The organism is Pseudomonas kitaguniensis, assembly GCF_049199985.1.
Taxonomy (GTDB): Bacteria; Pseudomonadota; Gammaproteobacteria; order Pseudomonadales; family Pseudomonadaceae; genus Aquipseudomonas; species Aquipseudomonas kitaguniensis.
On record NZ_JBLZPT010000001.1, the window covers coordinates 165254 to 221339 of the forward strand.

Genomic DNA, 56086 nt, shown 5'->3' on the forward strand with positions numbered 1-56086 from the left:
CGACTGAACCACTGCATTCGCGAGCAAGCCCGCTCCCACATGGGTTATGTGCATGCCCTTGCACCTGGGTAGGCTCAGAGGAATAGCCACTTGCCATTTGCGTTGATGATAAGCATTATCATTCACTGCAAATCGAGCTGGTATCACTGTGAGCCAATCCCGCTTTAACCAAGTCTTTCTCACCCAACGGGTGATTCTGCTACGCACCTTGCAGCGGATGGTGAACAACCACAGCACCGCCGAGGACCTCCTGCAGGAGACCTACCTGCGCGTCACCCGAGCGCTCAGCGAGCGGCCGATCGAGCACCTCGAACCCTTCGTCTACCAAACCGCGCGCAACCTGGCGCTGGATCACCTGCGCTCACGCAGGATTCAAGCCCGCACGCTGCAGGAAGATGTGCCGCTGGACATCCTGCAAAGCGTCGCCGCCCCCGTCAGCACCCCGGAAGATGCCACCCAGGCCGAGCAATTGCTTGAGCACCTGAGTGTCAGCCTCGGCCAGTTGAGCGCCCGCCAGCAGCAGATTTTTATCCTCAGCCGCCTGCACGGTTACAGCTACCAAGAGATCGCCGATCAACTGCAAGTGTCCCTGAGCACCGTGCAAAAGGAACTGAAATTGATCATGGCCATCTGTGTAGGTGTGGCCGAACGCCTGGATCGGCCTTAAGCTTCACCTGACAGCTATATCGATCCAGCCTGTAGGAAAGATCAATAAAACGTGGCGAAGACCCGAGGAACACCGTGACCGACCCGAATAAACTGCGCCCCCATGAGCTGGCTCATGAGGTGTTGCAAGACACGGCTATGGACCAGGCCCTCGACTGGCTGATCGTCTTGCAGTGCCCGCAACCCGGGCAGCAGGCCGAGTTCGACGCGTGGCTGGCCAGCGACCCGGCGCACGCCCACGCGTTTAACAAAGCCCAGGCGGCTTGGGGTGGCGCGCCTGTGCACAGCGCCGCCGTGGCCCTGGCCGCGCCGCGCAAGCCCTCAGCCTGGCGCCGCATCAAGCCGCATTGGAAACCGCTGGCCACCGCCGCCGTGCTGCTGCTCGGCCTGTTCAGCTTCAGCAATTTGCCCGTGCGTTTGCAGGCCGACCACCTCACCGTGGTCGGCGAACGCCAGCGTGTGCAGTTGGACGATGGCGCAAAGGTGTTGTTGAACACCGACTCGGCGTTCTCCAGCAGCATCAAGGATCACCAACGCGTCGCGAAGCTGTACCAGGGCGAGGCTTTTTTTGAAATCACCGCCAACCGTGGCCTGCCGCTGGAGATCGACGCCGGCCCGGTGCGTGCCAGCGTGCGCGACACCGATTTTGCCGTGCGTTACCTCAACGGCGAGGCGCAAGTGCAGGTTCAGCGCGGCGATGTCGACCTGAGCAACACCTTCAACGATGCCCGCGTGCGCCTGAGCGCCGGTGAGAGCATCCGCATCGGCCCCAAAGGCTTCGGGCCACCGGCCAAGCTGGACGCCAGCAAAGACCTCGCTTGGGTTCAGGGTCGGCTGGTGTTTGAAAACTGCCCAATGAGCGAAGTGCTCGCCGAGTTGCGCCGCTACTACCCCGGCTGGATCGTCAACACCAACGACACGCTCGCAAGCACCGCCGTCACCGGCAATTATCGCCTCGACCAGCCGCTGGACGTGGTGCGTTCGCTGGCGCACATCACCTCGGCCAAACTGTCGGAATACCCGGCACTGGTCATCTTGAACTAAATGAGAATTATTTTTACTCGATAGCTGTCGGTGGTACGTCTCGTCTTAGCCAATGCAACTGATTCCTATTTGATTCGGTTCGCACCTATAAGATTCGTATCCCCGGAGCGCTCTCGATGTCGTCTTGTTTCAACCCCCGGTCTTCTTCACCCGTGCTGTCCTTGCTGACCGCCGCCCTCCTGTTGGCCAGCGCGCCAGCCATGGCTGCCACCGCCGCCGAACCCGTCGCGCGCAGCCACGGCAATTACACCTTCAGCATCGAGCAGCAGCCGCTGGTCTCGGCACTCAATGCCTTTACCGCCGTGACCGGCTGGCAAGTCGGTTTGCCGGCGCAATTGGGCCAAGGTGTGTCGTCGCCTGGCGTACGTGGTGCGTTGTCGCCGGAAAAAGCCCTGGACCGGCTGTTGGTGGGGACCAACCTGAGCTACCGCAAACTGGGTAATAACAACATCGTGCTGGAAAAACGCGCGGCAGGCAGCACCCTCAATCTGCAACAAGTCACGATCAGCGCCACACGTAACGCGCAAGACGTCAACAGCGTGCCGAGCACCGTCAGCGTGCATGACCGCGAGGCGCTCGACCGCCAGACCGTCAACACCACTCGCGAACTGGTGCGCTATGAGCCCGGCGTGTCCGTGGGCGGCGCCGGCACCCGCTCCGGCAACGCGGGCTACAACATTCGCGGCATAGACGGTGATCGCATTCTGACGCAGGTGGATGGCGTAGAAGTGCCCGACAATTTCTTCAACGGCCCTTATGCCAAGACCCGCCGCAACTACGTTGACCCGGAAATCGTCAAGCGCGTCGAAATCCTGCGCGGTCCGGCTTCGGCGCTGTATGGCAGCAGCGCCATCGGCGGTGCAGTGAGCTATTTCACCCTCGACCCGGACGACATCATCAAGCCCGGCGAGGACGTCGGCGCCCGCCTGAAAACCGGCTACAGCTCGGCCGATGAAAGTTGGCTGACCTCTGGCACCGTCGCCGGCCGTGTGCAGGATGTTGACGGTTTGCTGCACCTGAGCCAGCGCAACGGCCATGAAATGCAGGCCTACGACGGCAATAACGCCACGGGCCTGGCCCGCACCGGCGCCAACCCGGAAGATGCGCGCACCACCAACGTACTGGCCAAGTTGGGCTGGAATTACGGTGAAGATAATCGCTTGGGCTTGACCTATGAAAAGTACAAGGATGATCGCGACGTCAACTTGAAGAACGCGGTCGGCGGCCCGTTCGTCGGTGGCCAGGGCTTCAACCTTTATCGTGACCGTCGCGGTAACGACACCATCACCCGTGAGCGTTTCGGCCTGGAAAACACCTTGGCGCTTGAATCGCCGATCGCCGACCGCATCAAAACCAGCCTCAATTACCAGATCGCCAAAACCGACCAGACCACTGCCGAAATCTACCAGCCAGGCCGTCGTGTACTGCGCACCCGCGACACGCTTTACGAAGAAAAACAGTGGGTCTTCGACGCTCAGTTGGACAAGGCATTCAGCCTCGGCGAAACCGACCACCAAGTGACCTACGGCACCACCCTCAAGCAACAAAAAGTCACCGGGTCACGCGAAGGATCGGCCACCTGCCTCGCCGTCGGTGCCGGTTGCACCGCCATCGGCGCGCCCAGCCCATCAGCCAGCGACAGTGTGAAGAAGGTCAGCGATTTCCCGGACCCGACCATCAACACGTATTCGTTATTCGCGCAGGACCAAATCAGCTGGGGCAAATGGACCTTCCTGCCTGCCGTGCGCTACGACTACACCCAGCTCAAACCCAAGCTGACGCAGGAATTTCTCAGCGGCGTCGACCCGACCGGCCTGTTACCGGTCAGCGACAAGGAAAAAACCTGGCACCGCGTGACCCCAAAGTTCGGCCTGACCTATGCGCTGACCGATCAATACACGCTGTTTGGCCAATACGCCGAGGGTTTCCGCACGCCATCGGCCAAGGCGCTGTACGGGCGCTTTGAAAACCTCAACCAGGGCTACACCGTCGAGCCCAACCCCGACCTCAAGCCGGAAACCAGCAAAGGCATCGAAACCGGGATTCGCGGCAAGTTCGATGCGGGTTCCTTTGACATCGCGGTGTTTTACAACAAGTACCGCAACTTTATCGATGAAGACAACGCCGTGGTCGGCGGCACCGTCGAGCAGTTCCAGGCAGTCAATATCAAGCGTGCCACCATCAAGGGTGCAGAGGCCAAGGGCCGCTTGAACCTGGATGCATTCGGTGCGCCGCAAGGCCTGTACAGCCAAGGCGCGGTCTCGTACGCCTACGGCCGCAACGACGCCAACGGCAAGCCGCTGAACAGCGTCAACCCGCTCAAGGGTGTGTTCGGCCTGGGCTACGATCAGGACAATTACGGCGGCCTGCTGAGCTGGACCCTGGTGAAAAAGCAGAACCGCGTCGACAGCACGTCCTTCCACGCGCCCGACGGCAGCACCGACGGCCCGTTCAAAACCCCAGGCTTCGGCATCCTCGACCTTACGGCGTTTTACAAAGTCACCCACGACATCACTGTCAACGGCGGCCTGTATAACCTCACCGACAAAAAGTACTGGAACTGGGATGACGTGCGCAGCTACGACAGCGTCGGCGAGGCGGCAGTGACCGGCCCGGCCAACCTGGACCGTTTGACCCAGCCCGGCCGTAACTTTGCGATCAACGTGATCTGGGACATCTGATAAAACCCACACTCCCCTCGCCGACCTTTCAGCGGCGGGGTGAGGTTTTTTTACTGTGCCACGTCTCCTTGTTCGTCTAGTTGATAACCCCTCTGCACCCCGTCAGAGCATCAAGGCGCTCCCCTTCTAAAGGACTTTTCATGACCGCTTCCAATACCGCAGAACGCCCAAGCCTGCGCTCGCAGCGCCTGAACCAGATCACTCACGTGCCGCACACCAAGCTGGATGCGCTGGTCAAGGCCCACGCCCCGTTTGAAACACAAGCCAACTTCGCGCGTTTTGTGGTCGCGCAATACCTGCTCCAATCGGAGCTGGTGGCGCTGTACAACGACCCGGAGTTGATCAAAATCGTGCCTGACCTGGCCGAGCGCTGCCGCGCCGACGCCGCCAAGCTGGACCTCGCCGACCTGCACACCGCCGTGCCAGCTCCGGTCGCCGGCGCCGTAAACAACCCCGGCAAGGCCGAAGCCTTGGGCTGGCTGTTCGTGTCCGAAGGCTCCAAGCTGGGCGCCGCCTTCCTGATCAAACGCGCCGTGGGCCTGGGCCTCAGCGAAACCTTCGGCGCGCGCCACCTGGGCGAGCCAGCCGGTGGTCGCGCCGAAGGTTGGAAGCGCTTCACGCGTACCCTCGACGGTCTGCACTTCAACGCCGAGGAAGAAGCCGCAGTAGAAAAAGGTGCAATCGACGCGTTCGTGCGCTTCACCGTGCTGCTGGAACAGGCGTACGCTAAGCGCCCAGAACTGGCCTGATTCCCGGATTGAAACGCGGCCACCTGTGGGAGCAAACCCTCCCACATTGGGCTACTCTTTCAAATTGATTTTTTGATCCCTTCACATTGCCTAAGCCCATGACCCGCAACACCCAATCCAGCTCAAAAATCGCACGGGTCCTCTTTGGCCTGCTGGCCTATGTCAGCCTGGGCATTGGGTTGGTCGCGATTGTGATACCGGGTTTGCCCACCACCGAATTCATCCTGCTCGCCGCCTGGGCGGCGACCAAGAGCTCGCCGCGCCTCAGCGCCTGGCTGGAAAACCACCGGTTGTTCGGGCCGATCCTGTGCAACTGGCGCAATGGCAAAATCATCGCGCGCCGCGCCAAAATCAGCGCCACCGTAAGCATGCTGCTGTGTGCCGGGTTGATGCTGGTGATGCTCAATCACGGCTGGCCGATCTACTTGGCGATTGCCGGCATGAGCCTCGGCAACCTGTGGATATGGTCGCGCCCGGAACGGCTTGCAGCCCATCCATAGCGTTGCATGCAGGCATTTAGCTACCGCTCATCGCCTTCTCCTCACGAAACATATTGTTACGCCGATGTTTCAGACATAGCGCCGAATGGACTTGGCTCGCCCTGCTTGCCCTTTAGAAAAGTCCAATCGCGAGTGACTCTATGTTCGACACCCTCTCTATCCGCCTGAAAATCGTGCTGCTGTCCGGCCTTTGCCTGTTGGGGGTGATCGCACTGATTGTCGGCATCAACCTGCACGAGGCCGATAAAAATAACCGCCTCGTCAGCGATTCAAGCTCGCGAATGCTCACCACCAGTGTGCAAAACCTGTTGCAAGCCAAAGCCGGCGAACAAGCGGTACAGCTGCAAAAAAACTTTGGCGAAAACCTCGTCGCACTCACCGCCCTGGCCGACCAGATCAAGGGGCTGCGCATTACGGCCGCCAAACGTGGGTTGGACGCTGGCGCGCTGCGTGAAGAACTTAACCAAAGCCTGAAGACCGCCTTTGAACGCAACAACAAGGTACTCGGCATTTGGCTGTCATTTGAGCCCAATGCCCTGGATGGCAAGGACAGCGAGTTCGTTGACGACAAAGCCCGCGTTTCGAATCAGAGCGGCCGCTTCGCCAGCTACTGGAGTCGTGCGGGCGGCGATGGCCTGAACACCGTGATGGTCGAAGAAGACCTGACCAAAACCGCGCCCACTCCCAGCGGTACGCCCTACAACATTTGGTACACCTGCCCACGCGACACCCGCGCTACGTGCCTGCTGGAACCGTATGAAGACACGGTAGCCGGCAAACCGGTATTGATGACCACGATTTCCGTGCCATTGCAGGTGGACGGTAAGGTTATCGGCGTGGTGGGTGTCGACATCGCCCTCAACGCGCTGCAAGCCACCACTGACAACGCACAAAATGACCTGTTCGACGGGGCCGCGCATTTAGAGATTCTCTCCAGCAGCGGCGTGATCGCGGCCTACAGTGGCGAACCGGCCAGAGTCGGCAAAAACCTCAGCGACATCATTGGCGCTGAAGGCAAAGAGATCGTGCAACTGTTAGCCAACGATACGCGCAAGGTCCGCGAGCAGGACGACACCATTCGCGCGGTGTACCCGGTCAAGCCGATTGCCGATGCCAAGTCGTGGGGCGTGGTGATCAAGCTGTCAAAAGCCGTGATGCTGGCGGACACCGTAAAGCTGCAAGCGGTACTCAACCAGGCCCAAGACGCCGCCACGCTCAAGGCATTGCTGGTCGGCGCCGCTGCTGCCCTGTTGGGCTTGCTGTTGATCTGGCTGACCGCTACCGGCGTGACCCGCCCTATCAACAACGTGGCCGCAATGCTGAAGAATATCGCCAGCGGCGAAGGCGACCTCACCCAGCGCCTGACTTACGCCAAAAAAGACGAATTGGGCGAGCTGGCGAACTGGTTCAACCGCTTCCTCGACAAGCTGCAACCGACCATCGCGCAGATCAAGCAAAGCATCACCGAAGCGCGCGCCACGGCAGATCAATCCTCAGCCATCGCACGCCAGACCAGCGAAGGCATGCAGGTGCAGTTCCGCGAAATCGACCAGGTGGCCACCGCCTCGAATGAAATGAGCGCCACCGCGCATGACGTCGCCAGCAGCGCGTCGAACGCCGCCAGCGCGGCACGCGGCGCGGACCAGTCGGCACGTGAAGGCATGTCGATCATTGAACAGAGCACCCGCGACATCACCACGCTGGCTGAAGAAGTCAGCAAAGCGGTCACCGAAGTCGAGGCGCTGGCGGTTAACAGCGAGCAAATTGGCTCGGTGCTGGAAGTGATCCGCAGCATTGCCGAACAGACCAACCTGTTGGCGCTCAACGCCGCCATCGAAGCTGCGCGCGCAGGCGAAAGCGGGCGTGGTTTTGCGGTCGTCGCCGACGAGGTGCGCAACCTCGCCAAACGCACACAGGACTCCGTGGAAGAGATTCGCCTGGTGATCGAACGCATCCAAAGCGGCACGCGTGGCGTGGTTGCGACCATGCATTCCAGCCAACAGCAGGCCCAAAGCAATGCCGGGCAAATTCATCAAGCGGTGCAGGCGTTGGGCAAGATCAGTGATGCGGTGACGGTGATCAGCGACATGAACCTGCAAATCGCCAGCGCCGCCGAAGAACAAAGCGCCGTGGCCGAAGAGGTCAACCGCAACGTCTCGGCGATCCGCACCGTGACCGAAACCCTCACCGGGCAGGCTACCGAGTCAGCGGCTGTCAGTAGCCAACTCAACGCGTTGGCCAGCCAGCAGATGAAGTTGATGGATCAATTCAAGGTGTAAACCGGACTGCTGTGGCGAGGGGGGTTTGCTCCCCCGCCACAATCCTTTTAGAGCCCGGTCCAGGCTTTAACAAACGGCGCCAGCTGTTCTTTCGGCGCAGTACGCGGCGGGTTCTGCGGCGTGCCTAAATAGAGGAAGCCAATCACTTGCTCCTCCGCAGTCAACCCCAAGCCGTTGGCGACGTGGGCCGAGTAGGACAGTTCGCCAGTTCGCCACACCGCACCAATCCCCTGCGCATAAGCGGCCAGCAGAATGCCGTGGGCTGCACAGGCGGCCGCCAGTAACTGCTCGGATTTGGGCACTTTGAAGTGCTCCTGCAAACGCGCAATCACCACCACCACCAGCGGGGCACGCAGCGGGCCGTTTTGGGCCTTGTCGATGGCGGCTTGCGGGGCTTGGGCGTCGTGCAGGCGCGCAGCTTCGGCCAGCAGCGTGCCCATTTGCTCACGCGCGGCGCCTTCCACGGTCAGGAACCGCCACGGGCGCAACTGCCCGTGGTCGGGCGCACGCATGGCGGCGGCGAACAGCACATCGCGCTGCTCTTGGGTCGGCGCCGGCTCCAGCAAACGCGGCACGGAAACACGGTTGAGCAAAGCGTCGAGAGCCTGCATTGGCCACCTCCAGAAAAAAATGTGAGGTCATTCTAGCGGGAATGAATCGGATTCCACCAAACGATAATTGCTCTTATTCAATCTGGCCCGCCCTGTTAGACTTTGCGGCCTGATTTTTCGCCTCCGCTCGGGAAACTCGATGTTCCGTTCGCTTTTTCGCCTGTCCGCAGCGTTGATGGCCTTGTGCCTGACCGCCTGCGACGACGCCCCGCGCTTCACCAAGGCAGAGCCCGGTGAAGCGCGAGCCGGCGGCGCGACGACCGTGAACAAGCGCGACCAGAATGCGTTCTCCCTGCCCTCGGCCAACCTTGCGCCCACGCGCCGCCTGGATTTCAGCGTCGGCAACAGTTTTTTTCGCAGCCCGTGGGTGATCGCGCCCTCCACCACCACGGCGCGCGACGGCCTCGGCCCGCTGTTCAACACCAACGCCTGCCAGAACTGCCATATCAAGGACGGCCGCGGCCATCCGCCGCTGCCCGATGCGCCCAACGCAGTGTCGATGCTGGTGCGCCTGTCGATCCCCGCGCCAGCATCGGATCTGCCGCCCTACGCCAAGCTTATCGAGCAGATCGGCGTAGTGCCCGAGCCGGTTTACGGCGGACAGTTGCAAGACATGGGCGTGCCTGGCGTAGCGCCCGAAGGCAAAGTGCGGGTCGACTACACACCCGTCACTGTGACCTTCAAGGACGGTACTGTGGTTGAGCTGCGCAAGCCGGACCTGCAAATCACCCAACTCGGCTACGGCCCGATGCACCCGGATACACTTTTTTCTGCGCGCATCGCCCCGCCGATGATCGGCCTCGGCCTGCTCGAAGCGATTGCCGATGCCGATGTGCTGCGTAATACCGACCCCGAAACCGCCGATAAAGACGCCATCATCGGCCGCGCCAACTGGGTCTGGGATGACGCGCAGCACAAAAGCGTACTCGGGCGTTTTGGCTGGAAAGCCGGGCAACCCAACCTCAATCAACAAAATGTTCACGCGTTCTCTGGTGATATGGGCCTCACCACGTCGCTGAGACCGTTTGATGACTGCACCGACGCCCAGCTGGCCTGCAAACAGGCGCCCAATGGCAATGGCCCCGAGGGCGAACCGGAAGTCAGCGATAACATCCTGCGCCTGGTGCTGTTCTACACGCGCAACCTGGCGGTGCCGGCACGCCGTGGCGTCGACACACCGCAGGTGCTGGCCGGGAAAAACCTGTTCTACCAAGCCGGTTGTCAGGGCTGCCACAAGCCGACCTTCACCACGGCGGCAAATGCCGCCGAACCCGAACTGGCCAACCAGGTGATTCGCCCCTACAGCGACCTGTTGTTGCACGACATGGGCGCCGGCCTGGCGGACAACCGCAGCGAATTCAAGGCCACTGGCCGCGACTGGCGCACCCCGCCGTTGTGGGGCATTGGCCTGACGCAAACCGTCAGTGGTCACACCCAGTTTTTGCATGACGGCCGCGCCCGCAACCTGCTGGAAGCCGTGCTGTGGCATGGCGGTGAAGCGCAACCGGCGCAGCAACACGTGTTGTCTTTTAATGCCGAGCAGCGCGCTGCGTTGTTGGCGTTCCTGAATTCTTTATAAGCTGTGCCCCACTTACAGAAGGGAGCTCGACATGTTCCGTCCCAAGTTGTTGTTCACCAGCCTGGCGGCCATCGCCCTCGGCGCCTGCTCGCCGCAGGACCCGCAAGCGGTGACCTCGGCGGCCATCGCCAAGCAGGTGATCCTACCGACCTACAGCCGCTGGGTTGACGCCGACCGTCAACTGGCGGTCAGCGCCCTCGCCTACTGCCAGGGCACTCAGAGCCTGGACACCGCCCGCGCCGACTTCCTCCACGCGCAAAAGGCCTGGGCCGAGTTGCAACCCTTGCTGATTGGCCCGCTGGCCGAGGGCAACCGCTCGTGGCAAGTGCAGTTCTGGCCGGACAAGAAAAACCTCGTGGGCCGCCAAGTCGAGCAACTGGTCAGCGCCCAGCCGCAAATCGATGCCGCCGCCCTGGCCAAGTCCAGCGTGGTGGTGCAGGGCCTGTCGGCCTACGAATACATTCTGTACGACGCCAAGACCGACATCGCCGAGCCAACCCAAAAGGCCCGTTACTGCCCACTGTTGATGGCCATCGGCGAGCGTCAGAAGGCCCTGGCTGAAGAGATTCTGGCGAGTTGGAACAGCACCGACGGCATGCTCTCGCAGATGACCACGTTTCCCAACCAGCGCTACGCCGATTCCCACGAAGCCATCGCCGATCTGTTGCGCGTACAAGTGACGGCACTCGACACCCTGAAGAAAAAGCTCGGCACGCCGATGGGCCGCCAGACCAAGGGCATTCCGCAACCGTTCCAGGCCGATGCATGGCGTAGCCAATCGTCCCTGCAAAGCCTGCAAGCCAGCCTCGCGGCGGCCCAGACCGTATGGGCCGGGGTCGACAACAAAGGCCTGCGCGGCCTGTTGCCATCGGACCAGAAGCCACTGGCCGACAAGATCGACGCCGCGTATGCCGCCTCCCTGAAACTGTTCGCCAGCACCCAACGCACCCTCAACGAATTGTTGGCCGACGATGCCGGGCGCCAGCAACTCAACGACCTCTATGACAGCCTTAACGTCGTCCACCGCCTACACGAAGGTGAGTTGGCCAAGGCGCTGGGCATCCAACTGGGCTTTAACGCCAACGACGGTGACTGATAATGCTCAGGCGACAGGCTTTGGCCGTTGGCAGCGTGCTGCTCAGTGCACTCACATTGGGTGGCTGGACGCTTTTCAAGCAAAAGGACAACGGCCCGCTGCTGCTGTCGGCGCGCGATGACGCCGACGGCAAGCACTACGCTGTCGGCTTCCGCCTGGACGGCAAACGTGTGTTTGCCACTGAAGTTGGCCAGCGCTGTCACGACATCATCAACCACCCGACGCTGCCGATTGCGCTGTTCGTCGCCCGGCGCCCAGGCACCGAGAGTTACCTGATCAACCTGCGGGATGGCGCGCTGCTGCAAACCATCACCTCTAAGCCTAATCGGCATTTTTACGGGCATGCGGTCATTCACAAAAGCGGCGACTGGCTATACGCCACCGAGAACGACACGTCTGACCCTGGCCGTGGCTTGCTCGGCGTATACCGGTTCGAGGGCGAACGGCTGGTGCACAGCGGCGAAATATCTACCCACGGCATTGGGCCACATCAAGTGTCGTGGATGCCCGATGGCGAAACCCTGGTGGTGGCCAACGGCGGCATTCGCACCGAGGCTGAAAGCCGTGTGGAGATGAACCTCAACGCCATGGAACCGAGCCTGGTGCTGATGCAACGTGACGGCACGCTGATCAGCAAGGAGACGTTGGGCCAGCAGATGAACAGCGTGCGCCATATGGGAATTGCCAGCGATGGCACCATTCTTACCGGGCAGCAGTTCATGGGGCCGTCGCAGGAGCGTTCCGAGTTGCTTGCGATCAAGCGGCCGGGGCAGCCGTTTGTGGCGTTTGCGGTGGCGGACGCGCAGTTGCAGGCGATGGGGCACTACACCGCCAGCGTCGCGGTGCACAGTGAATTGCGGCTGGTGGCGTTGACTGCGCCACGCGGCAATCGTTTTTTTATCTGGGACATGGACAGTGGTGAGTTGCGGCTGGATGGGCCTTTGCCCGACTGTGCCGGCGTCGGCGCGGTCGAGGATGGGTTTGTGGTGACTTCAGGGCAAGGCCGTTGCCGCTTTTACGATTGTCGCCAGACAGCGCTGGTGGCGAAGCCATTGGAGTTGCCATCGGGGTTTTGGGATAACCATCTGCATCTGGTCTGACGGCATCCTTTACCCCAGCCAAAAAAAAGGCCTCGCATCGCAAGGCCTTTTCAGGGGGTTTGAATCTTCAACGCTTTAATCAACTCTGCGGCCGCATGCCTTGAGACATCCCGAACATGAACAACAACAAGTCATGATCAGGCTGGGCCACCACACTGGCCTTGGCGATGCGCGGCAGCAGGCATTGCCCACCACCCTGCGCCGCACTGAGCACTTGTGTGCGAGGTTGTTCCCACGCCGCCAGGGCGAGGGCTGCAACGCCCAACGCCCCGACCAGAAACAAACCTCGTGCTGTTTCTAGCTTCATCTGGTTAAACCCTTGATAGCGCTGCCAAACGCCGTCTCATAAAAGTAGCTCAGTTTTTTCCAGTCGGTATCATTCCACGACGAATGGCGGCGCAGTTGCAGCATGTCGTGGGAGGCCGCGCGATAAGCGGTCAAACGCTGACGGCACTTCTCGAAATCCAATAACGCGACTTCCACGTTGGCCGAATCGCGCTCGCCGGTTACGCGTACAAAAATATGCTTGATGTAGAGGCAGCCATGCTGCCAGCGGCCCTTGTGCATACGTGCAAGGGTGCCCGCCAACTCTTTCAGTACACGCTCGTGTACCTGCTCGCCATACTGCTCACGGCCACCTGCGGCGTACCAGTTTTCGATTTCGTCGAAACCGTCGAGAGACGCGGTTACCAACAGCGCTTTCCATTGGTGCTCAGGGTCGCGACGCGCCTCGCAAAACACCAATTCCGGCACACGTACATCCAGTGAACGCAGGCCTTTCAAGGCATCGCGTTCACGCAACACGGTCGGGCGACCAAACGGGTGCAGCCAACTGCGGTAGATATGGCCGGTCTGGCGCTTGCAATAGAGCAAACGACCATTTGGGCTCTTCACGCGTTGCACACCGCTTTCACCACCACGTCGACGATTGGGTTCTTCGACCCACTCGCCCTGCTGGCGCCAAAAAAAATCAAATCGTTCTTCGGGAGCTACATGACTGCCAACTGCGCACTCAATTGCCATCCTGTTACCTCTTGCGCAAGACATAAACTCGCCACATGGCGTAGAGCGGTATGAAGTCCAGGGATTCCTGAACACGGAAACCGGCCTGCTCAAACTCTGCCTCGACAGTAGCAGCCGGTAACACGAACCGGTTTTGGTAACCTTCCTGCTCACCTTTATTACGACGTTTCACTTCGGCACGCTTGCGTTTCCAGGCCTTGAAATTGCCATCTACCCACAGCGAAAGAATCACGCTGTCACGCGTAACTCGCTGAAATTCCCGCAATATCGTCAGTCTATGCGCAGGGTCACCAATATGGTGCATCAAGCGCATACAAAAAATGCTGTCGACCGAATTATCGGGCAAATCGATATCGAAGGCAGATGTTTGCAAAGGCCGTACCCGTTTCACCACATCGGCAGGCTGAGCGGTGGTTGCGACCTTTAACATCGATGCCGAATTATCGGCGCCGATAATCACACGGTTGGGCTTTTCAGCCAACAGCGGCCAAAAACGCCCGGCCCCGCAGGGCAGGTCCAACACCAGGCCAGGTTCGCCAGCCATGGCCAGCGCACCGCGTGCCAGTTGCTCGTCGCGCTTGTGGGACAACCGGCGAGCCAGATTGTCCTGATGTTTGAGCAAATAATTCTTCGCGTGCTGATCGTCGTACTTTTCAGAAAAATCGAGCTTGATCGGGGTAGGCATCAACGGATCTCCAGTAGCTGATGCCTACAACCTTAAGCAGCAAACTGTGATCGACAGGTCAACTCGTTGTGAAAATCTTGTCCTGTCCAATCTCATACATTTCAAGACTTTACAGACACAAGCGGTGGCATGGGGCCATCTTCGCCGAAAAACGCGGCAGCTGCCACAGGGTAGTGGCAGGGTTTACGTTCAGGGGTTGACCTGGCTCAACTCGACGTGAAAACGGCAGCCGTTAGGCTCCATGGTACTCAGGCTGACGCTCCAGCCCTGGCTTTCGCAGATCCGTTGCACCAGCGACAGGCCAAGGCCCAGGCCTTCACCGCGTTTTTCGCTGCCGCGTACGAAAGGCTCGAACATCGCTTCACGCTTGTCTTCGGGAATACCCACGCCGGAGTCTTCCACCACAAAACCGCTGGGTTCGAGGGTCAAGCGGATAAACCCGTGTTCGGTGTAATGCAGGGCGTTGCGCAGCAGGTTACCCATCACCGCGTGCAAGAAGGTGGTGTTGTAGCGGGTATCCAGCGGCGCACCCGGCTGGTAAATCAGTTCGAGGCCCTTTTGCTTAACTGGCTCGCGCCAGATGCCGAGTAAGTCCTCTGCCACCTGCGTCAACGTGACTTGGGCCGACATCGCCGAATCATCGTGTTTGGCGCGGGCCAGCATCAGGAACGTTTGCACCAGTTCACGCATCTCTTCGCAGGCACGGGCAATCCGTTCGACTTGGTTACGGCCGCGCTGATCAATCGCCGGGTTTTCCAATAGCAATTCGCACGAACTGGCCAGCACCATCAACGGCGTGCGCAATTCGTGGCTGACGTCACTGGTAAACAATTGCTCGCGAGACAACGCCTGGCGCAAGCGGCCCAGCGTGGCGTCGAAGGCCACCGCCAGCTCGCCGACTTCATCGGCCGCGTAATCCGGCGCCAGCGGCGGCGCCAACCCCAGCAATTGATCGCGATGACGCACCTGGCGGGCCAGGCGCACAACCGGAGCCATCACCTTGCGCGCAAGCACCCAACCGAGGAACACCGCCAGCGCCAAGCTGAGCACGAAGCCCACCAGCACCACGGCAAACAGAACGCGCTCGCGCTCTTCGAAATCACTTTGGTCCTGCAACAGCACATAGCGCCGACCATCCACCACTTCGACCATGGCGTGGTACGACAGCGCCTCGCGAAACACTTCATGAAAACCCGGTTCGAGGTGGCGCAGATCTTTGGGCAGCTCGAAATCGCCACGCCCGCCGCTGAAATAGAACAGTTGATCCGGCTCCGGGCGATGGCTCCAGTCCTCAACGCTGTCCATCAACAGCAGGCGTTGCAAGTCGCCACCGAGGCCCGCCGAGATCAGTTTTTCTTCCACCAGGTGCACGGTGGCAACGATGCCCATGGCGAACGCCCCCGCCACCAGCGCACTCATCAAGGCAAAGGCGATGATGATCCGCTGGGCAAGGCTTTGCTTAAACTCCATCTCGACCCTCGGCCAGGCGATAACCCACACCGTGCACGGTTTGCAGCAGTGGTTTGGCAAAGGGCTTATCGATGACCTGGCGCAATTGGTGAACATGGCTGCGCAGGCTGTCACTGTCCGGGCAGTCATCGCCCCACAGCGCTTCCTCAAGAATTTCGCGACGCAGCACGTGCGGGCTCTTCTGCATCAACACCGCGAGCAGTTTCAGGCCCACCGGGTTGAGCTTGAGCAGGCGCCCTTCGCGGGTGACTTCAAGCGTATCAAGGTCGTAGGTCAAGTCGCCCACTTGCAGGGCACGGCGCCCGCCGCCTTGGGCACGGCGCAGCACCGCTTCGATGCGGGCGGCCAGTTCCGACAAGGCAAACGGTTTCAGCAGGTAATCATCGGCGCCGGACTTGAAGCCCTGCAGCCGGTCGTCCAATTGGTCGCGGGCGGTGAGCATGATCACCGGCGTGTCGCGGCGCGCGTCCTCACGCAGGCGTTTGCACAAGGTGTAGCCGTCAATGCCAGGCAGCATGATGTCGAGCACGATCAAGTCGTAATGCTCGGTGGCGGCCAGGTGCAGGCCCGACAAACCGTCCTGCGCACAGTCGACGGTGTAGCCTTTTAGCCCCAGGTAATCCGCCAGGTTGGCCAGAATATCGCGGTTGTCTTCAACCAATAAAATTCGCATGGGCAGTGTCTCCGTACGCGGTAGCCGCCGTGTTGGCTCGCGCAGCTTAAGGCCAAGCGGGGCTCAGGGATAGACCTCAAAGGCCCGCCGATACAGGTTTTCAACCTATTGTACAAACCAACAAGTTTTTCACTATAGCTTCACAAACTGACTACAGTGTCAGGCCGAAGATCACCGCCCATCGATATAAGGAACATGGACATGGGGTTTCTCAAAACTGCGCCTATGCGCTTTCTGCTGCTCGTCACCAGCACCTGGCTGGTTATTTTCCTGCTCACGCGCAGCGTGCTGCTGATCACCCACCTCAACGAAGTAGACGGCAACCTGCTGCCGGTGTTTGGCGTCGGTTTGCTGTATGACCTGGGTTTTTTGGCCTTTGCAGCGTTGCCGCTGGGCCTGTATTTGCTGCTCTGCCCGCCCGCGTTGTGGCGCCGCCGTGGCCATCGCTGGTTCCTGCAAGCGGTACTCAGCGTCAGCCTGTTCGCGATGCTGTTTACCTCGGTGGCCGAATGGCTGTTCTGGGATGAGTTCGGCGTGCGCTTCAACTTTATTGCCGTCGACTACCTGGTGTACTCCAATGAGGTGCTGAACAACCTGCTGGAGTCGTACCCGATCGGCAAACTGCTGAGCCTGCTGGCGATGCTCGCAATTGTCTTGAGCCTAGCACTGCGCAAACCTTTTAATGCCGCGATGAGCGCGCCGTTGCCGCCGATGCGTGGTCGCCTGTTGAGCGCCCTGAGCCTGCTGGTGGTCGCTGGCCTCAGCCTGCAACTGATCAGCCAGGACAGCCCGCGTGCCCAAGGCGGTAACGCCTACAAAAACGAACTGGCAAGCAACGGCCCGTATCAGTTTTTCGCGGCCTTCCGCAACAACGAGCTCGATTACACGCAGTTTTACAAAAGCCTGCCGGACGCGGTGGTCGCCAAGCAAATACGCGCTGAACTCAGCGAACCGAATGCTCGTTTCATCGGCACAGACCCACTGGACATTCGCCGCGCCATTGATAACCCGGGCACGCTGCGCAAACCCAACATCGTGCTGGTGACCATCGAAAGTTTCAGCGCCAAATACATGGGCAGCAATGGCGACGGGCGCAACCTCACGCCCAACCTCGACGCCCTGCGCAAACAGAGCCTGTACTTCAATAACTTCTATGCCACCGGCACCCGCACGGACCGAGGCCTGGAGGCGATTACGCTGGCGATTCCGCCCACGCCTGGCCGCTCAATCGTCAAGCGCATTGGCCGTGAAAGCGGTTTCGCCAGCCTCGGCCAACAACTCGGCGCCATCGGCTACGACAGCGTGTTCGTCTACGGCGGGCGCGGCTACTTCGACAACATGAACGCGTTTTTCAGCGGTAACGGTTACCGGGTGGTAGACCAGAGCAGCGTGCCTGAAGCAGAAATCTCCTTCAAAAACGCGTGGGGCATGGCCGATGAAGACCTTTACCGGCAAACCCTGAAACTGGCCGACGCTGATTACGCCAAGCAACAGCCGTTCTTGTTGCAACTGATGACCACCTCCAACCATCGCCCCTACACCTACCCGGACGGGCGCATCGATATAAAGTCCGGCAATGGCCGTGACGGCGCGGTGAAATACACCGACCACGCGATCGGCGAGTTCCTTGACGCAGCACGCCAGAAGCCGTGGTTCGATAACACGATTTTCGTGTTTGTCGCCGACCACACCGCCGGCAGCGCGGGCAAGGAAGACCTGCCAATCGAGAACTACCAGATCCCGCTGTTCATCTATGCACCCAAGCTGATCGATGCGCGTGAAAGCGCGCAACTGGCCAGCCAGATCGACCTTGCGCCGACCTTGCTGGGCCTGATCAACCTGAGCTACGAGTCGACCTTCTTTGGCCGCAACCTGTTGCAAGACAACCCGCTGCCACCGCGCGTGGTGGTCGGCAACTACCAGCACCTGGGGTTGTTTGACGGCACCGACCTGGCGATTCTCAGCCCGCGCCAGGGCTTGCGTCGCCACGACCAAGCCTTGGGCGAAAGCCAGGAGCGACGGGTGGACAGCGATGACCCGTTGATCCAACGCGCAATTACCTACTACCAGGCCGCCAGCTATGGCTTCAAGCAACAGTTGCTGAGCTGGAAAGGCACAAAGGCCGCGGTGCCACAACTGAGCGAACGCTAAGGTCGCAGCCAAACGGCGCATAAAAAAACCCCGCCTGCATCACTGCAGGCGGGGTTTTTTTAGTGCTGGGTAAGGCTGGCTTACATCATGCCGCCCATGCCACCCATGCCGCCCATGTCTGGCATACCGCCGCCAGCCGAGCCTTCAGCCTTAGGCTTGTCGGCAATCGCAGCTTCGGTGGTCAAGATCAGGCCACCGATGGAGGCTGCCGCTTGCAGCGCAGAACGGGTCACCTTGGTAGGGTCCAGGATGCCCATTTCGATCATGTCGCCGTAGACGCCAGTCGCAGCGTTGTAACCGTAGTTACCTTTGCCGTTCTTGACTTCGTTGACCACAACGCTCGGCTCGTCGCCGGAGTTGGCAGCGATCTGACGCAGCGGCGCTTCAACAGCGCGGCGCAGCACAGCGATACCAACGTCTTGATCGGCGTTGTCGCCTTTCAGACCGGTCAGGGCTTCCAGAGCACGGATCAGCGCAACGCCGCCGCCAGGTACCACGCCTTCTTCAACGGCTGCACGGGTTGCGTGCAGGGCGTCTTCAACTCTGGCCTTTTTCTCTTTCATTTCAACTTCGGAGCCAGCGCCAACCTTGATCACTGCAACGCCGCCGGACAGCTTGGCCAGACGCTCTTGCAGTTTTTCACGGTCGTAGTCGGAAGACGTTTCGGCAACCTGGGCACGGATCTGAGTGATGCGAGCCTGGATGTCCTGCTCTACGCCAGCACCGTCAACGATGATGGTGTTTTCTTTGGAGATGGTCACGCGCTTGGCGCTGCCCAGGTTTTCCAGGGTGGCGCTTTCCAGGCTCAGGCCGATCTCTTCGGAGATGACGGTACCGCCGGTCAGAACAGCGATGTCCTGCAGCATGGCCTTGCGACGGTCGCCGAAGCCTGGAGCCTTGACGGCTGCGACTTTAACGATGCCACGCATGTTGTTCACTACCAGCGTCGCCAGGGCTTCGCCTTCAACGTCTTCGGAAACGATCAGCAGTGGGCGGCCGGCTTTGGCAACGGCTTCCAGCACTGGCAGCATTTCGCGGATGTTCGAGATCTTTTTGTCGACCAGCAGGATCAGCGGGCTGTCCAGCTCGGCAACCATGGTCTCTGGCTTGTTGACGAAGTACGGGGACAGGTAGCCACGGTCGAACTGCATGCCTTCTACAACCGACAGTTCGTTTTCCAGGCCAGAGCCTTCTTCAACGGTGATCACGCCTTCTTTACCGACTTTTTCCATGGCTTCGGCAATGATGTCGCCGATGGAGCTGTCGGAGTTGGCGGAGATGGTGCCGACCTGAGCGATGGCCTTGGTGTCAGCGCATGGCTTGGACAGGTTTTTCAGCTCGGCAACAACGGCGATGGTCGCCTTGTCGATGCCGCGCTTGAGGTCCATCGGGTTCATGCCGGCAGCGACGGCTTTGTAGCCTTCGTTGACGATAGCCTGAGCCAGAACGGTAGCGGTGGTGGTGCCGTCGCCTGCGTCATCGTTGGCACGGGAGGCAACGTCTTTGACCAGCTGCGCGCCCATGTTCTCGAAACGGTCTTCCAGTTCGATTTCTTTTGCGACGGAAACGCCGTCCTTGGTGATGGTCGGAGCGCCGAAGCTCTTCTCGATGATCACGTTACGGCCTTTTGGGCCCAGGGTCGCTTTTACTGCGTCAGCCAGGACGTTAACACCGGTGAGCATTTTTTTACGGGCGGAGTCGCCGAATTTAACTTCTTTAGCAGCCATGATCGATAATCCTTAAATACTTTGGAGTAACGGGAAAATGAGCGGGAAAATCAGCCTTCCAGAACAGCCAGAATCTCGTTCTCAGCCATTACCAGCAGGTCTTCGCCGTCGATTTTCACCGTGTTGCTGCCGGAGTAAGGGCCAAATACAACCTTGTCACCGACTTTAACGGCCAGCGCACGCACTTCACCGTTTTCCAGAGTCTTGCCTGGGCCTGCAGCGACGATCACACCGTGGTTGGCTTTTTCAGCAGCCGAACCTGGCAGAACGATACCGCCAGCGGTTTTCTTTTCTTCTTCGCTGCGACGGATAACGACGCGGTCGTGCAGAGGACGAAGCTTGCTCATTGTCGATCTCTCCTAATTGTGTTTTTCATCGGCCGGTATCAGTACCGGCGGTTTGTATTCCGGCGGTGCCGGTCGCGCTTCGCCAAGCGAAACGCGGAAGTCTGTCTGGTGTCGCCACCAGAAACCTTGCGGTGACCGTTACATAAGGGCGTATGCGCCTATTACAAGGGGCCGCGGCGTAAATTTTTTTGTGTTTTGCGGTGGTTAAAAGCAACACGGCACCCGAAGGTGCCGTGCCAGTAAGCGGGTTATTTGCTGTCGCGGTGTTCGAACTCGCCTTCGATCACATCACCTTCACGCCCCAGCGGCTGGCGCGGCGCGGGGCCACCGCGCGGTTGCAGGTCATCGGCAAACGCACGCTGGCGAATAGCCGCCTCTTCGGCGCGTTTACGCATCTTGTTCGCCAGCACTTTGCGGGTGATCGGCAGCAGCATGACCAAACCGACAACGTCGCTGACAAAGCCCGGCAGAATCAACAGACCGCCCGCCAAAGCCATCATCAGGCCTTCAAGCATGGTCTGGGCTGGCAGTTCGCCGCGATTCAGGCTTTCACGCGCACGCAGCGCCGTGGCCAGGCCGGCGACACGCAGCACCAGAACGCCGAGCATCGAGCCGAGAATAATCAGCAGCAGCGCCGGGAAGAAGCCGATCGCGCTGCTGACTTTGACGAATACGAACAGCTCCAACACCGGGAACAGCAGAAAGAGCAATAAAAAAGGGCGCATCAAATGGTTCCTCAACGCAAGAATGCCTTGCCAGTCCACCTTAGATGACGTCGCCATTTCGTGAATTCAAGCGTTAGCGGCCTCTTTTTTCGGCCATGCCTCGGCGTGAGCCAATGAAACCAGGGCTTCGCGTACTTGTGTCGGCGTATTGCAAGGCGCGGCAAACGGCAGCCAATGCAAGGATTGATCGATACGCAGGTGCATGCCTTCGCTGTCGATACCGGCCAATTGAGCGGGTTCGCGGGCAGGCAAGCCCGTCAGCGCGACGTAATGCGCGATGGCCTTGGCGTGGTCGCTGTTCATGTGTTCGATCATGCTGCGCTCGACCTTGCCGGCAAACGGGTTGGCCAACGTTAGCTGGTCGACCCAGTGAATCGCGCCAAACCCGCCGATATAACGGTGACGTACCGGCTTGAGCACCCAGAAATCGAAATCGTGGGCCTTGTGATAGTTGGCCGAATCGGGAAAGTAGCGGTAATAACGCTCGGCGGCCGCTTCAATGGCGCCCGCGTCTTCGAGTTTTTCGGCTTCGGCCAGGTACGTCAGGCGCCCCACCGCTTGCACATCATCAGCCTCGCGCTCACCCACCAGCAGCGAACATTTGGGGTCTTTTTGCAGGTTGTGGGTGTGTTGAGCGATGCGACTGATCAGGATAATCGGGCGGCCCTGATCGTCGAGGCAGTATGGCACCACCGACCCGAAGGGGAACCCCGGAATGGCTTTGGACAGTGTGGAGAGTGCCCCACGGTATTCCTTGAGCAGCAGCTCTCGGGCGTTTTTGGCAACGTGCGCGCTCAACGTATGACTCCTTGGGTATTGCACCGCCCATAGCCTGGGATGTCTATGGGAATCAATCTCAACACAAGGTAATCAATAAGCGCGCAGGTTGCCAGTGGCGGCCCGCGAGGTTTTGTCGGGTTTTATTACCAAGCCACGCCAAAGCCTGCGGTATAGCGCGTCTTGCTCAAGTTGCTTTGCGAGTCGCCACTGATGATGTCGCGTTCCGCCTTAAGGTTGAGTGACGCCCACTCGGTGACCTTGTAGCGCAGGCCCATTTCCGCATCCAGGGAGTAATCAGCCGGCCCGGCGAGTGGTTTGCCCACTTCACCGTTGGTGAAGAATTCGACCTTCTTGCCGATCAGGTAGCGGTTGTAGTTCCACTTCATGGCCAGGGAATAGAAGTTGGTCTTGCGGTCGTCGCTGTATTGGTAATCGGTGCGGTTGACCAGCGAGCCGAGGGAGAACGCGCCCAGCTCATCATCCCAGAACTGGTAGCCCGGGCCGGTACCGACGGTGCGCTGGCGAGACAGGTCTTCGACCTTGTCGCGCTTGTAGGTCAATCGGCCTTGCCAGAACCAATGTTCGGTAAGGAAACGGTCCAGGTCATATTCCAGTGCCCAGTTGTCAGTCGTGGTCACATCATCCTGAAACTCGCGGTTGTACTCGCCCTGGCCGGTATGCCGCCATTGGCCATGACGCGCGGTGGTCTTGAAGTCGACATCGTAATCATTGGTGTCTTTATCGGCGCGCTTGTAGTCCAGCGCCATGTCGACATTGCCCTTCCACACCAAATCTTCAATAACCGGCTTGGGCTTGAGAATCTGCTGGATACTCGCCAACTCCACAGTCTTGGGCGCCTCGCCATTGGCCAGCACTACCTTGCCGTCATCCGCGGGTTTCAGCGATTTAGCCTTCTCGCCGGAATAAGCGTCCTGCCTGACCAATAACTCCTGGTCGCTTTCGAGGGTTTTGACCTGCTTCCAATCCACCGGAATTGCGCCGGCGTAATCGGTCTGGATCAGCAGTTTGCCACCGTCGAAGACCTTGATCTTGCCGGTCAGGCGGTCACCGTTCTTCAACCAGACGGTGTCAGCCATCAACGGCGTGGAGGCACTGAAAACAGCAAGGCACAACAGGGTTCTGGACAACATAAGCGGATTCGGGGCTCAAGTTTGACAAAAAGGGCAGCATTATCGTGTTAGATAACGTCTTAGCAACCACTGACTCAGGTATTTGTATTCGGTTCACTGCTCAGGCGCCTATTTACAGACGTTTCTTACAATTACGCAGACAATTTCAACGGATATACCCACAGTGAAGCAACCCGCAGAACCCCCGCAAAGCCCTGCCGACATCCGCCGCACGGCGCTCTACCTGACCCTGGCGCAAGTGCCCGCAGGTTGCGTGGTGAGCTATGGCGAGTTGGCACATCTCGCCGGGCTCGGCCGCGCCGCCCGCTGGGTCGGGCGTACGCTGAGCCAACTGCCCGAGGACACCCGCTTGCCCTGGCATCGGGTGCTGGGTGCCGGCGGTCGGATAAGTTTGCCGGTAGGCAGTGCCTCAGGCGACGAGCAACGTGCGCGTTTACGCGGCGAAGGTGTCAGTATCCTGAACAATCGCGTTGATATTCAGCGTCATGGCTGGCGCCCGGTAGAGGACAGCGGTTAGAGTGCGCGCTTTGTTTCCGCAAACCTGAGGCAGACTCCAGCCCATGCCCCGTAAAACCTGGCGCGCCGCGCTCGCCGCCTATGCCAGCCCCTCGACGTTGGTCCTGTTGTTGCTCGGCTTCGCCGCCGGCTTGCCTTACATGTTGGTGTTCTCGACGCTTTCGGTGTGGTTGCGTGAGGCCGGTGTGGCCCGCGAGACCATCGGCTATGCGAGCCTGATCGGTTTGGCCTACGCCTTTAAATGGGTCTGGTCGCCGCTGCTCGACCAATGGCGCCTGCCGCTGCTCGGTAAACTCGGACGCCGTCGTTCCTGGCTGGTACTGGCCCAGACGCTGGTGATCCTCGGGTTGATCGGCATGGGGTTCTGCGACCCGCAAAAACACCTGTCCTGGCTGATCGCCATTGCCGTAATTGTCGCGTTCGCTTCGGCCACGCAAGACATCGCGGTGGACGCCTATCGCCTGGAAATCGCCGACGACAGCCGCCAGGCTGCACTCGCCGCCAGCTATATGTCCGGCTATCGTATCGCCGCGCTGCTGGCCACGGCCGGTGCACTGTTTTTTGCCGAAGGCTTCGGCTCGACGGGTTTTAACTACAAACACTCGGCGTGGACCGGCACTTACGTGTTGTTCGGCCTGCTGATGATTCCGGCGCTGTTGACCACCCTGTTCATGCGCGAACCGAATGTGCCACTGCGCACCCAATTGCAGGCAGGTCGCTACACCTTCGTGCATCAGTTGGTGTCGGTGTTTGTGCTGATCGTGCTGCTGGTATCAGTCCCGGCGATGTTCACCCAGCTGTACAACACCGATTTCGCCAGCGTGCTGTTCCACGGCGTCAGCCTGTGGGAATTGCTGATGGAAGATCGCGCCTTCCTGCGCGCCATCCTCTATATCATCCTCACCGCGCTATGCCTGTCGGCCATGGGCCGTCGGGGTTTGGCGCCGGTATTAACGCCGGTCAACGACTTTATCCTGCGCTACCGCTGGCAGGCGTTGCTGCTGCTCGGGCTGATTGCCACCTATCGCATGTCCGACACGGTGATGGGCGTGATGGCCAACGTGTTCTACATCGACCAGGGTTTTACCAAGGACCAGATCGCCGGGGTCAGCAAGATCTTCGGCCTGATCATGACCTTGCTCGGCGCTGGTATGGGCGGCCTGCTGATTGTGCGGTTCGGCATTTTGCCGATTTTGTTTATCGGCGGCATCGCCTCGGCCGGCACCAACCTGTTGTTCGTGATGCTCGCCGACATGGGCCCCGATCTGCAGATGCTGATCTTCACTATTTCCCTGGATAACTTCAGCTCGGGCCTGGCCACATCGGCGTTTGTCGCCTACTTGTCGAGCCTGACCAACCTCAAGTTTTCCGCGACCCAATATGCACTGCTCAGCTCGATCATGCTGTTGCTGCCACGCTTGATAGGTGGGTATTCGGGCGTGATGGTAGAGAAGTTCGGTTACCACAATTTCTTCCTGATCACCTGCTTGCTGGGGCTGCCGACGTTGTTTCTGATTGCCTTGCACTGGTTTCAGGAAAACCGCCGAATTCGGCTGAATCCTCCCAAAGAAGACTGACACACCGCGTCAATGTGGGAGCCAGCTCCCACATACCCCTGTGCATTCTGATGCCTGTACTCCAGCAGCCAGCGCCCGTACAATCCCAAGTCATTTCAAGTCCAAGCAACCGACAACGGCCTACCATGCGTACCAGTCAATATTTGCTCGCCACACAGAAAGAAACGCCTTCCGACGCGGTCGTCATCAGCCACCAGCTGATGCTGCGCGCCGGCATGATCCGCAAACTGGCCTCCGGCCTGTACACCTGGCTGCCCATGGGCTTGAAGGTGATGCGCAAGGTCGAAGCGATCGTTCGCGAAGAGATGAACGCCGCCGGCTCTCTGGAAGTGTTGATGCCGAGCACCCAACCGGCTGAGCTGTGGCAGGAATCCGGGCGCTGGGAAGAGTACGGCCCCGAGTTGCTGCGCTTCAAGGATCGTCATGGCCGCGATTTCTGCGCCGGCCCGACCCATGAAGAAGTCATCACCGACCTGATGCGCAACGAGCTGAGCAGCTATAAACAGTTGCCGCTGAACCTGTATCAGATCCAGACCAAATTCCGTGACGAAATCCGCCCACGCTTCGGTTTGATGCGCGGCCGCGAATTCATCATGAAGGACGCCTATTCGTTCCACGCCGACCAGGCGTCCTTGCAGGTCACTTATGACCGCATGCACCAAGCTTACTGCAACGTGTTTACGCGCCTGGGCTTGAAATTCCGCCCGGTTGAAGCGGACAACGGCTCCATCGGCGGCGCCGGCTCCCACGAATTCCACGTGCTGGCAGAATCCGGCGAAGACGACATCGTGTTCAGCAACGGTTCCGACTACGCGGCGAACATCGAGAAAGCCGAAGCGGTGCCACGCGAAACGTCGCGCCCTGCGCCGTCTGAAGAACTGCGCCTGGTAGACACGCCTGAGACCAAGACCATCGCGGCCCTGGTGGAAAAATTCAATCTGCCGATTGAAAAGACCATCAAGACCCTGATCGTGCGCGCCGAGGAAGAAGGCAAGCTGATCGCTCTGGTGATCCGTGGTGACCACGAACTCAACGAAATCAAAGCCGCCCAGCAGCCAGGCGTGGCCAGCCCGCTGGTGATGGCCAGCGATGCCGAACTGCGCGACGCCATCGGCGCCGGTGCCGGTTCCCTCGGCCCGCTGAACCTGCCGTTGCCGATCATCATCGACCGCTCGGTCGAGCTGATGAGCGACTTCGGTATCGGCGCGAACATCGACGACAAGCATTACTTTGGCGTGAACTGGGAGCGCGACCTGCCGGTTCCGACCGTGGCCGACCTGCGTAACGTCGTGGCCGGTGACCCTAGCCCGGACGGCAAAGGCACACTGGAAATCAAGCGCGGCATCGAAGTCGGGCACATCTTCCAGTTGGGCAACAAGTACAGCCAGGCGATGAATTGCAAAGTGCTGGGCGAAAACGGCAAGCCGGTCATCCTCGAAATGGGCTGCTACGGCATTGGCGTATCGCGTGTGGTTGCCGCTGCCATCGAGCAGAACAACGATGAGAACGGCATTATCTGGAGTGACACCCTGGCGCCGTTCCAAATCGCCCTGGTGCCGCTGCGTTATGAAACCGAGCAAGTGCGCGAAGCCACCGACAAGCTGTATGCCGAACTGACGGCTGCCGGTTTTGAAGTGTTGCTGGATGACCGGGACAAGAAAACCAGCCCGGGCATCAAGTTCGCCGACATGGAACTGATTGGCATCCCGCACCGGATCGTGGTCAGTGACCGCGGCCTGGCCGATGGCAACCTGGAATACAAAAGCCGGACCGAAGCCAGCGCCCAACCGTTGCCGGTGGCTGACGTGCTGTCTTTCCTTCAGGCGCGTATTCGTCGCTGAAAACCAGATCAAGAGAAGTCATGTTCAAGCGAAACACCAGAGCCCTGGGGGGCGCCGCCTTGTGCGGCGCCCTGCTCGTCAGCGGCTGCGCCAACCAGATGTCGCAACGCAGTGAGCACGAGGAGCGGGTCGAGCGCAAATTGCTCGATCACAGCCTGCAAATAGATGTAGGTGAGCCCAAAGTGCTGGACCTGCCGCAACGCCGGGTGCGTATTCACGAACAAAAGACCTTTGAGGTCACCGAATTCGACGTCACCCGCCGTTACGATCGTTACACGCCCTACCAACCCTGGCGCAAACTCTATGAGATGCCGCTGGGCGCGGTCGCATTGGTGGCGGGCGCCGGAGCCAACGTGGCGAATATCTTTGCCCTCGGCAACCTGCCCACCAGCATGACCCACGACTGGCTGAGCTACGGCGTGGACGGCATCAACCCGTTCATGAACGTGCAATCCCACGGCCGTGCGCAACAGAACCTGGCGGGCATCGATGAAGTCCAGCGCGACAAGCGTGTGGAGTATTCGAGCCTGCCCTGGAGCGAACGCCCGGTACAGGTCACCGCCGGCAAGCAGACCCATGAGCTGACCACCGACCGCAACGGCGTACTGCGCCTGAACCTGTTGGACAGCCCGTTTGCCGAACAAGACCTGAACCGCGTCAGCACGCTGAAAATCAGTGTGGAAGATGGCCAGGACGATGTGCACACAGACTCAACCCTGGCGATCAGCAATACCCTGCGCGGCAAGTTGCTGGAAGCGCATGGGCTGATCTACGACGACTTGGAAGACGACGAAGTCAACCAGTGGGTACACCGGGTCAAGCGCTTGGCGGAGTTGGGTCTGGAAGAAGAAGCCAGTGAACTGGAACAAAGCCTGATCGAACTGACGCGCAATGATCCCGAGTTGCAGCAGGAATTCCTGCAAGCACTGACCAAGGATGCAGGGCGATTGGTAGCGGACCCCGGCGCGCGCTGAGTGTTCAGCGCCGAGTAAACATCCAAATGTGGGAGTGGGCTCCCACCTTTTTGGGCTCCGGTTTTTACCAGCAGAACTCGAGCTGTTCGTTACCGCTGCTGAGGTCCAGCAACCTGACCCCAATCCCCAACAACCGAACCGGTTTGCCGCCGCGATTGAACGCTTGGGTCAACAGCTGTTGATAACTTTCCAGGTCGCGCCCTGCCCCGGCTTGCTCCAGCGTGGTCTGGGTAAAGTCATGAAACTTCACTTTGACGAACGGTTTGCCTGCGCGATAACTGCTGTCGATGCGCGCTATGCGCCCGGCGAGGGTTTCCATCAGTTCGGGCAACTTTGCCAGGCAGCTTGAGAGGTCCGGCAGGTCCACATCGTAGGTATTTTCGACACTGATGGATTGCCGACGGCTGTCGTTCTGCACCACGCGGTCATCAATTCCACGCGCCAGGCTCCAAAGCCGTTCGCCAAAACTGCCGAACTCGCGCACCAGCGCCAGCTTGTTCCATTCGCGCAGTTGCAGGCAGTCTTCAATGCCCAGGCGCGCGAGCTTATCGGCGGTGACCTTGCCGACGCCATGCAGCTTCTTCACCGGCAACTGCGACACAAAGTCTTCGATCTGATCGGGGGTGATCACAAACAGGCCGTTGGGCTTCTTCCAGTCGCTGGCGATCTTGGCCAGAAACTTGTTCGGCGCCACGCCCGCAGACACGGTGATATGCAACTGGTTAGAGACCCGACGGCGAATGTCTTGGGCAATACGCGTGGCACTGCCACCAAAATGCGGGCTGTCAGAAACATCCAGGTACGCTTCATCCAGCGACAACGGCTCGATCAGGTCGGTGTAGTCGCGAAAAATCGCCTGAATTTCCTTCGACGCCTCTTTATAAGCATCCATGCGCGGCTTGACGATGGTCAGGTCCGGGCACAGCTTCAAGGCGTGACGCGAGGACATGGCCGAGCGCACCCCGTAGGCTCGCGCCTCGTAGTTGCAGGTAGCGATCACGCCTCTGCGATCCGCCGAGCCGCCAACCGCCAATGGCTTTTGCGCCAGGTTGGGGTCGTCGCGCATCTCGATGGCGGCGTAGAAGCAATCACAGTCGACGTGGATGATTTTGCGCTGCGTCATATAAACGGGGGGTGTAATCCTACGGGCAGCCAGTATCGCACTCACCCCTGTATATAGCACCAGTAGTTTGAATCTTCCGTTTGAGCGGTAGGAAAACTCGCCGATGGATTTATTTTTTCAATCGAACCTGGACTACCGATAGAGCTGAAACCCTCGGCCCGACTGGCCCTGCGCCACTTCACGGCCTGCTTCTCGGCGCTAACCGATTGAACCACAAGCGCTTTTCTTCAATTCACAGGTTGACACACCTGCATTCCTCTGTAGAATGCCGACACACAGACGCGGGATGGAGCAGTCTGGTAGCTCGTCGGGCTCATAACCCGAAGGTCGTCGGTTCAAATCCGGCTCCCGCAACCAAACATCAAAAAAGGCTACTCGAAAGAGTGGCCTTTTTTGTGCGCGTGTATTTTTCACCTGTAAGAAAATTGTAAGACAAAAAATTCTTTGCCTGTCCCGCACTTACCGCGCGCAGCCATCATGAAACCGCTAATTCACACTTATTTGACCTATTCGCCCATTAACGGTTGACACCCTGCCGTTGCGCTGTAGAATGCCGCCCACAGACGCGGGATGGAGCAGTCTGGTAGCTCGTCGGGCTCATAACCCGAAGGTCGTCGGTTCAAATCCGGCTCCCGCAACCAAACATCAAAAAAGGCTACTCGAAAGAGTGGCCTTTTTTGTATCTGATAAAAAAGCTCTTCTGAAACAATGGCATGGCATCTTTCATGAAACCGTATGCGGTTTGTAGAGTCCATGTCATTGCAAGCTATGCTCAATGCTCAAGCGCTACCCTCTACGACCAATGGCCGCTGTCGCCCCACCCGGCGATAAGCGTTAATATTTGTAATTATTTTGTCCATAGGGATTGGTAACTTGGCTGGATACCTCCATCCTGTCGCGCACAATCCACGAGGTGATTGATGCGCGCCAACTCGTCTGAACCACAAGACACTGTCACAGCGACACAACCGATCACTCCCACCCGTTTGCGTTGGCTGGATCTGTTGAGCAAGTACCGTCAGCCCATCGGGCTGGGCGTTACCCTGTTGCTGTTCGCAATAGCCCTGATCGCCTGCCGACACTTGCTGCTGGAGCTGGACCTCTACGCCCTCCACGACTCGATACTGGAAGTGCCCAAGCCCGCCCTGCTGGGTGCGTTTGGCGCGGCCGTCGCAGGTTTTATCATTCTGCTGGGCTATGAATTCTCCGGCGCGCGCTACGCCGGGGTAAAACTGCCTGCCAAGACCCTGGCCCTGGGTGGCTTCACCGCCTTCGCCATCGGCAATGCCATCGGCCTGTCGATGCTCTCGGGCGGTTCGGTGCGCTACCGTTTATATGCACGCCATGGCATCGGGGCTTCGGAAGTGGCGCACATGACCGTGTTCGCCAGCCTGGCCCTCGGCACTGCCCTGCCGCCGCTGGCCGCCTTGGCCACGCTGAGCAACTTGCCGGCTGCATCGACTTACCTGCATTTATCGCAAGGCTTGCTCGGTGGCATTGCCGGTGCGGTGCTGCTGTTGTCGGCCGCGCTGTGCATCGGCATTTATCGTCGCCGTTTGCCGGAACAACCTTACCCGGACAACCTGTTGGTCAAGGCTGGGCGTCGCACCCTGCGCCTGCCCGGCCGCCGCCTGACCTTCCTGCAATTGATCATCACCGCGCTGGACGTCGCCGCTGCCGCCACCGTCCTTTATATGCTGCTGCCCGAAGCGCCGCCGTTCGGCCCGTTCCTGCTGGTGTACCTGCTGGCCCTGGCCGCAGGCGTACTCAGCCATGTACCGGGCGGCGTGGGTGTGTTTGAAGCGATTCTGCTGGCGGCATTCGCCGACAAACTCGGTGCCGCGCCATTGGCTGCCGCCCTGCTGCTGTACCGGATGATCTACGTGGTGCTGCCGCTGCTGATCGCCTGCGTGTTCCTGCTGGTCAACGAAGCTCAGCGCCTGTTCCAGACCCAGCAAAGTTTGCGGGTTGCCTCGGGCCTGGCCGCGCCGGTGCTGGCTGTGCTGGTTTTTTTGTCAGGCGTGGTTCTGCTGTTTTCCGGCGCCACGCCAGAAATCGACTCACGCCTGGAAAACATCGGCTTCCTGATTCCCCACCGCCTGATTGATGCCTCGCACTTTGGTGCCAGCCTGATCGGTGTGTTGTGCCTGTTGCTCGCTCAAGGCCTGCGTCGACGCTTGTCGGCTGCCTGGATGCTGACCATGGTGCTGCTGCTGACCGGCGCCCTGCTGTCGTTGCTCAAAGGCTTCGACTGGGAAGAAGCCAGCTTGATGATCATGACCGCGGTGTTGCTGGCGATCTTCCGTCGCTCGTTCTACCGCGCCAGCCGCCTGACCGAGCTGCCATTCTCGCCGCTGTACCTGGTGGCCAGCGTGTGTGTGCTGGGCGCTTCGATCTGGCTGCTGCTGTTTGCCTATCAAGACGTGCCGTACAGCCATCAACTGTGGTGGCAGTTCACCCTCGACGCCAACGCCCCACGTGGCTTGCGCTCATTGCTGGGTGCAGCGGTGCTGCTGGTGATTGTGTCGCTGACCTGGCTGCTGCGCACTGCACGCCCGATCATCCACTTGCCGACACCGGATGAACTGGCCCGCGCGACTAAAATTCTGATGGCCTCATCCCAACCCGATGGCGGCCTGGCGCTGACCGGTGACAAGGCGCTGCTGTTTCACCCCAACGACGAAGCCTTTCTGATGTACGCGCGCCGCGGTCGCAGCCTGGTGGCGTTGTACGACCCGATTGGGCCAACGCAACCGCGCGCCGAGATGATCTGGCAGTTCCGCGACCTGTGCGACATCCATCACGCCCGCCCGGTGTTCTATCAGGTGCGCGCCGAGAACCTGCCGTACTACATGGACATCGGCCTCACCGCGATCAAGCTGGGCGAAGAAGCCCGCGTCGACCTGAAACGCTTTGACCTGGAAGCCAAGGGCAAAGAGATGAAGGACCTGCGCTACACCTGGAACCGGGGCACGCGGGACGGTCTGTCACTGGAGATCTTCGAGCCGGGCCATGCGCCGATGGACGAACTCAAAGTGATCTCGGATGCTTGGCTGACCGGCAAGAACGTGCGCGAAAAGGGCTTCTCCTTGGGCCGCTTCAGCGACGACTACCTCAAGCACTTTCGCATCGCTATCATTCGCTTCGAAGGGCGCACGGTGGCCTTCGCCAACCTGCTCGAGACCTACAACCACGACCTGGCCAGCCTCGACTTGATGCGTGCGCACCCTGACGCGCCAAAGCTGACCATGGAATTTATGATGGTCGGCCTGATTCAACATTATAAGAACCACGACTACGCCCGCTTCAGCCTCGGCATGGTGCCGTTGTCGGGCCTGCAACCACGACGTGGCGCGCCACTGACCCAGCGCCTGGGTTCGATGGTGTTCCGCCGTGGCGAGCAACTGTATAACTTCCAAGGTTTACGCCGCTTCAAAGACAAGTTCCAGCCTGACTGGGAACCCCGTTATATGGCCGTGCCCGCAGGACTTGATCCGCTGGTGGCACTGGCTGATACCGCCGCCCTGATTGCGGGCGGCTTGACTGGATTGGTGAAACGCTGATGATTCGACGCTCCTGGCGGTATGTCTTAGCCTTTGTGGTGCTGCTTGCGCTGATCTCGGCGGGTGGCTTCTGGTACATGAAGCGCCCTGCCGCGCAACCGGCGCTGGAGCAACTGCCCCAGGCCGACGGTTCGGTGATGACCCGCGTCACCCCGGCAGGCACTGCCAAAGCCCGTGTGGCAGTGGCCGTTATGGCCGATGAAACCCTCACCGACAGCCAACTGATCGCGCTGAGCCAAGGCGGCGCGGCGCAAATTGTTCAAGTGATCCTGCCCAAAGATGACTGCGCGTTGCAAGAACAAGCCTTGCAAAGCGCACTGGCCCAACTTAAAGGCCCGGCGACGCTGGTCAGCGGCATCGGCCCTGGCGCGGCACTCGCCTGGCGCTGGCTGGCCACGCAGAACGACGACAAGGCCAACGCGATCTCTGTTGGCTTCGCGTTGGTGCAGGAAGGGTGCAAGGACCCGCTGCCGAAAACCGCCGCGCATGGCAATTGGCTGGTGGCGTGGAACGATAACCCGGACGATGAAAGCGCCAGTTTCGTACGCGACACACCGCGCGCGACCACCAGCATCAGCGACTACGACATTCACTACCCGCAAGTGCTGAACAACGAACTGCGCAAGCAGCTTGTCGGTTCGGATAACGGCGGCCTGGCGATTCCTGTGGTCGAAGTACCGGCTGGCCAGGCTAAAGACACCGTCACGCTGTTCCTTTCCGGTGACGGCGGCTGGCGTGACCTGGACCGCGACGTGGCCGGTGAAATGGCCAAGATCGGCTACCCGGTAGTCGGCATCGACACCCTGCGCTATTACTGGCAGCACAAAACCCCGGAGCAAAGCGCCAAAGACCTCACCGAACTGATGCAGCATTACCGTCAGAAGTGGGGCACCAAGCGCTTCGTGCTGACCGGTTATTCGTTCGGTGCCGACGTACTGCCAGCGATTTACAACCGCTTGCCGGAAAACGAACAGCAACGCGTCGATGCCATCATTCTGCTCGCGTTCGCGCGCACCGGCAGCTTTGAAATCGAAGTGGAAGGCTGGCTGGGCAACGCCGGCAAAGAAGCCGCTACCGGCCCGGAAATGGCCAAGCTGCCGGCTGACAAAGTGGTGTGCATCTACGGTGCCGAAGAAGTCGACGAGAGTGGCTGCACCGACAAGACCGCTGTTGGTGAGGCGATGAAGCTGCCGGGCGGGCATCACTTTGATGAAAACTACCCGGCGCTGGCCAAGCGTTTGGTGGACATCATCGTGAAGCATCAGGCCAAGGATAAAACCGAGTAAGCCTGAGGTTTGCATCAATCAAAAATGTGGGAGAGACCTTGGTCCCTCCCACAGTTGGTTTTGGGGCGTGGCCAATAACTAGCGCGGTTCGATGTGCGCAATCATCAGTTGCACGGTTTCCTGCCCACGAAACTCGTTCACGTCCAGCTTGTAGGCCAATTCAACCCAACGCACCGTCGGGTTGGGCCAGACCTCACGGTCCACGCCAAACGCAATGCCATCAAGCTTCACAGACCCGCATTCGCTCTTGAGCACCACTTTAAGGTGCCTCTCGCCTACCACGCGCTGCTCCACCAACTGAAACACACCGTGAAACAGCGGCTCGGGAAAATGCTGCCCCCACGGCCCGGCATGTCGCAGTGCGCGCGCCAGCTCCAGATGAAACTCTTCCACCGCCAGCGTGCCATCGGTCAGCAGGCGCCCGGTGAGGTCTTCTTCACGCAGTTGCCGACGCACTTCGGCATCAAAGGCTTCGGCAAACAACGGAAAATTCGCTTCAGGCAGCGTCAAACCCGCCGCCATCGCGTGGCCGCCGTATTTGGCGATCAGGTTGGGGTGCTGGCTTGCCACTACCGCCAACGCATCACGGATGTGAAAACCCTGCACGGAGCGCCCAGAGCCCTTGAGCAGGCCATCACCGGCATCCGCAAAGGCGATGGTCGGGCGGAAGTAACGCTCTTTCATGCGTGACGCCAGAATACCGATCACGCCTTGGTGCCATTCCGGGTCGAACAGGCACAGGCCGTAAGGCATCGACTCCACCGGCAGGTCCTTAAGCTGGGCAAGCGCCTCACGCTGCATGCCTTGTTCGATGGATTTGCGGTCCTGGTTCATGCCGTCAAGCTGCGCAGCCATCTCGCGTGCGGACGCAACGTCAGTGGTGAGCAGGCATTCGATGCCCAGGCTCATATCATCCAGGCGCCCGGCGGCGTTGAGCCGTGGCCCCAGAATAAAACCGAGGTCGGTGGAGGTAATGCGCGCATGGTCGCGCTTGGCGACTTCGAGAATCGCCTTGATGCCGGGCCGAGCGCGACCGGCGCGAATACGCTCAAGGCCTTGATAGACCAGGATGCGGTTGTTGGCGTCCAGCGGCACCACGTCGGCGACGCTGCCCAGCGCCACCAGGTCGAGCAGTTCACCGATGTTCGGCTGGGGCTTGCTGTCATACCAGCCCAGGCTGCGCAAACGCGCGCGCAAGGCCATCAGCACGTAGAAGATCACGCCGACACCGGCCAGCGCCTTGCTGGGGAACTCACAACCGGGCTGGTTCGGGTTGACGATGGCGTCTGCCGCCGGCAATTCATCGCCCGGCAAGTGATGGTCGGTGACCAACACCTGCAACCCCGCCGCTTTGGCCGCCGCCACGCCTTCGACGCTGGAAATGCCGTTGTCCACGGTGATCAGCAACTGCGGCTCACGCTGCAGCGCTACCGCGACGATTTCCGGGGTCAGGCCATAGCCGTACTCAAAGCGGTTCGGCACCAGGTAGTCGACATGCGCCGCACCGAGCAAACGCAGGCCCAGTGTACCGACCGCGCTGGCAGTGGCCCCGTCGGCGTCGAAGTCACCGACGATCAGGATGCGCTGGCGCTGCTCCAGGGCCGTCACCAACAGGTCCACCGCCGCATCGATGCCCTTGAGCTGCTGATAGGGAATCAACCGCGCCAGGCTCTTGTCCAACTCGGCTTCCGACTGCACCCCGCGCGCGGCGTAGAGACGGGTCAACAGCGGCGGCAATTCACCGAGAAACGGCAGTACAGCGGGCAACGGGCGAGGATCAATACGCATGGGACGTCGGGAAGTTCTCTATAGGGGAAACGTAAGCCTCAAGCCTCAAGCCTCAAGCTTGTAGCTTGTAGCTTGTAGCTTGTAGCTTGTAGCTTCAAGCTTGCAGCTGCTTCTATTCGTCGCGCTCGCCGACCAGCCATTCCAGCTGGACTTCATGCTGGCCACGGTCATCGGTGACGAAGAGTGTGCCTTCACTGATCATCACGTCCCATTTGATAACGCGAGGCATGTCCTTGGCCAGGGTTTCGAGGATTTCCTGCGGCACGGCGGCGATGTGCACGTTTTTCAGGTTTTTGGCCACGGGCACTACTTTGCCTTCCCACACGCGCAGGCTGCCGTAAGCCAGCAAACTGGTGCGTTCGGTGCGGCGCGAACACCAGGTCAGGCGATCAGCGTCGGGCTGACCGACTTCGATCCAGTGCAAAACCCGATCATCCAGGCTTTTTTCCCACAGCGCCGGTTCGTCCACATCTGACAGGCCACGACCGAACGCCAACTGCTCGTTGTAAAACAGCGCGTAGGCCAGCAGACGCACTGTCATGCGCTCTTCGGTTTCGGAAGGGTGGCGGGCGATGGTCTGTTTGACGCTCTCGTACACCGAACGGTCGAGGTCGGTGAGGTTCAGTTCGAATTTGTAGGTCGTGGACGGCTGGGCCATGAACGGGCTTCTAGAGACAGGGAAAGGCGGCCAGTCTAACCGATGGCGAGGTCATTCAACGAATACTGCGCTGCATCATCCTTATACCTGTGTCACTCGCCTATGTTAAAAGGCATCACACCACCGCCGCTCGTTTGATGAGGAACCTCATGTCGATTAATGCCAAACCACTTGCTGGCCTGAAAGTCGTCGAGCTGGGCACCCTGATCGCTGGCCCCTTTGCCTCACGCATCTGCGCCGAATTCGGCGCGCACGTGATCAAGGTCGAATCCCCGGACGGCGGCGACCCACTGCGTAAATGGCGCAAGTTGTATGAAGGTACTTCGCTGTGGTGGTTTGTACAGGCACGCAACAAAAAGTCGCTGACACTTAACCTCAAGCATCCGGACGGCCTGGCGATTCTCAAACAGTTGCTGGCAGACACCGACATTCTGATCGAAAACTTTCGCCCCGGCGTACTGGAAAAGCTCGGTTTGAGCTGGGAAACCTTGCACGCACTGAACCCGAAGCTGGTGATGGTGCGTCTCTCGGGGTTTGGCCAGACCGGGCCGATGAAGGACCAGCCGGGGTTTGGCGCGGTGGGCGAGTCCATGGGCGGCTTGCGTTACATCACCGGGTTCGCCGACCGCCCGCCGGTGCGCACCGGAATTTCCATCGGCGACTCGATTGCGGCGTTGTGGGCCGTGATCGGCGCGCTGATGGCGCTGCGTCATCGTGAAGTCAACGGCGGCCTCGGCCAAGTGGTGGATGTGGCGCTGTATGAGGCTATTTTTGCGATGATGGAAAGCATGATCCCGGAGTTCGACGTGTTCGGGTTTATTCGCGAGCGCACCGGCAACATCATGCCGGGTATTACGCCCTCCTCCATCCACACCAGTGCTGATGGCAAGCACGTGCAAATCGGCGCCAACGGTGACGCGATCTTTAAACGCTTCATGTTGGCGATCGGCCGTGAAGACTTGGCCAACGACGCGCAATTGGCCAGCAATGATGGACGTGACGCCCGCCGCGATGAGCTTTACGGCGTGATTGATCGCTGGGTCAATTCGTTGCCGGTGGACCACGTGGTTGAGCAGCTCAACCAAGCCGAAGTACCCGCCAGCCGCATTTACAGCGCCGAAGACATGCTGGGTGACCCACAGTTTCTGGCGCGGGAGATGTTTCTTCAGGCCAAGCTACCCGGCGGCAAGGACTTCAAGATGCCCGGGATCGTGCCCAAACTCTCGGATACACCGGGCAGTTGTGAATGGGTTGGGCCGCAACTGGGCGAGCACAACAGCATGCTGCTCAACGCGCTGGGTTACGACGCCGCAGCCATCAAGCGTTTGCGTGAGGATGGCGCGATCTGATGGCCAGTCCGCGCAGACGACGACTCCTTCCTCTGTGCCTAGCCGGCGCGATAGGCGCAATATTGCCGCTCTCGGCACAGGCCGAAGACACATTGATCTGGTTGCTGCGCGACCTGCCGCCCATCACGCTTTTTGAGGGGCCACAGAAGGGTCAGGGCGCGCTGGACCAACTGTTATTGATGCTCACCAAGCGTCTGCCGGAATACCGCCACCAAGTCATGCACGTCAACCGTGCCCGCAGCATTCAAATGCTGCGCGACCCCACGCTCACCTGTGATCCGTCAGTGCTGTGGACAGCGGACCGGGCCAAGTACATGGTGTTTTCCGACTTGGCTTACGTCTCGGTGGCCAACGGCGTAACAGTGCGACGCAGCCAGTTAGATAAAATGGCGCCGTTTATTGTCGAGGACCAATTTGACCTGCAGGCCTTTCTTGACTCGCCTGACGCGCGCGTTGGCGCCACCGCCGAACGAAGCTATGGCCCCTTCATCGACGACCAGCTCAAAGGCGCCGCCCCAGACACATTGGCCCTGCATTACGGCAATGATGCGCTGGGCAGCCTGTTGCAAATGCAGCGTCTGGGGCGACTGGAGGTGGTGTTGGGTTACGCGTCGGAAATCCGCTACCACGCTGCGCAACAGGACATCGCCGCCCACGACCTGATGTTCTATCCCATCAAAGGCTCTGCGCCTTACCAGCTTACGCATATCGGTTGCTCAGACACGCCTCAAGGTCGCGAGGCCATGCAGCGAATCAATCAGGTGTTAAGCGACATCCCCCAGCAACAGCTGCAGCAATCCTACGCTGCATGGTTGGACCCGGTCATGCGGGAACGCTACTTGCTCGACAACCCGAGCTTTTTCCAAGATTCCCCGGAGCCCTGACAAATCGCAGGCAAAAAGAAACCCCGAAGCGTGGGGAGACACTTCGGGGTTAAACGTGGCCTACAATGACCAGTACAACAAGCCACAAACACCGGAGCACAATGTTTGCTCTTGCTGTTACGAAATCTGACCGGCCATGCTGCAGGAAGTTTCCTCGATTAAACAATTCTTCATGCCAAGGCGCCGCCGCGGGTTTGCGCAGCATTGCGCAAGGCTGCAATGACGGAAGGCTCCAGGCGGCCCTCGGCAATTTTCAGGTCACGCAGCAAGCAGTCGACCACATCCACGAGTACACGTTTATCCATCAATTGCGCCTGGTCGACTTCGCGCTCGACCACAATGGCGCCAGCAGGACTCTTCACCGTCACCAGGCAATCGCCCTGCGCACCGCAGGTGGTCAGCGTAACCTGATAAGGGCTCAGTGCTTCTTCGAGCAATAGGCTGATACTTTCCATTTCGATCACCACTCAATAGTTCGCAAACATGCGTTTCAACGGGAGCTGCATCTCTCCTAAGTGACTGGTTATGACGTAGGAAAGTTCGCTTTTTCGTCTTTGTGCGGCCTTCGGGGAGTGACGAGAACCAGCATGCGCTTGCAACATGACAGTCAGAAAACGCATCCACATAACTGCTTACGCAATGGGCGGTTGTTTTGGGGGTTGCCGGGCGCCGAGACCGTAGGCGAATCCTATACTCAGTGAGCGCCGACCGACCTGCCTGGCAGGCAGAGCGCATGTCAAAAGGCCCCATCAAGAAGGATGAAGATGATGCTGCAACACGACAAAGAGCAGGCTGTAATAGAAAAAATTCACGCTGACATAACACGCATCTATGCGGAGCAACGAAAACTCAACGCCGAAGCCCACAAAATAACCCGTGAAAATTTCTGGTACCCGCTGGGAGTCGTCATGGCCATGTTTACAGTGTTCAGCTCAGTGCTGGCCCTCGCCATTAAAATACTTACGTAACCGACTGAGCACAGCCGGGCCTGCCAACAACGAAAAACGCCGCTGACCCAAGGAAGGGAAAGCGGCGTTCTTGTCTGCGCCAAGGCGCCAGCGGTTTGCCTTACAGCGGCTTACCCCGGTTGCCATGCTGGCTGACAAACGCCTGCACAGCCTTCAGGTCATTCGCCAGCACGGTGCAGCGCTCTTCACGCTCAAACAGGTCAGCCAGGTGCTCGGGCAATTCCAGCGCCTTGCCAACGCCAGCCTTCAACACCGCTTCCGGGAATTTTACCGGGTGGGCGGTGCCCAGGATCACCATCGGTATGTCCAGGCTACGACGGCATTCGCGTGCGGCCTTCACGCCGATAGCGGTGTGCGGGTCCAGCAGCTCACCGGTCTGGGCGTAAACCTCGGCGATGGTTTCGCAGGTCTGCGCATCGTCCACGGCCAGGGAGTCGAACAACTTGCGGGTTTCGGTCCAGCGCTCTTGTTCGACGCTGAAACCGCCACCGCGCTTGAAGGTGTCCATCAAACCGGCAATCGCTGCACCGTTGCGACCGTGCATGTCGAACAACAGGCGTTCGAAGTTCGACGAGACCATGATGTCCATCGACGGCGACAGCGTTGCGTGCAAGGTCTCTTTGGCGTACTGGTTGCCGCTCATGAAACGATGCAGGATGTCGTTGCGGTTGGTGGCAACGATCAACTGGTTGATCGGCAGACCCATGTTGCGCGCCAGGTAACCGGCAAAAATATCGCCGAAGTTGCCGGTCGGCACCGAGAACGACACCGAACGCGCCGGGCCGCCCAACTGCAGGGACGCGTGGAAGTAGTAGACGATCTGGGCCATGATCCGCGCCCAGTTGATCGAGTTCACTGCCACCAAACGTGTGCCTTTGAGGAAGCTCTGGTCGGCGAAGCTGTTCTTGACCATTTCCTGGCAGTCATCGAAGTTGCCTTCGATGGCGATGTTGTGGATGTTCTCACCAAAAATGCTGGTCATCTGGCGACGCTGCACCTCAGACACACGCTGGTGCGGGTGCAGGATGAAGATGTCGACGTTCTCGCAGTGCTTGCAGCCTTCGATGGCCGCCGAGCCGGTATCACCGGAGGTCGCGCCGATGATCACCACGCGCTCGCCGCGCTTCTCCAGCACGTAATCGAGCAAGCGACCGAGCAGTTGCAGAGCGAAGTCCTTGAACGCCAGGGTCGGGCCGTGGAACAGCTCAAGCACCCATTCGTTGCCGTTCAGTTGACGCAACGGGGCGATAGCGCTGTGGGAAAATACGCCGTAGGTCTCTTCAAGAATCTTTTTGAAATCCGCATCCGGAATGCTGCCGGTGACGAACGGGCGCATTACCCGGAACGCCAGCTCGTGGTACGGCAGGCCAGCCCAGGAAGCGATTTCTTCCTGGGTAAAGCGTGGCAGGTTTTCCGGTACATAAAGGCCGCCATCAGTGGCAAGGCCTGCGAGCAAAACGTCTTCGAAATTCAGGGCCGGTGCCTGGCCGCGGGTGCTGATGTAACGCATAGGAGCAAACCTTTGGTTTGAGCTTCAAGCTTCACGTGACACGCTTCAAGTTAAAGCAGATTTGCTTCTACTTGAGGCCTGCCGCCTGCGCTTGCAGCTGAATTAATTTAGATGTTCGACGCGAATCCGCACCACCGGGCCGACTACGCCTTGCAGGGCTTCCAGGGCGGCGATGGCGTCGTTCATGTGCTGCTCAAGCACGCGATGGGTCAGCAGGATCATCGGCACCTGGCCGTTTTGCTCCTCGACTTCCTTCTGCATGATCGACTCGATGTTGATGCCGCGCTCCGACAGGATGCTGGCAACCTGCGCCAACACACCCGGATGGTCCTGGGCCTGAATGCGCAGGTAGTAAGCACTTTCGCACGCCTCGATCGGCAGGATCGGGTGGGCCGACAGCGAATCCGGCTGGAAGGCCAAGTGCGGCACGCGGTTTTCCGGGTCGCTGGTCATGGCGCGAACCACGTCCACCAGGTCGGCAATCACCGACGACGCGGTCGGTTCCATGCCGGCGCCAGCGCCGTAGAACAGGGTCGAACCGGCAGCGTCGCCGTTGACCATCACCGCGTTCATCACACCGTTGACGTTGGCGATCAGGCGGTCAGCCGGGATCAGCGTCGGGTGCACACGCAGCTCGATACCGGCCGATGTGCTGCGCGCTACGCCCAAGTGCTTGATGCGATAGCCCAAGGCTTCGGCGTAGTTCACGTCGGCAGTGGTCAGCTTGGTGATGCCTTCGGTGTAGGCCTTGTCGAACTGCAGCGGGATACCAAAGGCAATGGACGCCAGGATGGTCAGCTTGTGCGCCGCGTCGATGCCTTCCACGTCAAACGTCGGGTCGGCCTCGGCATAACCCAGCGCCTGGGCTTCAGCCAACACGTCTTCGAACGTGCGGCCTTTTTCGCGCATTTCGGTGAGGATGAAGTTACCGGTGCCATTGATGATGCCGGCGACCCAATTGATACGGTTGGCCGACAGGCCTTCACGGATCGCCTTGATCACCGGAATACCACCCGCCACAGCGGCCTCGAACGCAACGATCACACCCTTCTCACGCGCCTTGGCGAAGATTTCGTTGCCGTGCACGGCGATCAGCGCCTTGTTGGCGGTGACCACATGCTTGCCGTTCTCGATGGCCATGAGCACCAGCTCGCGGGCGACGGTGTAGCCGCCGACCAGTTCGATGACGATGTCGATTTCAGGGTTGGTGGCAATGGCGAAAACATCGTTGGTAATCGCAATACCGGTCGTTTGGAACTGAGGCTTTGGCGAGCGTGTGGCAATTTGCGCCACTTCAATCGCGCGCCCTGCACGGCGGGAAATTTCTTCAGCATTACGCTGAAGTACGTTAAAGGTGCCGCCACCGACGGTCCCTAACCCACAGATGCCAACTTTGACCGGTTTCACTGAAGAACTCCCCATGAAACGACCGACACTGGGTCGGTCGCGGAAAAACAGCCGCATCACTGCGGCTTTCAATTAATGGCCCGTCGATCTGTCGGCGGGCCATGATCGTCAAAGGCTCGACGATGCTGGTTTATTTAGCGCCCAGTGCCAGTTTGGCAACTTGTGGTGCAGGCTGGTAGCCCGGAATCACCTGACCGTCAGCTAAAACGATGGCCGGAGTACCGTTCACACCGATTGACTGGCCCAAGGCAAACTGCTTGGAAACCGGGTTGGCGCATTTGGCCGCCTTGATATCCTTGCCATCGACCATCTTGTCCATCGCCGCTTTTTTGTCGGTCGAGCACCATACCGCCTGCAACTGCTCGTCGCCGGGCGAACCCAGACCCTGGCGCGGGAAGGCTACGTAGCGCACTTCCACACCCAGCTTGTTCAGCGCAGGCACTTCGGCGTGCAGCTTGTGGCAATACGGGCAGGTGGTGTCGGTGAACACCGTGATATGGGTTTTGGTTTCGCCGATCGCTGGGTAAACCACGGTTTCAGCCACCGGAATACCGTTGATCAGCTTGGACACGCCCAAGCGCTCGGCTTGCTCGGTGAGGTTGACCGGCTTGCCGTCTTTCAACTGGAACAAGTAGCCCTGAACGATGTACTGGCCATCGGCACTGGCGTACAGCACGCGGCTGCCCTTGAGCTTGACTTCATACAGGCCGGCCATCGGGCTGGTGCTGATACTTTCGATCGGCGTGTCGAGCTGCAGCGCGGCCAGGCTCTTGCGAATGGTTTGCTCGGCAGCGTCGTCGGCGACGACAAGGGTGGAAACCAACGCAATCGCTGCGGCGGCAATAATCTGGGTCAAGCGCATGGGAACTCCTGAAGGCAGATGCAGGGACGGGTGCGCAACACCGGTATGCAAACCAGGCGCTGTAAACACAAGTCAGACCGTCCCCTTAACTAACCGGCGAAGCCTACCACAGTTGGGCCGGGGGGCAGACTGCGACAAGCAAATTGGGCCTTTTCCGACAGACTTTTACCCGCGCGGATGATGTTTGGCATGCATCTCTTGCAGACGTGCCCGCGCCACATGGGTGTAAATCTGCGTGGTGGATAAGTCGCTGTGCCCGAGCAGCATTTGCACCACCCGCAGATCAGCACCGTGATTGAGCAAATGCGTGGCGAACGCATGGCGCAACGTGTGCGGCGAAAGGCTCTTGCTGATCCCGGCGACCTTGGCCTGGTGCTTGATACGGTGCCAAAACGTCTGACGGGTCATCTGTTCGCCGCGCAGGCTGGGGAACAGCACATCGCTGGGGCGCCCGCCGAGCAATTCACTGCGAGCATCACGCATGTAGCGCTCGACCCAGACGATTGCCTCCTCGCCCATCGGCACCAGCCGCTCCTTGCTGCCCTTGCCCATCACGCGCAGCACGCCTTGGCGCAGGTTGATTTGCTCCAGGGTCAAGCTGATCAACTCGGTGACCCGCAAGCCACAGGCGTACAGCACCTCAAGCATGGCGCGGTCGCGCTGGCCGATAGCCTCGCTCAAGTCGGGCGCGGCGAGCAAGGCATCCACGTCAGCTTCCGACAGGGATTTAGGCAATGGTCTACCGAGTTGCGGCATGTCGACTTGCAGCGTCGGGTCGACGGCGATCAGTTTCTCGCGCAACAGGTAGCGATAGAAACCACGCACGCCAGAAAGAAAACGCGCAGTCGAACGGGGTTTGTAGCCCTGTTCCAGGCGCCAGGCCAAGTGATCGAGGATCAGCTCACGGCCGGCATTGATCAGTTCGAGGTTTTGCTCCTGCATCCAGCCGTTGAACAGGGCCAAGTCGCTGCGATAGGCCTGACGGGTGTTGTCGGACAGGCCTTTTTCCAGCCACAGGGCATCGAGGAAACGGTCAATCAGCGGGTGGTCGATGGCGGGCATAGGCGCTCAAGCGTGGAAGAGGTGTTGTCGGTGACATCCTATCGCGAGCAAGCCCGCTGCCACAGGGGGAATACCTGGATGAACGGCAAAGTGACAAATTTCAGGCACAAAAAAGCAGCCCGCAGGCTGCTTTTTTCTGCATCGGGAAGCTGGGCTTAAGCCAGTTTTTCCTTGATGCGAGCTGCTTTGCCAGACAGGTCACGCAGGTAGTACAGCTTGGCTTTACGTACGTCACCGCGACGTTTAACGGCCATGCTGTCGATTTGCGGGCTGTAGGTCTGGAAAGTACGCTCTACGCCAACACCGTTGGAGATTTTACGCACGGTGAAAGCACTGTTTACGCCGCGGTTACGCTTGGCGATAACAACACCTTCGAACGCTTGCAGACGCGAACGGTCGCCTTCCTTCACTTTCACCTGAACGACAATAGTGTCGCCCGGGGCAAAGGTAGGGATTTCTTTGGTCATCTGCTCTGCTTCGAGTGCAAGGATGATTTTGTTAGTCATGCTGTGCTCCTAAGGTAAGTCAATGGACCTACCATCGATACGTTGTTAACTATCGTCCCGCGCGAGGATGTATTCCTCGAGCAGCTTCTTCTCTTCTCCAGAAAGCGAGCGGCTTTCCAGAAGATCGGCGCGTCGTTCATAGGTCCGACCAAGGGACTGCTGTAAACGCCAACGCCGGATGTGTGCGTGATTGCCACTTAGCAATACGTCGGGAACACGCTGATCCGCATACACCTCCGGTCGGGTGTAGTGCGGGCAATCCAGCAAACCATCCGTGAAGGAATCTTCCTCCGCGGAGTCCGCATGCCCTAAAGCTCCAGGCAGCAGTCGTGTAACCGCATCTATCAGGACCATCGCCGGCAGCTCGCCGCCAGACAGAACATAGTCCCCAATCGACCACTCTTCATCGACATGAGCTTCAATAAACCGCTCGTCAATGCCTTCATAGCGACCGGCAATCAGGATTAATGCTTCCTCATTCGCCATGTCGCGTACCGCAGCCTGTTTCAGCTGACGGCCTTGAGGGGACAGGTAAATTACCTTCGCCTTCTCCCCGGCGGCGGCCTTGGCCTGAACCAATGCGTCTTCCAGGGGCTTGATCTTCATCACCATGCCCGGGCCACCGCCAAATGGGCGATCGTCCACAGTGTGATGCCGATCCGTCGTGTAGTCTCGCGGGTTCCAACAGGTAAGCTGCAACAGCCCCTGTTTCACCGCCCGACTGGTGATGCCGTACTCGCTGATGGCGGAAAACATCTCGGGAAACAAACTGATCACTTCAATGCGCAAATTAGCCACGCTTAGAAGTCCGCGTCCCATTCCACCTTCATCTCGCCTGCTGCCAGGTCGATAGCCAACACGCATTGCTCGGTATACGGCAACAGGCGTTCGCGATCATCCAGGCTGCCAGCGCAAGGCTTGACCACCATTACATCATTGGCGCCGGTTTCCAGAAGGTGATCGATTTTCCCGAACAATTGCCCGAGTTGATCAATAACCTTCAGACCTTCCAGCTGGTACCAGTAGTACTCGCCGTCGGTCAATTCAGGGAACAGGTTGCGCGGCACGCAGATCTCATAACCGGCCAGAAGACGCGCTTCTTCACGATCATCAAGACCCTTGAGCTTTGCGACCAGGAACTTGTCGCTCCCGCGTCCACTGACCAGCTCGACCTGTTTCACACTGCCTTCGCGCCTAAGCGTCCAGGTTTTGTACTGCAACAGGTTTTCAGTCGGATCAGTAAAGGAATACACCTTCACTTCGCCGCGAACGCCATGAACAGAGTAAATCTTGCCGATAACGATCAAATCATCAGCAACAGTTGGCGTCGCGTTCATATTGCTCAGGCTGCGGCCTTAGCCGAGTCCTTCAACAGTTTTGCAACGCGCTCGGATGGCTGTGCACCAACGCTCAGCCAGTAGGCTACGCGCTCTTGGTTCACGGACAGACGAACTTCTTGACCACGAGCAACAGGGTTGAAGAAACCAACCTGTTCCTTGTGCGAACCGTCGCGCGGGTTGCGGCTGTCGGTTACGGTCAAGTGGTAAAACGGGCGCTTTTTGGAGCCGCCAAGGGCAAGACGGATTGTTAGCATGTGAACATCGTTCCTGTAGTCGGTGCTGCAAATCTAAATGCACAGCGGGCATAGGTGCCCGAAAGGCCGCATATTCTAAGGAATATCCGGACTTTTGCAAATGTCTTTTTCTGGCGCCTATCAGCGTGCCACTCAGATCTGCTATAGAGCCGTCGGTTAAAACGGCTGGTCAGCTCCCGCTAACTGCGGGTTTGCTGGAGATCCCACATCCTTGTGGGTCGGAGCAGGAGCTAGGCTCCCGCTCGAATTCTTTACATTTTCGGCATGCCGCCGCCGGGCAACATACCGCCCATGCCGCGCATCATTTTGGCCATTCCGCCTTTTGCGGAGAATTTCTTCATCATTTTCTGCATCTGCTTGTGCTGCTTGATCAAGCGACCGATGTCCTGCACCTGAGTACCGGAGCCCATGGCGATACGACGTTTGCGCGAACCACTGATCAGCTCAGGGTCACGGCGCTCGGCCGGCGTCATGGAGTTAATGATGGCTTCCATCTGCTTGAACTGCTTCTCTGCCGCGCCCTGGGCATTGCCCATTTGCGCCAGGTTCACACCGCCGATGTTCGGCAGCTTGTCCATCAGGCCGCCGAGGCCGCCCATGTTCTTCATTTGTTGCAGTTGGTCACGGAAGTCTTCGAGGTCGAAGCCTTTGCCCTTCTTGAGCTTTTTAGCCAGCTTGTCGGCTTTGTCCTTGTCGAGCGTGGCTTCAGCCTGTTCGATCAGGCTGAGCACGTCGCCCATGCCGAGGATGCGCGAGGCGATACGCTCAGGGTGGAACGGTTCGAGCGCTTCGCTCTTCTCGCCCATACCGATGAACTTGATCGGCTTGCCGGTGATGGCCCGCACCGACAGCGCAGCACCGCCACGGGCATCGCCGTCGACCTTGGTGAGGATAACGCCGGTCAGCGGCAGTGCGTCACCGAAGGCCTTGGCGGTGTTGGCCGCATCCTGGCCGGTCATGGCGTCGACCACAAACAGCGTCTCGACCGGGTTGATCGCGGCATGCAGCGCCTTGATCTCGCCCATCATCTCTTCGTCGATGTGCAGGCGACCAGCGGTATCGACGATAACCACGTCGATGAACTTGAGCTTGGCTTCTTTAATCGCAGCGGTGGCGATGTCGACCGGCCTTTGGCTCAGGTCAGACGGGAAGAAGGTCACGCCGACTTCGCTGGCGAGCATTTCCAACTGCTTGATCGCCGCCGGACGGTAAACGTCGGCCGACACCACCATCACGGTTTTCTTTTTGCGCTCTTTAAGGAAGCGCGCCAGTTTGCCAGCGGTGGTGGTTTTACCCGCACCTTGCAGACCCGCCATCAGCACGACGGCAGGCGGCACGGCGCTGAGGTTCAAGTCTTCGTTGGCCGCGCCCATCAGGCTTTCGAGTTCGGCCTGCACGATCTTCACAAAGGCCTGGCCCGGAGTCAGGCTGCGCGACACTTCGGTGCCGACCGCACGTTCTTTGACCGAGTTGACGAAGTCCTTGACCACAGGCAACGCCACGTCGGCTTCCAGCAACGCCATGCGCACTTCACGCAGGGTGTCTTTAATATTGTCCTCGGTCAGCTTGGCCTTGCCGGTTACGTGGCGCAGCGTCTGCGAGAGACGGTCAGTCAGGTTTTCAAACATGCGCGATCCTTTCAGGCCCTATTCATCGAAGTGCATCGGTAGACCGAGGTAATGGCGGCCGAGGCTGTGGTAAATCGCTATTAAAAACAGCGCTCGGCGAGCCTGCGGCGTGGGCAGGTCGCGGATTATAGCGAAGACTGCGCCTGTGCACACCCGCTGTCTGGCCCGGGAGTCTTTCGTGCAGCGTTGGTGTGTGCCAAACTCAGCGCCTTTCGGGCTTGTCTATCAGGATTTATGCTCCCCTTGTCACCCAGTTTGCTACCCAGCCTCGCCGCCGCCATTGTGTATGCCGCTGCGACTCTCTATCAGGGCACTCGTCTGGCCCAAGGCACCAAAGCGGATAAACGTCTGTTGGTGGGCCTTGGCGTCGTCGCCCTGCTGGCCCACGCCGCCAGCCTGTTTACCCACTTGATGACGCCGGTCGGCCTGGGCCTGGATTTTTTCAGCGCCGCCAGCCTGATCGCCGCCGCCGTGATCGCGCTGACCCTGCTGGCCTGCTATCGCATCCCCGTCGAAAACCTGCTGGTGCTGCTGTTCCCGCTGGGCATGCTGACGGTGTTGCTGGCGCAATTTGCGCCGACCGGCACCGTGCAAGTGATTGATGAAGAGCCGGGCATCCTCGCGCATATACTGCTGTCGATCCTCGCCTACGGCATGTTTACCATCGCGGTATTCCAGGCATTGCTGCTGTTGCTGCAAGACCACCAACTCAAAAACAAGCACCCGTCCGGGCTGATCAAGAACTTCCCGCCGCTGCAAACCATGGAAAGCCTGCTGTTCGGGTTCCTCTGGGCCGGCTGGACGCTGCTGTCGCTGTCGCTGATTTCCGGCTGGTTGTTCGTCGAAAACCTGTTTGCCCAGCACCTGGTGCACAAAACCCTGCTGGCGTGCCTGGCCTGGGTAGTGTTCAGCGTGTTGCTGTGGGGCCGTAACCGCCTCGGCTGGCGCGGGCACAAGGCGATACGTTGGACCCTGGCCGGTTTCTGCCTGCTGATGCTGGCCTATTTTGGCAGCAAGCTGGTTCGCGAATACATCCTGCATATCTGACGGGCAGCAATCATGGACAACTTGCCCCTTGGGCCGATGCTCGCGGTAATCGCTTTGCTGGTTTTGTGGGCGGCGCTGTTTACCGCCATTGAAGCCGCGCAACAACACCTGCTGGCCCTGCGCCCCGGTACACGCCAGGGTGACAAAGCCGCCGCCCGCCTGAACTTCCCACGTCACAGCCTGATTCTGTGCAACAGCTTGTGTCGCGCTGCAGTGGTGATTCTGTGCACCCTGCTGGCGATTTACGCTTGGGCGCAAAATGGCCCATGGCTCGGCTGGCTGATCTCCTGCGCCGTGCTGCTGGTGCTGGCCGATTACCTGCCGCGCGCTTTGGCCACTCGCCACCCACAAGCGGTGCTGGGTTTTGGCAACACGCTGTTGGGCGTGCCGTTGAAAATGCTCTACCCGCTGGCTTGGTTGCTCAATGGCATCAGCCTGTTGTTGCTGCGCCCCTTTGCGCGCAAATCCGGCACGGTGAAAAACAGCGACGAGCCGTTGCCCGAGCACGACGATGAACCGCAGCCCGACGCAGACGACGACCGCACGCCTGGCATGCCCGGCATTCATGCGCTGGACAACATTACGGTCAACGACATCCTGGTGCCGCGCAGCGAAGTGGACGGCATCAACCTGGACGACCCGATTGAGGACATCATCGAGCAACTGCGCTGCTCCCAGCGTACCCGTCTGCCGGTGTTCCACAGCGACATTAACCAGGTGCAGGCCGTGCTGAATACGCGGCAGATTCAACACCTGCTGCCCGACGCCACGCTGAGCAAAGAAGCCTTGCTGGCCGCCTGCCACGAACCCTACTTCGTCCCGGAAAGCACGCCGCTGCAGTTGCAATTGCTGAATTTTCACAAACAGCAACGCCGCCTGGGCATGGTGGTGGACGAGTACGGCGAAGTGCTGGGCATTGTTACGCTCGAAGACATCCTTGAAGAAATCGTCGGCGAATTCGAAAGCGAACAGAGTGCGGACAACCCGCATATTGAAGCGCAGCCCGACGGCCGCTACATCATCGACGGCGCCGCGTCGATCCGCGAGCTGAATAAAAGCCTCGGTTGGCACCTGCCCAGTGACGGCCCCAAAACCCTTAACGGCCTGGTGACCGAAGCGCTGGAGACTATTCCGGACTGCGCGGTATGCCTGAAAATCGGCCGCTACCGCCTGGAAATCCTCGAAACCGAGGACAACCGCGTCAGCAAAGTGCTGATCTGGCACACCAGCCGAGTGCCGGTGGCTGCCTGACCTGACTGACACGACTCAGTCCAATGTGGGAAGGGGCTTGCTCCCTCCCACACTGCCCTTGTTGTATGCGCACACCCCTTCCTATAATCGGGGCGGCTTACCGGCCCTGCCCCACCGCGTGTTTGCTCCCATCCCGAGCCGCGCGGCGCACAACCCTGACCCATGGGTGTTCGACCAATAATAATCCGCGTCCAAACGCGCAATGACCTTCAGGGATACCTCAATGAGCAGCACCTATAACGAGGCCGCGCCCGCCGCCCCGCTCAACTCGACCGCACGGGTTGCGACCGCGAGCATCGTCGGCACCGCCATCGAGTTTTACGACTTCTATATCTACGCTACCGCGGCAGCGCTGGTGATTGGCCCCGTGTTCTTTCCGCAGACCTCCGGTACCGCGCAGATGCTCGCGTCGTTCCTGACCTTCGGCATCGCCTTTATCGCCCGCCCGCTGGGTTCGGCGCTGTTCGGCCACTTCGGCGACCGTATCGGGCGCAAATCCACATTGGTCGCATCCTTGCTGCTGATGGGCGTGTGCACCACGCTGATCGGCTTGCTGCCGGGTTATGACAGCATCGGCGCCTGGGCGCCGATCCTCTTGTGTGTGCTGCGCTTCGGCCAGGGCTTGGGCCTTGGCGGGGAATGGGGTGGCGCTGCGCTACTGGCGACCGAGAACGCGCCTAAAGGCAAACGCGCCTGGTTCGGCATGTTCCCGCAACTCGGCCCGTCGATTGGCTTTTTGGCCGCCAACGGCTTATTCCTGATATTGGCCATGAGCCTGAACGACGAGCAATTTCGCAGTTGGGGCTGGCGTATCCCGTTCATCCTCAGCGCCGCGCTGGTAATGGTGGGCCTGTATGCACGGCTGAAGCTGCATGAAACCCCGGTGTTCACCCATGCCGTGGCCAACGAAGCGCCGGTGAAAGTGCCGCTGGTGGAACTCTTCAGCCAACACGGGTTGCCAGTGTTACTTGGCGCCGCGTCGATGGTGGTGTGCTATGCGCTGTTCTACATCACCACCGCGTTCTCCCTGAGCTACGGCGTTTCAACGCTGGGTTACAGCCGCGAAGCCTTCCTTGGGCTGTTGTGTTTCGCCGTGTTGTTCATGGGCCTGGCGACACCGCTGGCGGCACTGGCCAGTGATCGCTACGGGCGCAAGCCGGTGCTGATCGTCGGCGCGGTGCTGGCGATTTTGTCGGGGTTCACCATGGAGCCGCTGCTGACCCATGGCTCGACGTGGGCCGTGGCGTTATTCCTGGCATTGGAGCTGTTCCTGATGGGCATAACCTTCGCGCCGATGGGCGCGATGTTGCCGGAACTGTTCCCGACCCGTGTGCGTTATACCGGCGCGTCGGCGGCGTATAACCTGGGTGGGATTGTCGGGGCATCGGCCGCACCGTTCTTCGCGACCAAGCTGGTGGCGATGGGTGGGCTGAGTTATGTGGGCGGGTATGTGTCGGCGGCGGCATTGCTCAGCTTGATTGCCGTGCTGTGCCTGAAAGAGACGCGTGATAATGATTTGAACAAGGTGGCCTGATAGACCGCTATCGGGAGCAGGCCCCTCCCACATTTGAAAGCATTCACAGTTCAAAATGTGGGAGCGGGCTTGCTCGCGATGCAAGCGACGCGGTTCTAGAGCTCTACCACAACAGCCTTCGAAGCACGCGTAGCCTTGGCCCGCGCCGCTTCAATCGACTCATCCCGTGCCAACGCCACACCCATGCGGCGCTGGCCGTTCACCTGCGGCTTGCCAAACAGACGCAACGCCGTGTCCGGCTCGCTCAACGCCGCGCCGAGGTTGGCGAATGCAGTCTGAGTCGACTGCCCTTCCACCAAAATCACCGCCGACGCCGAAGGCCCGAACTGACGAATCAATGGAATCGGCAGGCCCAGAATGGCGCGTGCGTGCAAGGCAAACTGCGACAGGTCCTGAGAAATCAGGGTCACCAAACCGGTGTCATGTGGGCGCGGCGACACTTCGCTGAACCACACTTGATCGCCCTTGATAAACAGCTCCACGCCAAACAGGCCACGGCCACCGAGTGCCTCGGTCACCGCTTTGGCAACCCGCTCGGATTCCGCCAAGGCAATCGGGCTCATGGCTTGCGGCTGCCAGGATTCCTGATAGTCGCCCTTCTCCTGACGGTGGCCGACAGGTGCGCAGAAGGTGGTGCCGCCGATGTGACGCACGGTCAGCAGGGTGATTTCGTAATCGAAGTCGATGAAGCCTTCGATGATCACGCGGCCTTTACCGGCACGGCCGCCTTCCTGAGCGTACTCCCAGGCTTTTTGCACGTCGTCAGTGCTGCGCAACAGGCTCTGGCCCTTGCCCGACGAACTCATCACCGGCTTTACCACGCACGGGAAGCCGAGGTCTTGCACAGCCTTGCTGTAGTCTTCGAAGGTGTCTGCGAAGTGGTACGGCGAAGTCGGCAGGTCCAGTTCTTCAGCGGCCAGGCGACGAATGCCTTCACGGTTCATGGTCAGCGAGGTGGCGCGCGCGGTCGGGATCACGGTGAAGCCTTCGGCTTCCAGTTCAACCAGCGTGGCGGTGGCGATGGCTTCGATTTCCGGCACGATGAAGTGCGGCTTTTCCGCTTCGATCACCGCACGCAAGGCGGCGCCGTCGAGCATGTTGATCACATGGCTGCGGTGCGCAACCTGCATGGCCGGCGCGTTGGCGTAGCGATCCACGGCAATCACTTCAACGCCCAAGCGTTGCAGCTCGATTACCACTTCCTTGCCCAGCTCACCGCAGCCACACAGCAAAACGCGGGTCGCGGTTGGCGACAATGGAGTTCCGATTCGGGTCATCTCAGGTCCTCAGGGGAGCGGATCATGGGGAGAAAGGCCGGCATTTTACATGAACTGTAAAAATTGGCCTTAGTTGGCGACGGCGCGCTGGCGGATACGCCAGGCCATGATCAGCCACACCACCGTCACGCCGGCGAATTTGGACACCAATGCAGTGCCTGCCACCGCCGGCGTCAGCGCGCCGATCAGGCCGAAAAAGATAAAGGTATCGATAGGAATGCTCAGCGCCGAACTTATCCACAGGCGGTCATGCAGCGGGCGTTTGGTGATGCTGAACACCAGCCAATCGATGCACTCCGACAGGCCGAACGCGGTGGCGCTGGCCAGCGCGATGGACGGGTCGGAGGTGATGTACGACAGCGCCAGCGCGGCCAACATGGCGATGATCGCGCCATGGCCGAAGCGCGTTTGCACCATGTCGCGCAAGATAAATACCAGGCCGCCCCACGCGGACCAGATCACATCCAGGTGCGGGGCGGTGGAAAAAGCGAAGTTGATCAGCACGACACTGCTGATGTAAGCGATCAGGAAGAGCATGGCGGACGGGACCTGTGAACAAGCCGGCTAGGGTACTTCACATTTCTGAATATGTCGTCTTCAGGGGCCTCATCGCGAGCAAGCCCCCTCCCACAGGAGCGGGCTTGCTCGCGATAGCGGTCTGTCAGGCGCCGGATTTACCCGGCGGCATCCACACCAACCCGCTCGCCAACGCCCGCTCATGGCACAACCCCAGCACCACCCGGCGCTCGGCATTGTCCATGCGGCTCCAACGCGTGATCTCCTCCACGCTACGCTGGCAGCCCGTACAAATATCGTCATCATCCAGCGCGCAAATGCTCACGCACGGCGAGGCGACGGGGCGTTCGGTCGGGTTCATTGTTCTTGCTCAACCAGGTCACGCGCATAGCGCTGCGCGTTGTGTACATAGTGCGCAGCGCTGGCTTCGAGCATGCGTTTTTGCGCTTCGGTCAGCTCACGCACAACTTTGCCCGGCGAGCCCATCACCAAAGACCCGTCGGGAATTTCCTTGCCCTCGCCGATCAGCGAATTGGCGCCGATGATGCAGTGCTTGCCGATCCTGGCGCCATTGAGGATTACCGCGTTGATGCCGATCAGGCTGTAGTCGCCGACGGTGCAGCCATGCAGCATGGCGTTATGGCCAATCGTCACGCCGGTGCCCAGCGTCAGGGGGTAGCCCATGTCGGTGTGCATCACGCTGCCATCCTGCACGTTGCTGTTCTTGCCGATCAGGATCAGTTCGTTATCGCCACGCAATACCGCGTTGAACCACACGTTGGCGCCTTCCTCAAGCTTGACCTTGCCCACCAGCGTGGCATTCGGGGCCACCCAGCTGTGTGGATGAGTCTCTACGCGGGCGTCGCCCAAGCGGTATTTCATGGTGTTTCCTCACGGCGCGCCATTCAAACGATGGCTTAGGTAGTGATGAAGCTCTTGGGCGGTTGGTGCAGGCTGATGTGGGCATCGTCATACAGCAGGTTGATCAGCTCGACAATCATGATCGCGGTCAGGCCCCAAATTTTGTATTCGCCGAAGCGATAGCTGGGCACGTACCAACTGCGGCCCTGGTAATCGATGCGGTGGGTGTGTTCACGCGGGTCCTGGCGAAAAAACTCCAGCGGCACGCTGAACACCGCGGCGATTTCGGCGTCGTTGGCCAGGTATTCGACGTAGTCCGGGATGACGCCGACAAAAGGCGTGACACGAATGCCATGCAATGAAATCAGCGGGCTTAACGGGCCGATCACTTCCACCAGCCCCGGCGGCAGGCCGATTTCTTCCTGCGCCTCACGCAGCGCGGTAAAGATCAGGTCGGGGTCTTCAGGGTCGCGGCGCCCGCCAGGGAACGCCACTTCGCCGCCGTGGGTCGACAGGCCGCTGGCGCGCAGGGTCAGGATCAGCTCAGGTTCATCACTGCGGGTAATCGGCACCAACACGGCAGCCTCGGGGAAGCGCCCGTCGGTTTCGAGAGTGTGCGGGGTATGGTTGCTTACCCGGCGAAGGAGCTCGTCCAGCATGAGTCATCTCGGTCTGTTGGCTACCTTGCATCATGCACCAAAGCGTGCGGGCGCCCAACCCCAAAACCCGCTGCCTGTCGTTAAACCACAACTTGCAGTAAAGCCTGGCACCAAGCCAAGATGTGCCCACTCTTCAGGAACCCCAGCATGAACTTCTGCAGCCAGTGCGGTAAACCGGTGACCCAACGCATTCCCGAAGGCGACTCGCGCCTGCGCTTTGTGTGTGACCACTGCTCGACCATTCACTATCAGAACCCCAATATCGTTGCCGGTACGCTGCCGGTATGGGGCGATAAAGTGCTGCTGTGCCGCCGCGCCATCGAGCCGCGCCTGGGTTTCTGGACCCTGCCCGCAGGCTTCATGGAAAACGGCGAGACCGTGGAACAAGCCGCCGAACGCGAAACCCTGGAAGAAGCCTGCGCTCGCGTGCGTAACCTGAGCCTGTACACCTTGATCAACGTGCCGCACATCAGCCAAGTGCATATTTTCTACCGCGCCGAGCTGGTTGACCTGGACTTTGCCGCAGGCCCCGAAAGCCTTGAAGTGCAACTGTTCGATGAAGCTTCCATCCCTTGGTCCGAGCTGGCTTTCCGCACGGTCGGGCGTACCTTAGAATGCTTCTTCGCTGACCGTCGGCAACAAGCATTCCCGGTGCGCAGCGAGTCGGTGCCGCCGATGACGCGGTCGGCCAAATAACAACTCCAGGCCGCACCTTTTAAAAGGGAAAACGTTTTAATGCGTTGGTTGCTCGCTCTTATGTGCCTGTCGTTCGCTACCCTGTCGTCGGCCTCTTCGGTGGAAATCATCG

53 protein-coding genes, 2 tRNA genes and 1 pseudogene (1 of these 56 only partly in view) are annotated in these 56086 nt (G+C 59.7%); 27 read left to right on the forward strand and 29 right to left on the reverse strand.

Going from position 1 to position 56086, the window contains the following annotated elements; genetic code table 11:
• The first annotated feature begins 148 nt into the window (after nt 1-148).
• The 7 genes and pseudogenes from ACOZK9_RS00810 (at nt 149) to ACOZK9_RS27455 (ending at nt 7919) form a co-directional block, all read left to right on the forward strand.
• Nucleotides 149-667 (forward strand): RNA polymerase sigma factor, encoded by a 519-nt coding sequence (locus tag ACOZK9_RS00810; protein ID WP_058414770.1) that lies wholly within the window; start codon nt 149-151, stop codon nt 665-667.
• Between the two features lie 74 nt (nt 668-741).
• On the forward strand, nt 742-1710 hold the full coding sequence (locus ACOZK9_RS00815) for a FecR domain-containing protein (protein ID WP_172979761.1): 969 nt from the start codon (nt 742-744) through the stop codon (nt 1708-1710).
• Between the two features lie 116 nt (nt 1711-1826).
• A complete protein-coding gene (locus ACOZK9_RS00820) occupies nt 1827-4391 on the forward strand; it encodes a TonB-dependent receptor (protein WP_421555101.1) in 2565 nt (854 codons plus the stop codon).
• 140 nt (nt 4392-4531) lie between these two features.
• The gene (locus ACOZK9_RS00825) at nt 4532-5140 is read left to right on the forward strand and encodes a biliverdin-producing heme oxygenase (RefSeq protein WP_421555102.1); all 609 of its coding nucleotides are present in this window, start codon (nt 4532-4534) and stop codon (nt 5138-5140) included.
• A 98-nt stretch (nt 5141-5238) separates the two neighbouring features.
• Nucleotides 5239-5640, forward strand: coding sequence for a YbaN family protein (locus ACOZK9_RS00830; protein WP_058414774.1), 402 nt, complete (start codon nt 5239-5241; stop codon nt 5638-5640).
• Between the two features lie 281 nt (nt 5641-5921).
• Nucleotides 5922-7061, forward strand: a pseudogene (locus ACOZK9_RS27450) (methyl-accepting chemotaxis protein); the annotation flags it as partial.
• Nucleotides 7062-7163: 102 nt separating this feature from the next.
• On the forward strand, nt 7164-7919 hold the full coding sequence (locus tag ACOZK9_RS27455; protein WP_371918676.1) for a methyl-accepting chemotaxis protein: 756 nt from the start codon (nt 7164-7166) through the stop codon (nt 7917-7919).
• Nucleotides 7920-7966: 47 nt separating this feature from the next.
• On the opposite strand, the gene ACOZK9_RS00840 is transcribed toward ACOZK9_RS27455, so the two are convergent.
• Entirely contained in the window at nt 7967-8530 is a 564-nt protein-coding gene (locus ACOZK9_RS00840) for an NAD(P)H nitroreductase (RefSeq protein WP_152747627.1), read from the reverse strand.
• A 139-nt stretch (nt 8531-8669) separates the two neighbouring features.
• Here ACOZK9_RS00840 and ACOZK9_RS00845 point away from each other — a divergent pair, with 139 nt between their 5' ends.
• From ACOZK9_RS00845 to ACOZK9_RS00855, 3 genes are read left to right on the forward strand one after another with little or no spacing between them, the layout of a single operon-like run.
• A complete protein-coding gene (locus ACOZK9_RS00845) occupies nt 8670-10109 on the forward strand; it encodes a di-heme oxidoreductase family protein (RefSeq protein WP_421555103.1) in 1440 nt (479 codons plus the stop codon).
• A 31-nt stretch (nt 10110-10140) separates the two neighbouring features.
• Nucleotides 10141-11205: an imelysin family protein gene (locus ACOZK9_RS00850; RefSeq protein WP_421555104.1), complete on the forward strand. Its 1065-nt coding sequence runs from the start codon at nt 10141-10143 to the stop codon at nt 11203-11205.
• Between the two features lie 2 nt (nt 11206-11207).
• Nucleotides 11208-12305 (forward strand): DUF1513 domain-containing protein, encoded by a 1098-nt coding sequence (locus tag ACOZK9_RS00855; protein ID WP_122250647.1) that lies wholly within the window; start codon nt 11208-11210, stop codon nt 12303-12305.
• A 79-nt stretch (nt 12306-12384) separates the two neighbouring features.
• Here ACOZK9_RS00855 and ACOZK9_RS00860 read toward each other — a convergent pair whose 3' ends face one another.
• The 5 genes from ACOZK9_RS00860 to colR all read right to left on the reverse strand — a co-directional run bounded on the left by ACOZK9_RS00860 (nt 12385) and on the right by colR (nt 16156).
• Complete coding sequence (locus tag ACOZK9_RS00860) at nt 12385-12612, reverse strand: hypothetical protein (protein ID WP_122250648.1); 228 nt, start codon at nt 12610-12612, stop codon at nt 12385-12387.
• On the reverse strand, nt 12609-13328 hold the full coding sequence (locus ACOZK9_RS00865) for a lipopolysaccharide kinase InaA family protein (RefSeq protein ID WP_058414781.1): 720 nt from the start codon (nt 13326-13328) through the stop codon (nt 12609-12611). The genes ACOZK9_RS00860 and ACOZK9_RS00865 overlap by 4 nt, the downstream gene beginning before the upstream one ends.
• A gap of 4 nt (nt 13329-13332) precedes the next feature.
• Nucleotides 13333-14013: a class I SAM-dependent methyltransferase gene (locus ACOZK9_RS00870; RefSeq protein ID WP_058414782.1), complete on the reverse strand. Its 681-nt coding sequence runs from the start codon at nt 14011-14013 to the stop codon at nt 13333-13335.
• Between the two features lie 189 nt (nt 14014-14202).
• Complete coding sequence (locus ACOZK9_RS00875) at nt 14203-15483, reverse strand: sensor histidine kinase (protein WP_058414783.1); 1281 nt, start codon at nt 15481-15483, stop codon at nt 14203-14205.
• Nucleotides 15473-16156 (reverse strand): two-component system response regulator ColR, encoded by a 684-nt coding sequence (colR, locus tag ACOZK9_RS00880; RefSeq protein ID WP_058414784.1) that lies wholly within the window; start codon nt 16154-16156, stop codon nt 15473-15475. Before colR ends, ACOZK9_RS00875 begins: the two co-directional genes overlap by 11 nt.
• A 201-nt stretch (nt 16157-16357) precedes the next feature.
• Here colR and ACOZK9_RS00885 point away from each other — a divergent pair, with 201 nt between their 5' ends.
• Entirely contained in the window at nt 16358-18307 is a 1950-nt protein-coding gene (locus ACOZK9_RS00885) for an LTA synthase family protein (protein WP_421555105.1), read from the forward strand.
• 80 nt (nt 18308-18387) lie between these two features.
• Here ACOZK9_RS00885 and groL read toward each other — a convergent pair whose 3' ends face one another.
• From groL to ACOZK9_RS00910, 5 genes are all read right to left on the reverse strand, one after another.
• On the reverse strand, nt 18388-20034 hold the full coding sequence (groL, locus tag ACOZK9_RS00890; RefSeq protein WP_058414786.1) for a chaperonin GroEL: 1647 nt from the start codon (nt 20032-20034) through the stop codon (nt 18388-18390).
• Between the two features lie 50 nt (nt 20035-20084).
• Nucleotides 20085-20381, reverse strand: coding sequence for a co-chaperone GroES (locus ACOZK9_RS00895; RefSeq protein WP_058414787.1), 297 nt, complete (start codon nt 20379-20381; stop codon nt 20085-20087).
• A 248-nt stretch (nt 20382-20629) separates the two neighbouring features.
• The gene (locus tag ACOZK9_RS00900; RefSeq protein ID WP_058414788.1) at nt 20630-21106 is read right to left on the reverse strand and encodes an FxsA family protein; all 477 of its coding nucleotides are present in this window, start codon (nt 21104-21106) and stop codon (nt 20630-20632) included.
• A 66-nt stretch (nt 21107-21172) separates the two neighbouring features.
• Nucleotides 21173-21904, reverse strand: a complete 732-nt coding sequence (locus tag ACOZK9_RS00905) for a HugZ family pyridoxamine 5'-phosphate oxidase (protein WP_152750543.1) — start codon at nt 21902-21904, stop codon at nt 21173-21175.
• Between the two features lie 125 nt (nt 21905-22029).
• Complete coding sequence (locus ACOZK9_RS00910; RefSeq protein WP_058414790.1) at nt 22030-23037, reverse strand: DUF481 domain-containing protein; 1008 nt, start codon at nt 23035-23037, stop codon at nt 22030-22032.
• Nucleotides 23038-23179: 142 nt separating this feature from the next.
• Between ACOZK9_RS00910 and ACOZK9_RS00915 the strand changes: the two genes are divergently transcribed.
• The 4 genes from ACOZK9_RS00915 to ACOZK9_RS00930 all read left to right on the forward strand — a co-directional run bounded on the left by ACOZK9_RS00915 (nt 23180) and on the right by ACOZK9_RS00930 (nt 27945).
• Nucleotides 23180-23554: an MGMT family protein gene (locus ACOZK9_RS00915; RefSeq protein WP_421555315.1), complete on the forward strand. Its 375-nt coding sequence runs from the start codon at nt 23180-23182 to the stop codon at nt 23552-23554.
• Nucleotides 23555-23597: 43 nt separating this feature from the next.
• On the forward strand, nt 23598-25130 hold the full coding sequence (locus tag ACOZK9_RS00920; RefSeq protein ID WP_058414792.1) for an AmpG family muropeptide MFS transporter: 1533 nt from the start codon (nt 23598-23600) through the stop codon (nt 25128-25130).
• A gap of 125 nt (nt 25131-25255) precedes the next feature.
• Complete coding sequence (locus ACOZK9_RS00925; protein WP_058414793.1) at nt 25256-26971, forward strand: proline--tRNA ligase; 1716 nt, start codon at nt 25256-25258, stop codon at nt 26969-26971.
• 20 nt (nt 26972-26991) lie between these two features.
• Entirely contained in the window at nt 26992-27945 is a 954-nt protein-coding gene (locus ACOZK9_RS00930) for a hypothetical protein (protein WP_058414794.1), read from the forward strand.
• Nucleotides 27946-28009: 64 nt separating this feature from the next.
• Here ACOZK9_RS00930 and dinB read toward each other — a convergent pair whose 3' ends face one another.
• Nucleotides 28010-29068, reverse strand: coding sequence for a DNA polymerase IV (gene dinB, locus ACOZK9_RS00935; protein ID WP_058414795.1), 1059 nt, complete (start codon nt 29066-29068; stop codon nt 28010-28012).
• Nucleotides 29069-29348: 280 nt separating this feature from the next.
• On the opposite strand from dinB, the gene ACOZK9_RS00940 reads away from it, so the two are divergent.
• From ACOZK9_RS00940 to ACOZK9_RS00955, 4 genes are all read left to right on the forward strand, one after another.
• A tRNA-Met gene (locus ACOZK9_RS00940) sits at nt 29349-29425 on the forward strand.
• Between the two features lie 207 nt (nt 29426-29632).
• A tRNA-Met gene (locus ACOZK9_RS00945) sits at nt 29633-29709 on the forward strand.
• A gap of 279 nt (nt 29710-29988) precedes the next feature.
• Nucleotides 29989-32631 carry a bifunctional lysylphosphatidylglycerol flippase/synthetase MprF gene (gene mprF / locus ACOZK9_RS00950; RefSeq protein WP_058414796.1) on the forward strand — a complete coding sequence of 881 codons (2643 nt, stop codon included), beginning with the start codon at nt 29989-29991 and terminating at the stop codon, nt 32629-32631.
• Nucleotides 32631-33917 carry a virulence factor family protein gene (locus ACOZK9_RS00955; RefSeq protein ID WP_152750130.1) on the forward strand — a complete coding sequence of 429 codons (1287 nt, stop codon included), beginning with the start codon at nt 32631-32633 and terminating at the stop codon, nt 33915-33917. Before mprF ends, ACOZK9_RS00955 begins: the two co-directional genes overlap by 1 nt.
• Before the next feature lie 78 nt (nt 33918-33995).
• On the opposite strand, the gene recJ is transcribed toward ACOZK9_RS00955, so the two are convergent.
• Together recJ and ACOZK9_RS00965 are read right to left on the reverse strand one after the other, a co-directional pair.
• Nucleotides 33996-35705 carry a single-stranded-DNA-specific exonuclease RecJ gene (gene recJ / locus ACOZK9_RS00960; protein WP_421555106.1) on the reverse strand — a complete coding sequence of 570 codons (1710 nt, stop codon included), beginning with the start codon at nt 35703-35705 and terminating at the stop codon, nt 33996-33998.
• A 112-nt stretch (nt 35706-35817) separates the two neighbouring features.
• Nucleotides 35818-36363, reverse strand: a complete 546-nt coding sequence (locus ACOZK9_RS00965) for a YaeQ family protein (protein ID WP_122250654.1) — start codon at nt 36361-36363, stop codon at nt 35818-35820.
• 149 nt (nt 36364-36512) lie between these two features.
• Here ACOZK9_RS00965 and ACOZK9_RS00970 point away from each other — a divergent pair, with 149 nt between their 5' ends.
• Entirely contained in the window at nt 36513-37712 is a 1200-nt protein-coding gene (locus ACOZK9_RS00970) for a CaiB/BaiF CoA transferase family protein (protein WP_152750128.1), read from the forward strand.
• On the forward strand, nt 37712-38596 hold the full coding sequence (locus tag ACOZK9_RS00975) for a TIGR02285 family protein (RefSeq protein ID WP_152750126.1): 885 nt from the start codon (nt 37712-37714) through the stop codon (nt 38594-38596). Before ACOZK9_RS00970 ends, ACOZK9_RS00975 begins: the two co-directional genes overlap by 1 nt.
• A gap of 170 nt (nt 38597-38766) precedes the next feature.
• Here ACOZK9_RS00975 and ACOZK9_RS00980 read toward each other — a convergent pair whose 3' ends face one another.
• The gene (locus tag ACOZK9_RS00980; RefSeq protein WP_058414802.1) at nt 38767-39051 is read right to left on the reverse strand and encodes a DUF3509 domain-containing protein; all 285 of its coding nucleotides are present in this window, start codon (nt 39049-39051) and stop codon (nt 38767-38769) included.
• A 312-nt stretch (nt 39052-39363) separates the two neighbouring features.
• Here ACOZK9_RS00980 and ACOZK9_RS00985 point away from each other — a divergent pair, with 312 nt between their 5' ends.
• Nucleotides 39364-39564, forward strand: coding sequence for a hypothetical protein (locus ACOZK9_RS00985; RefSeq protein WP_152750124.1), 201 nt, complete (start codon nt 39364-39366; stop codon nt 39562-39564).
• A gap of 100 nt (nt 39565-39664) precedes the next feature.
• Here ACOZK9_RS00985 and thrC read toward each other — a convergent pair whose 3' ends face one another.
• From thrC to ffh, 9 genes are all read right to left on the reverse strand, one after another.
• Nucleotides 39665-41074 (reverse strand): threonine synthase, encoded by a 1410-nt coding sequence (gene thrC / locus ACOZK9_RS00990; protein WP_152750122.1) that lies wholly within the window; start codon nt 41072-41074, stop codon nt 39665-39667.
• A gap of 102 nt (nt 41075-41176) precedes the next feature.
• Complete coding sequence (locus ACOZK9_RS00995) at nt 41177-42481, reverse strand: homoserine dehydrogenase (RefSeq protein WP_099239813.1); 1305 nt, start codon at nt 42479-42481, stop codon at nt 41177-41179.
• A gap of 130 nt (nt 42482-42611) precedes the next feature.
• Complete coding sequence (locus tag ACOZK9_RS01000) at nt 42612-43343, reverse strand: thioredoxin fold domain-containing protein (RefSeq protein WP_152750118.1); 732 nt, start codon at nt 43341-43343, stop codon at nt 42612-42614.
• A gap of 165 nt (nt 43344-43508) precedes the next feature.
• Entirely contained in the window at nt 43509-44405 is an 897-nt protein-coding gene (xerD, locus tag ACOZK9_RS01005) for a site-specific tyrosine recombinase XerD (protein WP_421555107.1), read from the reverse strand.
• A gap of 155 nt (nt 44406-44560) precedes the next feature.
• On the reverse strand, nt 44561-44911 hold the full coding sequence (gene rplS, locus ACOZK9_RS01010) for a 50S ribosomal protein L19 (protein ID WP_003175895.1): 351 nt from the start codon (nt 44909-44911) through the stop codon (nt 44561-44563).
• A gap of 45 nt (nt 44912-44956) precedes the next feature.
• Nucleotides 44957-45730 carry a tRNA (guanosine(37)-N1)-methyltransferase TrmD gene (gene trmD / locus ACOZK9_RS01015; RefSeq protein ID WP_152746780.1) on the reverse strand — a complete coding sequence of 258 codons (774 nt, stop codon included), beginning with the start codon at nt 45728-45730 and terminating at the stop codon, nt 44957-44959.
• Nucleotides 45712-46248 carry a ribosome maturation factor RimM gene (gene rimM, locus ACOZK9_RS01020; RefSeq protein WP_122250659.1) on the reverse strand — a complete coding sequence of 179 codons (537 nt, stop codon included), beginning with the start codon at nt 46246-46248 and terminating at the stop codon, nt 45712-45714. The genes trmD and rimM overlap by 19 nt, the downstream gene beginning before the upstream one ends.
• Nucleotides 46249-46253: 5 nt before the next feature.
• A complete protein-coding gene (gene rpsP / locus ACOZK9_RS01025) occupies nt 46254-46505 on the reverse strand; it encodes a 30S ribosomal protein S16 (protein WP_003175899.1) in 252 nt (83 codons plus the stop codon).
• A 251-nt stretch (nt 46506-46756) separates the two neighbouring features.
• A complete protein-coding gene (ffh, locus tag ACOZK9_RS01030) occupies nt 46757-48133 on the reverse strand; it encodes a signal recognition particle protein (protein ID WP_421555108.1) in 1377 nt (458 codons plus the stop codon).
• 234 nt (nt 48134-48367) lie between these two features.
• Between ffh and ACOZK9_RS01035 the strand changes: the two genes are divergently transcribed.
• The 3 genes from ACOZK9_RS01035 to ACOZK9_RS01045 all read left to right on the forward strand — a co-directional run bounded on the left by ACOZK9_RS01035 (nt 48368) and on the right by ACOZK9_RS01045 (nt 51965).
• Entirely contained in the window at nt 48368-49180 is an 813-nt protein-coding gene (locus ACOZK9_RS01035) for a cytochrome C assembly family protein (RefSeq protein WP_058414810.1), read from the forward strand.
• A 12-nt stretch (nt 49181-49192) separates the two neighbouring features.
• Nucleotides 49193-50431, forward strand: a complete 1239-nt coding sequence (locus ACOZK9_RS01040; protein WP_421555109.1) for a transporter associated domain-containing protein — start codon at nt 49193-49195, stop codon at nt 50429-50431.
• Nucleotides 50432-50654: 223 nt separating this feature from the next.
• Nucleotides 50655-51965, forward strand: a complete 1311-nt coding sequence (locus tag ACOZK9_RS01045; RefSeq protein WP_058414812.1) for an MFS transporter — start codon at nt 50655-50657, stop codon at nt 51963-51965.
• Nucleotides 51966-52060: 95 nt separating this feature from the next.
• On the opposite strand, the gene purT is transcribed toward ACOZK9_RS01045, so the two are convergent.
• The 5 genes from purT to ACOZK9_RS01070 all read right to left on the reverse strand — a co-directional run bounded on the left by purT (nt 52061) and on the right by ACOZK9_RS01070 (nt 55278).
• A complete protein-coding gene (gene purT, locus ACOZK9_RS01050) occupies nt 52061-53242 on the reverse strand; it encodes a formate-dependent phosphoribosylglycinamide formyltransferase (RefSeq protein WP_152746777.1) in 1182 nt (393 codons plus the stop codon).
• A gap of 69 nt (nt 53243-53311) precedes the next feature.
• A complete protein-coding gene (locus tag ACOZK9_RS01055) occupies nt 53312-53779 on the reverse strand; it encodes a preQ0 transporter (RefSeq protein ID WP_421555110.1) in 468 nt (155 codons plus the stop codon).
• A 124-nt stretch (nt 53780-53903) separates the two neighbouring features.
• On the reverse strand, nt 53904-54119 hold the full coding sequence (locus tag ACOZK9_RS01060; protein ID WP_152748764.1) for a DUF1289 domain-containing protein: 216 nt from the start codon (nt 54117-54119) through the stop codon (nt 53904-53906).
• On the reverse strand, nt 54116-54640 hold the full coding sequence (locus ACOZK9_RS01065; protein ID WP_152746776.1) for a gamma carbonic anhydrase family protein: 525 nt from the start codon (nt 54638-54640) through the stop codon (nt 54116-54118). Before ACOZK9_RS01065 ends, ACOZK9_RS01060 begins: the two co-directional genes overlap by 4 nt.
• A gap of 35 nt (nt 54641-54675) precedes the next feature.
• Nucleotides 54676-55278, reverse strand: coding sequence for a CoA pyrophosphatase (locus ACOZK9_RS01070; protein WP_058414817.1), 603 nt, complete (start codon nt 55276-55278; stop codon nt 54676-54678).
• Between the two features lie 147 nt (nt 55279-55425).
• On the opposite strand from ACOZK9_RS01070, the gene ACOZK9_RS01075 reads away from it, so the two are divergent.
• Both ACOZK9_RS01075 and ACOZK9_RS01080 read left to right on the forward strand, forming a co-directional pair.
• Nucleotides 55426-55974: an NUDIX hydrolase gene (locus ACOZK9_RS01075; RefSeq protein WP_058414818.1), complete on the forward strand. Its 549-nt coding sequence runs from the start codon at nt 55426-55428 to the stop codon at nt 55972-55974.
• 39 nt (nt 55975-56013) lie between these two features.
• A protein-coding gene (locus ACOZK9_RS01080; protein WP_152748765.1) for a L,D-transpeptidase family protein crosses the window boundary here: on the forward strand, nt 56014-56086 show its beginning. The gene runs 431 nt beyond the window's last position; 73 of the gene's 504 nt are visible here — the first part of the coding sequence; its start codon is at nt 56014-56016; its stop codon lies beyond the right edge, outside the window.

What these genes read in the sequence shown, in the direction of transcription:
- ffh (WP_421555108.1), bottom strand. Translation starts at nt 48,133, where the DNA reads ATGTTTGAAAACCTGACTGACCGTCTCTCGCAGACGCTGCGCCACGTA.
- recJ (WP_421555106.1), bottom strand. Translation starts at nt 35,705, where the DNA reads ATGCGTATTGATCCTCGCCCGTTGCCCGCTGTACTGCCGTTTCTCGGT.
- ACOZK9_RS01000 (WP_152750118.1), bottom strand. Translation starts at nt 43,343, where the DNA reads ATGCGCTTGACCCAGATTATTGCCGCCGCAGCGATTGCGTTGGTTTCC.
- ACOZK9_RS00955 (WP_152750130.1), top strand. Translation starts at nt 32,631, where the DNA reads ATGATTCGACGCTCCTGGCGGTATGTCTTAGCCTTTGTGGTGCTGCTT.
- ACOZK9_RS00840 (WP_152747627.1), bottom strand. Translation starts at nt 8,530, where the DNA reads ATGCAGGCTCTCGACGCTTTGCTCAACCGTGTTTCCGTGCCGCGTTTG.
- ACOZK9_RS00885 (WP_421555105.1), top strand. Translation starts at nt 16,358, where the DNA reads ATGGGGTTTCTCAAAACTGCGCCTATGCGCTTTCTGCTGCTCGTCACC.
- ACOZK9_RS00980 (WP_058414802.1), bottom strand. Translation starts at nt 39,051, where the DNA reads ATGGAAAGTATCAGCCTATTGCTCGAAGAAGCACTGAGCCCTTATCAG.
- ACOZK9_RS00895 (WP_058414787.1), bottom strand. Translation starts at nt 20,381, where the DNA reads ATGAGCAAGCTTCGTCCTCTGCACGACCGCGTCGTTATCCGTCGCAGC.
- ACOZK9_RS01065 (WP_152746776.1), bottom strand. Translation starts at nt 54,640, where the DNA reads ATGAAATACCGCTTGGGCGACGCCCGCGTAGAGACTCATCCACACAGC.
- ACOZK9_RS01055 (WP_421555110.1), bottom strand. Translation starts at nt 53,779, where the DNA reads ATGCTCTTCCTGATCGCTTACATCAGCAGTGTCGTGCTGATCAACTTC.
- rplS (WP_003175895.1), bottom strand. Translation starts at nt 44,911, where the DNA reads ATGACTAACAAAATCATCCTTGCACTCGAAGCAGAGCAGATGACCAAA.
- ACOZK9_RS00845 (WP_421555103.1), top strand. Translation starts at nt 8,670, where the DNA reads ATGTTCCGTTCGCTTTTTCGCCTGTCCGCAGCGTTGATGGCCTTGTGC.
- ACOZK9_RS01045 (WP_058414812.1), top strand. Translation starts at nt 50,655, where the DNA reads ATGAGCAGCACCTATAACGAGGCCGCGCCCGCCGCCCCGCTCAACTCG.
- ACOZK9_RS01060 (WP_152748764.1), bottom strand. Translation starts at nt 54,119, where the DNA reads ATGAACCCGACCGAACGCCCCGTCGCCTCGCCGTGCGTGAGCATTTGC.
- purT (WP_152746777.1), bottom strand. Translation starts at nt 53,242, where the DNA reads ATGACCCGAATCGGAACTCCATTGTCGCCAACCGCGACCCGCGTTTTG.
- ACOZK9_RS00970 (WP_152750128.1), top strand. Translation starts at nt 36,513, where the DNA reads ATGTCGATTAATGCCAAACCACTTGCTGGCCTGAAAGTCGTCGAGCTG.
- groL (WP_058414786.1), bottom strand. Translation starts at nt 20,034, where the DNA reads ATGGCTGCTAAAGAAGTTAAATTCGGCGACTCCGCCCGTAAAAAAATG.
- ACOZK9_RS00875 (WP_058414783.1), bottom strand. Translation starts at nt 15,483, where the DNA reads ATGGAGTTTAAGCAAAGCCTTGCCCAGCGGATCATCATCGCCTTTGCC.
- ACOZK9_RS00920 (WP_058414792.1), top strand. Translation starts at nt 23,598, where the DNA reads ATGCCCCGTAAAACCTGGCGCGCCGCGCTCGCCGCCTATGCCAGCCCC.
- thrC (WP_152750122.1), bottom strand. Translation starts at nt 41,074, where the DNA reads ATGCGTTACATCAGCACCCGCGGCCAGGCACCGGCCCTGAATTTCGAA.
- rpsP (WP_003175899.1), bottom strand. Translation starts at nt 46,505, where the DNA reads ATGCTAACAATCCGTCTTGCCCTTGGCGGCTCCAAAAAGCGCCCGTTT.
- ACOZK9_RS00855 (WP_122250647.1), top strand. Translation starts at nt 11,208, where the DNA reads ATGCTCAGGCGACAGGCTTTGGCCGTTGGCAGCGTGCTGCTCAGTGCA.
- ACOZK9_RS00825 (WP_421555102.1), top strand. Translation starts at nt 4,532, where the DNA reads ATGACCGCTTCCAATACCGCAGAACGCCCAAGCCTGCGCTCGCAGCGC.
- ACOZK9_RS00965 (WP_122250654.1), bottom strand. Translation starts at nt 36,363, where the DNA reads ATGGCCCAGCCGTCCACGACCTACAAATTCGAACTGAACCTCACCGAC.
- ACOZK9_RS00870 (WP_058414782.1), bottom strand. Translation starts at nt 14,013, where the DNA reads ATGCCTACCCCGATCAAGCTCGATTTTTCTGAAAAGTACGACGATCAG.
- mprF (WP_058414796.1), top strand. Translation starts at nt 29,989, where the DNA reads ATGCGCGCCAACTCGTCTGAACCACAAGACACTGTCACAGCGACACAA.
- ACOZK9_RS00910 (WP_058414790.1), bottom strand. Translation starts at nt 23,037, where the DNA reads ATGTTGTCCAGAACCCTGTTGTGCCTTGCTGTTTTCAGTGCCTCCACG.
- ACOZK9_RS01075 (WP_058414818.1), top strand. Translation starts at nt 55,426, where the DNA reads ATGAACTTCTGCAGCCAGTGCGGTAAACCGGTGACCCAACGCATTCCC.
- ACOZK9_RS00925 (WP_058414793.1), top strand. Translation starts at nt 25,256, where the DNA reads ATGCGTACCAGTCAATATTTGCTCGCCACACAGAAAGAAACGCCTTCC.
- ACOZK9_RS00865 (WP_058414781.1), bottom strand. Translation starts at nt 13,328, where the DNA reads ATGGCAATTGAGTGCGCAGTTGGCAGTCATGTAGCTCCCGAAGAACGA.
- ACOZK9_RS00975 (WP_152750126.1), top strand. Translation starts at nt 37,712, where the DNA reads ATGGCCAGTCCGCGCAGACGACGACTCCTTCCTCTGTGCCTAGCCGGC.
- ACOZK9_RS01035 (WP_058414810.1), top strand. Translation starts at nt 48,368, where the DNA reads ATGCTCCCCTTGTCACCCAGTTTGCTACCCAGCCTCGCCGCCGCCATT.
- trmD (WP_152746780.1), bottom strand. Translation starts at nt 45,730, where the DNA reads ATGGGACGCGGACTTCTAAGCGTGGCTAATTTGCGCATTGAAGTGATC.
- ACOZK9_RS00830 (WP_058414774.1), top strand. Translation starts at nt 5,239, where the DNA reads ATGACCCGCAACACCCAATCCAGCTCAAAAATCGCACGGGTCCTCTTT.
- colR (WP_058414784.1), bottom strand. Translation starts at nt 16,156, where the DNA reads ATGCGAATTTTATTGGTTGAAGACAACCGCGATATTCTGGCCAACCTG.
- ACOZK9_RS00985 (WP_152750124.1), top strand. Translation starts at nt 39,364, where the DNA reads ATGCTGCAACACGACAAAGAGCAGGCTGTAATAGAAAAAATTCACGCT.
- rimM (WP_122250659.1), bottom strand. Translation starts at nt 46,248, where the DNA reads ATGAACGCGACGCCAACTGTTGCTGATGATTTGATCGTTATCGGCAAG.
- ACOZK9_RS00900 (WP_058414788.1), bottom strand. Translation starts at nt 21,106, where the DNA reads ATGCGCCCTTTTTTATTGCTCTTTCTGCTGTTCCCGGTGTTGGAGCTG.
- xerD (WP_421555107.1), bottom strand. Translation starts at nt 44,405, where the DNA reads ATGCCCGCCATCGACCACCCGCTGATTGACCGTTTCCTCGATGCCCTG.
- ACOZK9_RS00860 (WP_122250648.1), bottom strand. Translation starts at nt 12,612, where the DNA reads ATGAAGCTAGAAACAGCACGAGGTTTGTTTCTGGTCGGGGCGTTGGGC.
- dinB (WP_058414795.1), bottom strand. Translation starts at nt 29,068, where the DNA reads ATGACGCAGCGCAAAATCATCCACGTCGACTGTGATTGCTTCTACGCC.
- ACOZK9_RS01040 (WP_421555109.1), top strand. Translation starts at nt 49,193, where the DNA reads ATGGACAACTTGCCCCTTGGGCCGATGCTCGCGGTAATCGCTTTGCTG.
- ACOZK9_RS00850 (WP_421555104.1), top strand. Translation starts at nt 10,141, where the DNA reads ATGTTCCGTCCCAAGTTGTTGTTCACCAGCCTGGCGGCCATCGCCCTC.
- ACOZK9_RS01070 (WP_058414817.1), bottom strand. Translation starts at nt 55,278, where the DNA reads ATGCTGGACGAGCTCCTTCGCCGGGTAAGCAACCATACCCCGCACACT.
- ACOZK9_RS00820 (WP_421555101.1), top strand. Translation starts at nt 1,827, where the DNA reads ATGTCGTCTTGTTTCAACCCCCGGTCTTCTTCACCCGTGCTGTCCTTG.
- ACOZK9_RS00930 (WP_058414794.1), top strand. Translation starts at nt 26,992, where the DNA reads ATGTTCAAGCGAAACACCAGAGCCCTGGGGGGCGCCGCCTTGTGCGGC.
- ACOZK9_RS27455 (WP_371918676.1), top strand. Translation starts at nt 7,164, where the DNA reads ATGCAGGTGCAGTTCCGCGAAATCGACCAGGTGGCCACCGCCTCGAAT.